This window comes from Ignavibacteria bacterium, from assembly GCA_017302895.1.
GTDB lineage: Bacteria > Bacteroidota > Ignavibacteria > Ignavibacteriales > Ignavibacteriaceae > UTCHB3.
Genome location: JAFLBV010000001.1, coordinates 519,045 through 576,715, shown reverse-complemented (window position 1 = coordinate 576,715; position 57,671 = coordinate 519,045). Strand labels below are relative to the sequence as shown.

47 protein-coding genes (2 of these 47 cut by a window edge) are annotated in these 57,671 nt (G+C 42.8%); 26 read left to right on the top strand and 21 right to left on the bottom strand.

The features are described from left to right. Positions 1 to 270, top strand: the 3' end of a protein-coding gene (locus J0L60_02315; GenBank protein ID MBN8544942.1) for a hypothetical protein. Its footprint begins 378 nt before the window's first position; 270 of the gene's 648 nt are visible here — the last part of the coding sequence; its start codon lies beyond the left edge, outside the window; the stop codon is at positions 268 to 270. Between the two features lie 11 nt (positions 271 to 281). Here the strand turns inward: J0L60_02315 and J0L60_02310 are convergent, their stop codons facing one another. From J0L60_02310 to J0L60_02295, 4 genes are all read right to left on the bottom strand, one after another. After that, a complete protein-coding gene (locus J0L60_02310; protein MBN8544941.1) occupies positions 282 to 2,180 on the bottom strand; it encodes a hypothetical protein in 1,899 nt (632 codons plus the stop codon). Then, the gene (locus J0L60_02305; protein MBN8544940.1) at positions 2,173 to 4,617 is read right to left on the bottom strand and encodes a mechanosensitive ion channel; all 2,445 of its coding nucleotides are present in this window, start codon (positions 4,615 to 4,617) and stop codon (positions 2,173 to 2,175) included. Before J0L60_02305 ends, J0L60_02310 begins: the two co-directional genes overlap by 8 nt. 97 nt (positions 4,618 to 4,714) lie before the next feature. After that, a complete protein-coding gene (locus tag J0L60_02300; protein MBN8544939.1) occupies positions 4,715 to 5,557 on the bottom strand; it encodes a DUF4249 family protein in 843 nt (280 codons plus the stop codon). Between the two features lie 17 nt (positions 5,558 to 5,574). Continuing rightward, positions 5,575 to 7,905: a TonB-dependent receptor plug domain-containing protein gene (locus J0L60_02295; GenBank protein MBN8544938.1), complete on the bottom strand. Its 2,331-nt coding sequence runs from the start codon at positions 7,903 to 7,905 to the stop codon at positions 5,575 to 5,577. 114 nt (positions 7,906 to 8,019) lie between these two features. Here J0L60_02295 and J0L60_02290 point away from each other — a divergent pair, with 114 nt between their 5' ends. The 3 genes from J0L60_02290 (at position 8,020) to J0L60_02280 (ending at position 11,236) form a co-directional block, all read left to right on the top strand. Further along, on the top strand, positions 8,020 to 8,574 hold the full coding sequence (locus J0L60_02290; protein ID MBN8544937.1) for a hypothetical protein: 555 nt from the start codon (positions 8,020 to 8,022) through the stop codon (positions 8,572 to 8,574). 12 nt (positions 8,575 to 8,586) lie between these two features. Continuing rightward, positions 8,587 to 10,680: a T9SS type A sorting domain-containing protein gene (locus J0L60_02285; GenBank protein ID MBN8544936.1), complete on the top strand. Its 2,094-nt coding sequence runs from the start codon at positions 8,587 to 8,589 to the stop codon at positions 10,678 to 10,680. 172 nt (positions 10,681 to 10,852) lie between these two features. After that, positions 10,853 to 11,236, top strand: coding sequence for a response regulator (locus tag J0L60_02280; protein ID MBN8544935.1), 384 nt, complete (start codon positions 10,853 to 10,855; stop codon positions 11,234 to 11,236). On the opposite strand, the gene J0L60_02275 is transcribed toward J0L60_02280, so the two are convergent. From J0L60_02275 to J0L60_02260, 4 genes are all read right to left on the bottom strand, one after another. Further along, positions 11,214 to 12,281, bottom strand: coding sequence for a glycosyltransferase family 9 protein (locus tag J0L60_02275; GenBank protein ID MBN8544934.1), 1,068 nt, complete (start codon positions 12,279 to 12,281; stop codon positions 11,214 to 11,216). The genes J0L60_02280 and J0L60_02275 overlap by 23 nt on opposite strands. A gap of 65 nt (positions 12,282 to 12,346) precedes the next feature. Next, the gene (locus J0L60_02270) at positions 12,347 to 15,337 is read right to left on the bottom strand and encodes a DUF2723 domain-containing protein (GenBank protein MBN8544933.1); all 2,991 of its coding nucleotides are present in this window, start codon (positions 15,335 to 15,337) and stop codon (positions 12,347 to 12,349) included. Positions 15,338 to 15,348: 11 nt separating this feature from the next. Next, positions 15,349 to 15,567, bottom strand: coding sequence for a hypothetical protein (locus tag J0L60_02265; protein ID MBN8544932.1), 219 nt, complete (start codon positions 15,565 to 15,567; stop codon positions 15,349 to 15,351). Between the two features lie 96 nt (positions 15,568 to 15,663). After that, complete coding sequence (locus J0L60_02260; protein MBN8544931.1) at positions 15,664 to 16,437, bottom strand: SDR family NAD(P)-dependent oxidoreductase; 774 nt, start codon at positions 16,435 to 16,437, stop codon at positions 15,664 to 15,666. 139 nt (positions 16,438 to 16,576) lie between these two features. Between J0L60_02260 and J0L60_02255 the strand changes: the two genes are divergently transcribed. Genes J0L60_02255 through J0L60_02245 form a run of 3 tightly spaced genes read left to right on the top strand, consistent with a single transcriptional unit; the run spans position 16,577 to position 19,189 of the window. Next, on the top strand, positions 16,577 to 17,131 hold the full coding sequence (locus tag J0L60_02255; GenBank protein ID MBN8544930.1) for a DUF3109 family protein: 555 nt from the start codon (positions 16,577 to 16,579) through the stop codon (positions 17,129 to 17,131). Position 17,132: 1 nt separating this feature from the next. Next, positions 17,133 to 18,560 (top strand): RNA polymerase factor sigma-54, encoded by a 1,428-nt coding sequence (rpoN, locus tag J0L60_02250; GenBank protein MBN8544929.1) that lies wholly within the window; start codon positions 17,133 to 17,135, stop codon positions 18,558 to 18,560. Then, the gene (locus J0L60_02245; protein MBN8544928.1) at positions 18,557 to 19,189 is read left to right on the top strand and encodes an isoprenylcysteine carboxylmethyltransferase family protein; all 633 of its coding nucleotides are present in this window, start codon (positions 18,557 to 18,559) and stop codon (positions 19,187 to 19,189) included. The genes rpoN and J0L60_02245 overlap by 4 nt, the downstream gene beginning before the upstream one ends. A 337-nt stretch (positions 19,190 to 19,526) precedes the next feature. Here the strand turns inward: J0L60_02245 and J0L60_02240 are convergent, their stop codons facing one another. The 4 genes from J0L60_02240 to J0L60_02225 form a co-directional block, all read right to left on the bottom strand. Beyond that, positions 19,527 to 20,027 carry a PIN domain-containing protein gene (locus J0L60_02240; GenBank protein ID MBN8544927.1) on the bottom strand — a complete coding sequence of 167 codons (501 nt, stop codon included), beginning with the start codon at positions 20,025 to 20,027 and terminating at the stop codon, positions 19,527 to 19,529. Beyond that, positions 20,024 to 20,293 carry a hypothetical protein gene (locus J0L60_02235; GenBank protein ID MBN8544926.1) on the bottom strand — a complete coding sequence of 90 codons (270 nt, stop codon included), beginning with the start codon at positions 20,291 to 20,293 and terminating at the stop codon, positions 20,024 to 20,026. The genes J0L60_02240 and J0L60_02235 overlap by 4 nt, the downstream gene beginning before the upstream one ends. Before the next feature lie 313 nt (positions 20,294 to 20,606). After that, positions 20,607 to 22,139 (bottom strand): serine hydrolase, encoded by a 1,533-nt coding sequence (locus J0L60_02230; protein MBN8544925.1) that lies wholly within the window; start codon positions 22,137 to 22,139, stop codon positions 20,607 to 20,609. 104 nt (positions 22,140 to 22,243) lie between these two features. Further along, positions 22,244 to 23,386: a metallophosphoesterase gene (locus tag J0L60_02225; protein MBN8544924.1), complete on the bottom strand. Its 1,143-nt coding sequence runs from the start codon at positions 23,384 to 23,386 to the stop codon at positions 22,244 to 22,246. Between the two features lie 204 nt (positions 23,387 to 23,590). Here J0L60_02225 and J0L60_02220 point away from each other — a divergent pair, with 204 nt between their 5' ends. The 6 genes from J0L60_02220 to J0L60_02195 all read left to right on the top strand — a co-directional run bounded on the left by J0L60_02220 (position 23,591) and on the right by J0L60_02195 (position 31,180). Then, the gene (locus tag J0L60_02220; protein MBN8544923.1) at positions 23,591 to 24,187 is read left to right on the top strand and encodes an SIS domain-containing protein; all 597 of its coding nucleotides are present in this window, start codon (positions 23,591 to 23,593) and stop codon (positions 24,185 to 24,187) included. Positions 24,188 to 24,191: 4 nt separating this feature from the next. Then, positions 24,192 to 25,997, top strand: coding sequence for an FAD-dependent oxidoreductase (locus J0L60_02215; GenBank protein ID MBN8544922.1), 1,806 nt, complete (start codon positions 24,192 to 24,194; stop codon positions 25,995 to 25,997). Further along, on the top strand, positions 25,997 to 27,964 hold the full coding sequence (locus tag J0L60_02210; GenBank protein ID MBN8544921.1) for a carboxypeptidase regulatory-like domain-containing protein: 1,968 nt from the start codon (positions 25,997 to 25,999) through the stop codon (positions 27,962 to 27,964). The genes J0L60_02215 and J0L60_02210 overlap by 1 nt, the downstream gene beginning before the upstream one ends. Positions 27,965 to 27,986: 22 nt before the next feature. After that, positions 27,987 to 30,089 (top strand): S46 family peptidase, encoded by a 2,103-nt coding sequence (locus tag J0L60_02205; protein ID MBN8544920.1) that lies wholly within the window; start codon positions 27,987 to 27,989, stop codon positions 30,087 to 30,089. A 51-nt stretch (positions 30,090 to 30,140) separates the two neighbouring features. Beyond that, positions 30,141 to 30,341, top strand: coding sequence for a hypothetical protein (locus tag J0L60_02200; protein MBN8544919.1), 201 nt, complete (start codon positions 30,141 to 30,143; stop codon positions 30,339 to 30,341). A 257-nt stretch (positions 30,342 to 30,598) separates the two neighbouring features. Continuing rightward, positions 30,599 to 31,180, top strand: coding sequence for a hypothetical protein (locus J0L60_02195; GenBank protein ID MBN8544918.1), 582 nt, complete (start codon positions 30,599 to 30,601; stop codon positions 31,178 to 31,180). A 264-nt stretch (positions 31,181 to 31,444) separates the two neighbouring features. Here the strand turns inward: J0L60_02195 and J0L60_02190 are convergent, their stop codons facing one another. Then, complete coding sequence (locus J0L60_02190) at positions 31,445 to 31,879, bottom strand: hypothetical protein (GenBank protein ID MBN8544917.1); 435 nt, start codon at positions 31,877 to 31,879, stop codon at positions 31,445 to 31,447. Positions 31,880 to 32,047: 168 nt separating this feature from the next. Between J0L60_02190 and dndC the strand changes: the two genes are divergently transcribed. The 9 genes from dndC to J0L60_02145 are packed head-to-tail and all read left to right on the top strand — an operon-like array spanning position 32,048 to position 42,791. Beyond that, a complete protein-coding gene (gene dndC, locus J0L60_02185; protein MBN8544916.1) occupies positions 32,048 to 33,361 on the top strand; it encodes a DNA phosphorothioation system sulfurtransferase DndC in 1,314 nt (437 codons plus the stop codon). Beyond that, positions 33,361 to 35,454, top strand: a complete 2,094-nt coding sequence (gene dndD, locus J0L60_02180; GenBank protein MBN8544915.1) for a DNA sulfur modification protein DndD — start codon at positions 33,361 to 33,363, stop codon at positions 35,452 to 35,454. The genes dndC and dndD overlap by 1 nt, the downstream gene beginning before the upstream one ends. Continuing rightward, entirely contained in the window at positions 35,435 to 35,842 is a 408-nt protein-coding gene (locus J0L60_02175) for a DndE family protein (protein MBN8544914.1), read from the top strand. Before dndD ends, J0L60_02175 begins: the two co-directional genes overlap by 20 nt. Positions 35,843 to 35,845: 3 nt before the next feature. Beyond that, a complete protein-coding gene (locus J0L60_02170; GenBank protein ID MBN8544913.1) occupies positions 35,846 to 38,050 on the top strand; it encodes a DEAD/DEAH box helicase family protein in 2,205 nt (734 codons plus the stop codon). A gap of 11 nt (positions 38,051 to 38,061) precedes the next feature. After that, positions 38,062 to 38,277 (top strand): hypothetical protein, encoded by a 216-nt coding sequence (locus tag J0L60_02165; GenBank protein ID MBN8544912.1) that lies wholly within the window; start codon positions 38,062 to 38,064, stop codon positions 38,275 to 38,277. After that, positions 38,274 to 40,352: an AAA family ATPase gene (locus J0L60_02160; GenBank protein ID MBN8544911.1), complete on the top strand. Its 2,079-nt coding sequence runs from the start codon at positions 38,274 to 38,276 to the stop codon at positions 40,350 to 40,352. The genes J0L60_02165 and J0L60_02160 overlap by 4 nt, the downstream gene beginning before the upstream one ends. Positions 40,353 to 40,359: 7 nt before the next feature. Further along, positions 40,360 to 40,788 (top strand): hypothetical protein, encoded by a 429-nt coding sequence (locus J0L60_02155; protein ID MBN8544910.1) that lies wholly within the window; start codon positions 40,360 to 40,362, stop codon positions 40,786 to 40,788. A 21-nt stretch (positions 40,789 to 40,809) separates the two neighbouring features. Beyond that, positions 40,810 to 41,412 (top strand): hypothetical protein, encoded by a 603-nt coding sequence (locus tag J0L60_02150; GenBank protein MBN8544909.1) that lies wholly within the window; start codon positions 40,810 to 40,812, stop codon positions 41,410 to 41,412. Then, positions 41,409 to 42,791: a DGQHR domain-containing protein gene (locus J0L60_02145; GenBank protein ID MBN8544908.1), complete on the top strand. Its 1,383-nt coding sequence runs from the start codon at positions 41,409 to 41,411 to the stop codon at positions 42,789 to 42,791. Before J0L60_02150 ends, J0L60_02145 begins: the two co-directional genes overlap by 4 nt. 18 nt (positions 42,792 to 42,809) lie before the next feature. Here J0L60_02145 and J0L60_02140 read toward each other — a convergent pair whose 3' ends face one another. Then, positions 42,810 to 43,976 carry a cysteine desulfurase gene (locus J0L60_02140; GenBank protein ID MBN8544907.1) on the bottom strand — a complete coding sequence of 389 codons (1,167 nt, stop codon included), beginning with the start codon at positions 43,974 to 43,976 and terminating at the stop codon, positions 42,810 to 42,812. A gap of 24 nt (positions 43,977 to 44,000) precedes the next feature. After that, entirely contained in the window at positions 44,001 to 44,435 is a 435-nt protein-coding gene (locus J0L60_02135) for a hypothetical protein (GenBank protein MBN8544906.1), read from the bottom strand. A 299-nt stretch (positions 44,436 to 44,734) separates the two neighbouring features. Here J0L60_02135 and J0L60_02130 point away from each other — a divergent pair, with 299 nt between their 5' ends. From J0L60_02130 to J0L60_02120, 3 genes are all read left to right on the top strand, one after another. Then, positions 44,735 to 45,691, top strand: coding sequence for a hypothetical protein (locus J0L60_02130; protein ID MBN8544905.1), 957 nt, complete (start codon positions 44,735 to 44,737; stop codon positions 45,689 to 45,691). A 6-nt stretch (positions 45,692 to 45,697) separates the two neighbouring features. Then, the gene (locus J0L60_02125) at positions 45,698 to 46,813 is read left to right on the top strand and encodes a carboxylate-amine ligase (GenBank protein MBN8544904.1); all 1,116 of its coding nucleotides are present in this window, start codon (positions 45,698 to 45,700) and stop codon (positions 46,811 to 46,813) included. Between the two features lie 113 nt (positions 46,814 to 46,926). Further along, positions 46,927 to 48,105 carry a hypothetical protein gene (locus tag J0L60_02120; GenBank protein MBN8544903.1) on the top strand — a complete coding sequence of 393 codons (1,179 nt, stop codon included), beginning with the start codon at positions 46,927 to 46,929 and terminating at the stop codon, positions 48,103 to 48,105. Positions 48,106 to 48,310: 205 nt separating this feature from the next. Here the strand turns inward: J0L60_02120 and rseP are convergent, their stop codons facing one another. From rseP to J0L60_02090, 6 genes are all read right to left on the bottom strand, one after another. Continuing rightward, a complete protein-coding gene (gene rseP / locus J0L60_02115) occupies positions 48,311 to 49,684 on the bottom strand; it encodes an RIP metalloprotease RseP (protein MBN8544902.1) in 1,374 nt (457 codons plus the stop codon). A gap of 16 nt (positions 49,685 to 49,700) precedes the next feature. Further along, positions 49,701 to 50,843, bottom strand: a complete 1,143-nt coding sequence (locus tag J0L60_02110; protein MBN8544901.1) for a 1-deoxy-D-xylulose-5-phosphate reductoisomerase — start codon at positions 50,841 to 50,843, stop codon at positions 49,701 to 49,703. A gap of 7 nt (positions 50,844 to 50,850) precedes the next feature. Beyond that, positions 50,851 to 51,345 (bottom strand): hypothetical protein, encoded by a 495-nt coding sequence (locus tag J0L60_02105; GenBank protein MBN8544900.1) that lies wholly within the window; start codon positions 51,343 to 51,345, stop codon positions 50,851 to 50,853. A gap of 186 nt (positions 51,346 to 51,531) precedes the next feature. Further along, on the bottom strand, positions 51,532 to 54,387 hold the full coding sequence (locus J0L60_02100) for a S8 family serine peptidase (protein MBN8544899.1): 2,856 nt from the start codon (positions 54,385 to 54,387) through the stop codon (positions 51,532 to 51,534). A gap of 99 nt (positions 54,388 to 54,486) precedes the next feature. After that, positions 54,487 to 55,686, bottom strand: a complete 1,200-nt coding sequence (locus tag J0L60_02095) for an ATP-binding protein (GenBank protein ID MBN8544898.1) — start codon at positions 55,684 to 55,686, stop codon at positions 54,487 to 54,489. Positions 55,687 to 55,857: 171 nt separating this feature from the next. Next, on the bottom strand, positions 55,858 to 56,322 hold the full coding sequence (locus J0L60_02090) for an 8-oxo-dGTP diphosphatase (GenBank protein ID MBN8544897.1): 465 nt from the start codon (positions 56,320 to 56,322) through the stop codon (positions 55,858 to 55,860). Between the two features lie 108 nt (positions 56,323 to 56,430). On the opposite strand from J0L60_02090, the gene J0L60_02085 reads away from it, so the two are divergent. Further along, positions 56,431 to 57,671, top strand: partial view of a glycosidase gene (locus tag J0L60_02085; GenBank protein ID MBN8544896.1) — the 5' portion only. 262 nt of this gene lie beyond the right edge of the window; the window shows 1,241 of its 1,503 coding nt (coding positions 1-1,241); the start codon lies at positions 56,431 to 56,433; the stop codon falls past the right edge of the window.

The window sequence follows — 57,671 nt, the reverse complement described above, 5'->3', positions numbered from 1 at the left end:
GAGACTCTGAAAGATCCTGATCTCGATTTGTACCTGTTTGCAAGATACACACCGTTGATCTCGGGAAATACAAGACTGTTTACTCAGATTGAGACAAACAGTGCATTCCCTGCCTGGGCAGGCGGCGAACCTTCACTCTTTCAGTGTCTTAGGTTGGGTTTGATGTGGAACGGATTTCAAACAGGACTCGCCCTCGACCTGACCCAGAAGGGAAAAGGGGAGATAAAGACCACCGAAAATTCCGGGATTTTTGTCAGATACGAGTTCTAACGGGCGATTATCTAAAAGTAGTATCTCCAGTCGAATGCCAGTCTGAACCCGAGATACCAGATATTTTCGAGTTCGGGTTGAATGATATCTGCCTTTTCGACCAGTTCAAGATCGTAGGGGATATCCACACCTCCGTAAAACTGGATAAAGAGCTTTGAACTTTGATCTGCAGCAAATGATCTGAATGGCCTGTACTCGAGTATGGGGAGTTCTATCCTCGTTGATTTGTACGAAAAGAGAGCGAAACCACTCTCGTTGGAGGTGGTAGTGACCCGTTGATAGAAGACATCCCGGTCATTAAGTCCAAAAAGCTGAACGCTGATTTCCCTCCCGAGGATAAATTGAAATCTCCCCACCGAAGTTGAAATTCCGGCTTGCCATGGTATCCATCCTCCATTTGCGGCAAAAGCTGCCATCTTTTCAAGTGTCTGCGGAGCAATAAACGAAAGAATTGGCGTGGAAAGGATGAGATCACCCGGAATCAGAAAAAACGGACACCTTAGCTTGATATTGTACGAGGTTCGAGCCGGTATGGATGAGAGGAGGTTTCCGTAAGCCTTGGTTTCGGGGAGGTTAACGATCCCCGATGAAGCTCCGCTTTCCCTCTTGATCCCGATTCCGAGAAATGCAAGACCGTCACTCGATTCACTTAAGACATCATCGAGCCCCACTCCGAGCTTTATTGTGGCATCCACACCCGAAATCGCACCGGGAAAATCCTGATCCTTGCCAAAACCGCGGGAAATCGCAGTCCCTGTTAGAGAAGCTGCCAGCCCTGCAAAAAATCCGAGTTCTGCCCTGAACCGTGGCAGTTCACCCAGACCCCGGCTAAGAGCAGGAACGGTAGTACTTGAGAGAAGAGGCAGCAAGATTGCGGTTACATTGGGATCCACACGAAATTCGGGCATGAAATCGACCTTTGAAATGTCGAAATTACCCGGTGAGAAAATGTCCATATCTTTTACGGGAGCCGAACTGAATTTGAGCCCGCCCGAAAAAGAGTTAAGCATCTGCTCGAGACTCAATTTTACGAGCGCTGCGGTTCTCGCAACATCTTCATCCCTCATCCAGGCATCACCAACCACAATAATCGGTTCACCTGCCCATGTGGTTGTCTGTATACCGTGCTCGTTGTAGTAGTCATGCGATCCTTTTTTCTGGGAAGGGGCGCCCCATACTCCGGCAGCGTGTCCGGCAGCGGTAAAATCTTCAAGGAAATGGAGTGCGAATGCCTCATCTGCCAGTACGGAAATGACGAGTCTTGTTCTTTCATCAGGACCAAGGTCAGCGGAAGAGAAAAAGGAAGCCTTGTAAAGAGCAAGATTATGGTAGTATATATAGACACCAAGTGCATTGAGTTCGGCACCCGGTTTTATGCAGAAAGCCATATACTCACTTAAAGACTGCGTCATGCTTTGCAGAGAACGAAGAAAATGAACATCATTGTGCCCTGCCCTCGAAGCATACTCGGGATCGGCTCTCTGAAGCATAAGGTCTGAATTCCGCAGAGCATTCAGGAGGTCTTCCCTTGTCCGGGCTTGAGCGATCTCTGATTTCAGTTCATTGGCAATCTCTATGACGCTCTTTATCCAGGTGGAGTGCAAAACAATTTTAAGCATGTCCCTCCCTGAAACAGAATGATCGCCACTTATGGCGGGAAATGCAGCAAAATCGACCAGAGTGCCTGATGCCAGACCATCATCAAAAATCAGGAAAGGAGAGAGCCTGCCTTCTGACCCCGTTCTTGCAATTTTCCACAGGTCTTCAAACAGTTTTCTCTGCTCTGCAGAGAGGTTCTCAATCCCGGCTCGTGTAATATCGCGGTGTTCGGGAAATATCCAGCCGTATGTTACATTTTTGTCTGATGAAATCAGGAGTATAAGAAGGAAAAAGAGAGTGTATCTATTCATTTTTTGTCTTTTTTGCGGGTTTAGCAGGTGGCAGACTCTCCGAAGGATTTTTAATGTGGACATCCCTCTGTGGAAAGGGTATCTCGATGCCATTTTCATTCATAACTCTGTCTATAGCGACTCGTAAGTCACTGGAAGTCTGAACCCAGGCACCAAAATCCGCAGTCCAGCACCGCATTTCAAAAAGAAGTGCGCTGTCTGCAAAATCTTTAAGGAAGACAACCGGGGGCGGAGTCTGCAAAATCTTTTCATGTGAAGTGGCACATCCTCTCAGCAGTTCGATTACTTTTTCCACATTCGAACCGTATGCTACGCCAATTTTCAGGTCGATTCTCCTTTGATTGTCGGAGAGTGTCCAGTTGATTACCTTGTTCGAGATCAGGTTTCCGTTTGGCACGATCACTTCAGCTCCTTCCCAGGTTTTTATCACACTGGAACGAATGCCTATCTTTCTGATCGTTCCGGAAAGGTCCTCCACCTCAACTGCATCACCAATCTGAACAGGCCGTTCAAAAATAAGGATTATTCCCGATATGAAATTCCTTACGATATCCTGCAAGCCAAAACCGATACCAACGCCGAGAGCTCCTGCGAGAAGGGAAAAGCGGTTCAGATCCAATCCGGAACTTATGATTGCAAAAACAATTCCCATTCCGACGATCAAATATGAAATAACCGCAGAGATGGTGGTCGGGACACCCCGGGCAAGTTTTATCCTTACCAGCAATTCCTTTTCAAGTAAAAATTTGACTGTTTTTGCCAGCCAGACAGCAAACCAGACAGAGAAGAAGAAATAAACCAAAGTTTCGAGAGTAAGGGAAAAGTCGCCCACCGAAACGGTTGTTTTCAAAATGGAACCAAGGAAATCGATGGTTACAACCGACATCCCAAAGCTCCTTAAAATCACTGCGACAGCAGTTATTTTAATCAGAAATCTTATAAATTTTGAAATTTTCTCTGTGGCAATGGTTTCATATTCTCTCATTATCAGTGATATCTTCGCAGTTTTTGTCATTATCAGCATGTAAACCAGTCCCTGAAGAATGTGGCTCACAATCAGGAGAACGGAGAGTCCATAGACAGCATTCAACACACCATTAACAATGGTGAGGCTGATAGCAAGGAAGCCGAAGAGATTCGCGATAAATGCTGTTGCAAAGAGCACCAGGATTCCCACAAAGATGTTTTTCACATATGGCGGCAGCACTTCCATTCTTTCTGAAGAACCTTTGCCATAAAGATGAAGAACGAGATAGATGACTGTAAAAAACAGGATAAAAGTTAAAATTAACCGCTCTGTTTCCGAGCCGCTTCCCGATACCATTTTTACCTGTTGAAACGCCAGCAGTAACCCCGTCACCAAAATTATCCGGTGGCTGGTCTTTCCGTAGATGAAAAGAAATATTCTTACCAAAGGAATAACCGAAACAAGCCTCAGACTGTTTAAAACCAGTTCGGGAAGATCGCCCACGAGTAAGTTGAACGAGATAAGGAAAATAAACAGAATCGTGGAGAAGGGAGTCTGCAGTAACAGTTGAAAATTCCCTGCTGCCGAGTTTCCCACGGGCAGTTTTTTGCTAAACCTCGAAAGAAAAAGGATAAATGCCGCCACAAACAACAGGTACAGGCCGGTTTTGAGGGCAAATCCTTTGAGTTCCTGTAAAATTGTATCGGAAACTCCGATATAAACACCGATGGTATTCGAAAATGAGTTGGAGATCAGGTCACCCGGTTCGAGCTCTGCGAAATAGTCCCAAAGCGTGGAGGAGTTTTGGTAGAAAAGATCCTGTTTGTTTAGTAAAAAGTACTTTCTGATGGTTGTAACCATCATCTCTGCGGTTACATCGGGCTCCACTATCTGATGCTGAAGGGCTAGCAGCCTGTTTAGTCCGACAGTAAGTGTGTCATAGCTGATTTTAAGCTCTTTTTCAATATCAATGATTTTTTGAAGAATCTCAGGAGGAACCGAGTCGGCGAGTGCAACTGCGTAAGTACGGTTCCAGACAGCCATGGTATTTCTTACTATCGATTTTTGTTCTGAGATTCCTGCAGTGGTTTCTGAAACTTCGTCATTCCAGCCGTCGATTCTTCTCTTTTGTTTGTTCCAAAGCCGCAAATATTCAGAGAGCACTTCGGTATACTCAGCAGTAAAGTCTGATTTCCCGGTTACCAGGGTAAGGCTTTTTTGTTTCTCAAGAATATCGGTGAGCCGGGCTTTCAATTCCTCATACATTTTGTAGGGAAGAACCGTGAGGTTAGCCTGTTTCAGTTTTATTTTATCAGAAATGAAGGCGTTGGGTATTTCGTGCACTCTGTAGTAGAGGGGTGCATCGGGGGTGGGTTTTTTTTCAGTCGAATCCTTCTGAGCCATCAGCGACACTGTAAAAAGTGACACCAGAACCGGCAAAAAGATTAATCGCAGCAATTTGAGTTTCATATGTTTGCAGTACAGCAGCCGTACTGATCGGACGGTAAAATTAATAAAATTCCTTGAAGTTATCTTCAGGAACAATCCAAAATCCTCTTTTACAAATCTACTGCAAAGAACTGATTTGTCTAGTGGTTTTCGATCTGCCCACAAACATCCCTATGCCGTCACCCAGGATATTCCATCTTACTGAAGTGGACGGCTGCCCAAAAACAGCATCCGAAAGTTTGCTCGAACCTTTGGTTTTATAATAGTCGTAAAAGGAGCCGTCATAAACATAAATACCGACACCAAGATCCTGTGGACGGGCGAGGTATGAAGGTGTTATTTCCGCCGACTGTGCCTGAATTGTTGTTGTATTTACATTGGGAAGCCTCTTTACAACCACATTGTATTTGTTGTCCTCGGTGTAAATCTGCCCTGTTTGAGTAAAAGCCAGCCAGGTGACTGCGTAGGCTTCGTCACCCCTTGGGGTAATATCGGCACTCATCACTTTTATTGATTTACCCGTGTCATTCACGGAATTGAGGAGGAAAACGCCACCAATGGTTCCCGCCTCAGGTATTTTAGTAACTGCACCTGCTGAAAGGCTTTCCCAGGAAACCAGCAATTCGTAGGTTTTTCCCGCTCTTGCTTTCACACCATTGGGTGCCGAGTACAAACCGTCACGGGTATGCTTCAGGATGTAGCGAAGTGTATCGACCTTAATGGAGACGACGGCATTTGTCAGGTTTGCAAAATCACCTCTGAACGGTACCGCCACGGGGAGCGTTCTGCCAATGTAAATATCTTTAATATCCTGTCCGTCTTCGAGCAATCCTCTTATCACAAGCTTCATTTCATATGGAAACTCTTCTTCTCCCACCACCTGCTCACAACCGGAAAGGAACACACCCGCAAAAATGAGCACAAACAACCAAACCCGGGAACTGAAAAATTCATAATTCATAATTCATAACTCATAATTTAAAAGTGTATTTTTATCCCAATTGACGGTAAAAACGGATAGAGGGTAAACTGCTTCAGCACAGGGGTTTTTATTCCGGTTGCTTCATCTGTTTTATAACCGACATATTTGGAGAACGCATTGAATCTGTTGTAAACATTGTAGATATTCAGAGACAGTTCGATTTTTGTGTTATTCCACATAAGGATCCAGTTTGCGCTGAGGTCGAGTTTGTGGAAAGCAGGGAGTCTGAAAGCGTCGCGGGCTGAGTACTCATAAAAAATTTCCTGCAGATTATCTTTTGGATTGCTCATATTCAGGAAGGAATATTGCATAATAGGGAGGGGGAAAGCCTTCCCGGTTGAGTAGTTCCAGGTGGCAGCAAAATTAAGTACCTCCGATGGTTGCCAGCTCAGTACAATCGAAATATCGTGTCGTCTGTCAAACTGAGGGTAGAACGGTTCGCTTCGGTTGAGTTCGTCGAAATATCTCTTTGTCCATGAGAGGGTATATCCAAACCACCCTGTGATGGTGCCGATTCTCTTGTTGAAGAACATTTCCAGACCCCATGCTTCACCTCTTCCGACGGTGAGCTGTTTTTCATAGTTGGAAGTGTAGGCAAAGTTGGCGTCATCTTTATATTCGTAGAGATTCGCGAGATCTTTATAATATGCTTCAAGAGTGAAAAGGAAGGTTTTATCGGCACTCGTGGCTTCGAAACCGACTGCTCCCTGCATCGACTTGGCTGGTTTTACCACGGGTGTCGAGGGGAACCATACATCAGTCGGCAAATACACATCGTTCCTTGCGAGGAGGTGAATCGGCTGGTTTGCCATCGAGAAGGCACCGCGAAGAATCAGCCTGTCATACAAATACCAGGTAAGGGAAAGCCGGGGCTCCCATCCGTAAAGCTTTCCTTCGTTAAAATAGTAGAAACGCATCCCGACATTAGCCTTGAGCTCGTCAAATATTGTGATTTCATCCTGTGCAAAAAGAGCAACTTCGAGGGCTTTGTAGCTTCTTCCAAGATTCACGGCATACTTCAGTTCGTTAGTATAGAAGTCACTTGTCAGTACTTCAAAATTGTGGTATGTAACCTCGGCACCCATCTGAAGTATATTGTTCTGGTTAAGGAAAACCTGAATGTCCGTTTTTAACTGAAAATCGTTCACAAAAGAGGAGGTAAAAAAGTCGAGAGCGTCCTTTTTTGTCGGGTTTTTATCCTTCATCGCGGTTTTGAAATCGTAGTAGGTGTAAACCATCGAAGTGCTGGTGAAAATCTGTGAAGTATATATTTTTGTCCAGGTCAGGTTGAGGGTCGAGTTTTTCCACCCGATATCGAATCCGATATCCTTACTCGATGGTGGCTCTGTAAGGCGGTCGCTGCTGAAGAAACCGGTAATGAATAGTTTATCGGTTTCTGAAAGCTTGTAATGAATTTTTCCGTTTGCGTCATAAAAACCGTATCTCGGAAACTTGTCAGCCTGCGGAACAAGCGAAAGGAGTTTATCGAGGTACATCACTCTTGCAGAAAGAATGTAGGTCGCCTTCTCGTTCAAAGGACCTTCGACGGTGAAACGGCTGCTGATATTTGAGAAATTGAATGTACCGAGAAACTTTTCGGAAGAACCCTCCCTCGTCGTTACATCGAGAACGCTTGAGAGCCTGCCTCCATACTGCGCAGGGAACGCCCCCTTTATCAGTTTAATATTTTGAATTGCATCCGAATTGAATGTGCTCGCAAAACCGCCGAGGTGAGAGGGGTTATATACCTGAACACCATCAATAAGAGTAAGGGTCTGGTCGGCGGAACTTCCTCTTACATAAATGCCTGCCGAAAGTTCATTTGAATTGGAGACACCCGGAAGAAGTTGAAGTGCCCTGAAAATGTCGGTTTCTCCTCCGAAAGAAGGGAGAGTCTGAATCAGTTCCGGATCGAGTTCAACGGTACCCGAAGTGTTTGCAAAATCCTCATATTTTTCTGCAAAAACCTTCACTTCGCTCAAAAGAATGGAGGACTTGTTGAGGTTTATATCGAGGCGGATGTTCTGGTTTGCTCCTGAAATATCAATCACTGCCTTGTGGGGTTCAAAACCGAGGGAGCCGGAAAAAATGTAATACTTCCCTTCCGGTACAGAGGGGAGAGAATAAAAGCCGAATTTGTTTGAGGCAACTGATCTAAGGGGGTTCCCGGTCTTCAGGGAATCTTTGTAAAGGGCAACATAGGCACCGATCAGTACTTCACCGCTCCCTGCCTCGGCTATAACTCCGGAAAGGGTATAACTCCTCCCTTGTGGAAGAACTGCGGTTGCCATAAGAAGTACAGCAAAAAGCGTGAAAATTATTCGCATTTAGTGGAGATTATCTTAAATTTGATACAGTATTTAAATTTTCTTTGCTTTTGTGGCAACGGACTCTCAAATAATAATAAATATACTCAGTAAAAATAAACAGTTTTGAAAAATTTGAACAAAGTATTCTTCTTTCTTTTCATTTATTTCTCGATAAATTGCATGGCACAACCCGGAATCAGACTTCAGGGCTCCGCTGCAATTCCCTCCGGGCAACTTGAAAACCATGTTGATGCCGGATTTGGCGGGAACATAAGCTTCAATCTCCCTGCTTTTCTCCCCGGTTTCGAGTTTACTCTCACTACAGGATACTACTACTGTGGATTGAAAGAAGACCTTCCCGGCTACAGTTTCAACTTCAAGTCGGTTCCTCTCACTGCAGGTGTCCGTTACCTTTTTGGTGAGGGAAATGAAATTACACCCTACATTGGAGTGGAAGGCGGTGCCTATTTTACCGAGTATTTTCTTGAGGTTGACTACGGCCTCCTCGGAAAACCCGTGGAAATCACCCGCGAAATTACACCCGGAATTGCACCCGAAGCAGGATTCCGAATCTACATCGCCCCGGGCCTCGATCTCGATGTAAATGCCCGCTACAACAGAATCAGAACAAAGTATGTCTCCCGTGCATACATCGCTCTGCAATCCGGTTTCAGAATAAAGTTTTAAGTGGAGAAACTGATGAACAGACTTCTTTTATTTTGCTTCTTATCAGCTCCATTTCTCTTTGGTCAGACAAACTGGATATGGCAGAACCCCCTCCCCGTCGGGAAAAACCTCAATGCCGGTCAGGCTTTCGATGCACAAAACTGCATCGCAGCGGGAAACACAGGTGCATTTCTTACCACAACGGATGGCGGAGCATCATGGAAACTGATCAACACAGGAACCGACAACGATATCCTCTCCCTCTCCTTTAAAGACAGATTGAATGGAATACTCGGCTGCGGACAGGGTTTGATATTAAAGACCACCGATGGCGGAAACAGCTTCACAAAGATTACCGTTGATTCCGTCCGAGATGTCAAAGCGGTGCAGTTCCTCCCCTCGGGGAAAGTATGGGCAGCCGGCAACAAAGGATTGCTCTTCTTCTCTCAGGATAACGGTTCAACATGGACAAAAAAATCATTTGATACGGTATCCGCTGCGGGAATTTTCTTTTTCGAAAACGGAAAGGGATTCATTGCCGGCGAGTCGGGCACAATTTTCCGGACCCTCGATGGTGGCAACAACTGGACCAAAACAAGAGAAAACACCAGTCAGACTATCTCAAGCATTTCGTTTTCATCCGACTTGAACGGGCTCGCACTTGGCAGAAGCGGCTTGACTCTTAAAACAACAGACGGCGGAGTTACTTGGCAGGAATCAAATTCCGGTCTCTTCGGTTGGGTGAAGTCATTCTCCTTCCTTCCTCAAAACAGGCTGATTGCCGCAAGTTCGCCGGGATTGATCTTCCAGAGTACAGACAACGGCACTACCTGGAGAAAAACAAGCGACAGTTCAAAATTCAGTTTCAATTTTTCTGCTTTTGCAGGAAATGCAGGCTGGATATTCGGGAACAATGGATTGATAATGCACACAACCGATGCGGGTACAAACTGGGAATTTCAGTCGGAAGGCTCCGAAAACACAATAAATTCAATTGAATTTCTCGATCCTATGATCGGTACAGCAGTAGGCGACAGCGGACTGATTCTAAGAACCGAGGACGGCGGAGACACATGGGTAAGGCAGTTTACGCAGTATAAAACGAATCTGAACGACCTCTTTTTCCTCGATACAATCCGTGGCTGGATCGTCGGTGACGATGGTACCATCCTCCAAACCCTTGATGCGGGTCAGTCGTGGCAAAAACACGACCTCGCTCACATCACCTCCGATGACATTTACGCCATCGAAGGCACCAAACTTTCCAACAAGGCTGCGGGACAAAATGGAGCCTATCTCGTTTCCCAAAACGCCCCCACTGGAGCTGTCTGGGGAAGAGGCGGCGCACCACTCAAAACTTACAGAGGTATTATAACCCTCTCTGCGCGATCTGCATCTCTTGTAGGTGATCAGGGAGCGATTATCAGACTCACTTCCGCTCCCGGCGGGGGTGGTGTAATTGATCAGTCAATCGACTCACGATTCGATCTCCGTGACATCTATTTTCCACCCGGTGGGAAAGGCTGGATCGTCGGGAAATATGGGATTGTCCTCAGATCATCCAATTCGGGGACTTCCTGGAGTATTATCGACACTCTCCCGGTGACATGGCTGAATTCAGTATATTTTTACGATACCCTGAATGGTTATACGGTTGGTTCCTACGGCAGTCTGTTTAAAACAGGCGATGGCGGCTACAACTGGACAAAAGTCCACACCGGTGTAACCAACACATTTAAAAAATCATTCTTTTTCGACAAGGACAACGGCTGGCTCGTTGGCACTTACGGACTTCTAATGAAAACCGTAAATGGCGGAGGAACAGGAACCCCGACAACTATTAAAGAAGAGGAGATGGTCCCAAAAAATCCCGTTCTCCATCAGAATTACCCGAATCCGTTTAATCCTTCCACGGCAATCACTTTTGATGTGCCCGTTGCGGGACAATACAGACTTGCAATCTACGATCTTCTCGGGAAAGAAATAGAAGTGCCTCTGGAGGGGATGCTTCAGCCGGGGAGTCATTTTGTCTTCTTCGATGGAGCAAATTATGCCTCGGGCGTCTATTTCTACCGCCTCTCCGGAAACGGCCTCAATATCAGCCGGAAGATGATACTTTTGAAATAGAACTTCAGAGTTTCAGAACCTCGGAACCGCAGAGATTCTGTACCTCGGAGGTTCCGAAGTTCCGGGGTTCCGAATCTCTCCTCCAAACATTCTTTTCTTTAATACGATTTTTTTTATTAATTTATGTCTGACTAAATCATTTTTTATTTGATTCATTTTCAAGTTTTGCGGTATGCCAAATATTCTATTAGTTGAAGACAACAAGGAAAACAGAGATGTGATGGCACATTTCCTGAAAAAGATTGGTACCGTTACCACAGCAGCAGACGGACCGACCTCTGTTGAATTGTGCAGGAATGATAAATTCAACCTTATTCTGATGGATATTAATCTTGGATTGGGGATGAATGGAATAGAGGCTACGAAACGGATCAGACAGATTGACGGTTATTCAGATACACCGATAATAGCAGTTACAGCTTATGCCATGGCAGGGGACAGGGAAACCTTCATGAAAATAGGATGTACTCACTACATCTCAAAACCTTTCACAAAAAAAGAGTTTATTTCCCTCGTTGAAGAGGTTTTGGGTACTACACAGCCGGGAAACGGATAAATTCCATCGCTTCCCTGTAGACCATATCCACACTCAATTCCCTGATACACTTGAATTTTATGTCTTCTCTTTTACATTCCAAAGACTTCGGCGAATAGAAAAAACATGGTGCGCACTCAAGATTGAGACTCACGATTTTGTGCTCGGTCTTCCAGGGATGAATGTAATTTACATTTGTGGGACCGATGAGAGCCATAACCTTAACCCCCATTGCAGATGAAACATGCATCAGACTTGAGTCGTTGGTGATAAAGAGATCACATTTTTTGATGAGTGCTGCCGACTGACTCAGGTTTTTGGACTGCGGCTCGTGAAAAACACCCTCGCCCGCAAGTTTTTTAATATTCTCCCTCAATTCCTTCTCCTCGGGTCCACCAAAAAGGATAAGTTCAAAACCGTTTTTCTCTTTTAACATTTTACCGAGAGCCGCAAATTTTTCGGGCTCCCATCTTCTGTTGATGTGGTTTTTAAGTGTGGCACATCCCGGATGAAAACCGATCTTTGTTACTCCCTGCTTAAGGGAAGTGTTGCAAAATCCGTCGGCAAATGCTTTATCTTCATCGTTTAATGAAAAAACGAGGGGATACAAGGGTGCTTCGGAGAGTGAAAACATCTCTTTTACAAGCCTTACATTCTCCTCCACATTGTGGAGGGAGTCATCCTCTTTTATGCGGACATTATTAAGCCACCCGAGGTTTGAAGTGTCTGCCCGCAAGTACTCCACCTGCCCCCTCTTTTTTGCTCCGAAAAGCCACTGGATGCCGTTGTATTCTTTTCTGTTTGAAGGATAAACGCTAATCGAGTGGGTGTATTTCCCCCTTTTACCGAGAACAAACTTAAGGGATTTTAAAGCTCCCTCTGCCATAAATTCGAAGTGTATCACTTCGTCAAATAGTCCTGTTCTGTCGTAGATGTTCTTAACACCGGTGAACATTACAAGAGCGTCAATTTTTGCGTTGGGGAATTTTTCGCGAAGCAGTTTCGCAGCAGGGGTAAACATGAGAGCGTCTCCGATGCCGGAGAGAGCGAGAATTAATATTTGCATGGGGTGTTGTTTAATCCGGGGGAAGAATGAAAGGAGTGAAACCTTCCATTCTTCCCTCAGGAAACTTATTTTTTAACTGTGGAGTCTTTTTTTACAGTGTCCTGCGCAGGAGCTTTTCCTGTGAGGATGGCGTTAAATTTGTCTCTCTGTGCTTTTACATCAGGATTATTAGGATAATACCTGTCGAGCAGATCAACGAGTTTCAGGGCTTTATCTGCCTGTTTGGTTGTCTCATAGTAGTCCAAAAGAATTGTAACTGTGGAAACATCCATCGTAAGAATCTGGGGATTGCTGTTTAGCACAGCGAGTGCTTCGGGTTCAAGAGCCTCCATCATTTTTGTGTAGGTGGTCATGTCGCCGAGCCTTCTGTAAAGATTGGCAAGATCAGCACGGTAACGGTAGTCGAGACCGGTTCTTGAAAGGGGCATCTTTGCTTCCATCATGTTCAGCACTTTAAGAGCAGTCGCATTATCCTTCTTTTCAATCATATAGTAATTGGAAAGGCGGAGGAAAGCATTTCTGTAGTTCAGGGTCATTCTCTTGTGGTTTTCATCGAGGAAAACTGAAGAGTCGGCAATGCCTCTGAACTTGAAGCCTGGTCTGTAGTTCGGACTGTAGTCTTTTGGCTCTTCCATTATCTGTTTCCAGAGGACTTTTTCGTTCACGCCGTCTTTTCCTCTCGGGATTTCGAAAGGCATAAGTCTGAAAGCCATTCCTTCAAGATAGAGGAATTTCTGGAGTCCGATTTTGGTATCGTCGCTGCAGGTTGTCGAGTAGTAAACGGGTCTGTCCCAGTTGTTGTTTTGGATAATCTGCATTACGACAAAATCCTGAACACGGGCATAAGTCTGTGTCTGCTGTCCTTCACCGGTTTTGGGGAGGTCGGGATTCCAGACAAGTTTTGGCTGATATGAAGTGGAGTCAACCAGTCCGGTACTCAATTTGGCAAACACATCCTTTGGAACCTCGAGTGTATACTGCGGAGCCTCATAGAGCGTTGGTCTCAGTCTTTCAACCTCTTCATCAGAGAATTTCATGGCAACTTTCGGGGTGCCGTAAGGTTCCTGATTCTTTAGTTGCTTGATGTACCATTCAGTATTGGCGAGAGAGAGGTTCACAATTCTTATATCGCGTCTAACTCCCTCCACATCCTGCAGATACCAAAGAGGGAATGTGTCGTTGTCACCATTTGTAAAGAGTATCGAGTTTGGTGCACAACTTTGAAGGAGATTATAGGCATAATCCCATGGAATCCAGTTGTTCGATCTGTCGTGGGTGTAAAGATTTGCCGAATACATTCTCACGGGAACAAAGAAAATTCCAAGCACAAGAACGGTGTAACCCAGAACCATGCCAAGACTGTTCTCTTTTAATTTGTTGTAAACCAGTGTTGCAAGCTCCTTCACCCCGATTCCGATCCAGAGCGAAAAGACGAGGAAGGCACCCACATAGAAGTAGTCTCTTTCCCTTGGTTGAGGTTGCTGCTGATTCTGGTAATAGGCTGTGAGATAGCCCATGAAAATAAACAGAACCAGATAGACCATCGCCATTTTCTTGTCACGCCGGAAGTGGAGGAAAACCCCGACAAGTCCGAGAATAAATGGAATGCCGAAGAGCGAGTCTTTTATATCGCCCTTAAATTCCACACTGAAGGGCTTACCGATTATTTCACCCACCCCGTTAAACGGAGCGATATTGCTTCCTGCATCCTGATCCCATGATTCTCTTCCTGCATAGTTCCAGAGGAGGTAGCGGGTCATCATGTGATTCATCTGATAGGAGTAGAGGAAGTGAAGATCGGATGAATAGTTTGTAAAAACGCCCGTCTGATGCGGTTCGTTCGAAAATCTTCTCTTGAATGTCGGGAAATCACCGTATTGTTCACGGTTAAGATACTTCACCAGTTCAGGGAAGGTATCAGGCTCATTCTCGTTCATCGGGGGTGCTGCGTTCGACCTGATGATTACCTGTGTGTAGGTGGTAAACCCGAGGAACACAAAGATGGCTGCAAGTCCTACAAGGTGAAGTGTTGCCTTGTTGTTCTTGTGCGCATAATAAACGATGCCTCCAAAAATTCCGAGGAAAGCCGCTACAAAAAGGAGTTCACCGGCGAGAGACTGTCCGCCTATCGACGACATGATCGAAGGAAGTATCTTTACCACACCGGGATAAGTCAGGCCAAGTGCAATACCACCGACGATGAATGAAAAGTATATCGAGTTTCTATTCAGCAGTTTCTTGTAGAAGCCCGCCATTATACCGACTGAAATGAGGAAAACCAAAATCTTGAATGTGCCGTCGAATGATTTATACTGTTCGGGAGTCGGAGGAGTGGTAGAGGTTTGATTCAACCATAATCCGGCTGCAACAACGAGTATCACGGCAGCATGAATAAGGAAATATTTTACCGAGATGTTATATTCCTCTTCATCCTTCATGTATTTCTTGAAGAGTACAATCATTACGACAGGTATCATCGCCAGCACGCTCATGAGGTGAATACCGGTGGAAAGACCGATTATATAACAGATAAGAAGGAGATATTTCTCGTTCCCCGGCTCTTCCGATCTTTCATTCCACAGCATGATGAGATACATGATTGCTGCGTAGGTAACTGTACTTGCGGCGTAAACTTCTGCTTCAACCCCGTTGAACCAGAAAGTATCGCTGAACGAGAAAGAAAGTGCACCAATGGCAGCAGCTATTACCGTTGAAAGTGTTTCAAAAAGGTTTTTTGCAATTTTTGCTCTGTAATTTTCAACCACTTTTACAATTATAAGGTAGAGAAAAAGAATTGAAAGCGCACTCGAGAGTACGGAAACCATGTTTACCCTGAACCCGACATTCTCGGCAAAAGGGATCATGGAGAAAACTCTTCCTATCAGAAGGAATAAGGGGGCTCCCGGCGGGTGGGGCACCTGCAGAGAATAAGAAGCCGCTATGAACTCACCGCAGTCCCAAAAGGATACTGAAGGTTGTACCGTTGAAAGCAGCACTAAAAACGAAATTAAAAAAACTATCGCCGCCGTTATGCGGTTAATTAACTTAAAATCCATTCATTCCTCTATTAATCGTTCACTTCTTTGTTGTCTTCCTGTCGTGGTTTGAACAGGTTGTTAAACGCACTTCTGTCCCTTTTGACTTCATATTTCGAAACAAGTTCCCTGAGCCGTTTCATCGAGAGGGTATCGAACTCCTCTTCGTCTTTGTGTCTCTTCTCGAACATTTTTAATTCCTCAAGTTCTTTGGGCAACAGTTTTGCCTTCAGCTTGCGGATTTGTTCCATCAGGTTCTTTTGTTCACGAAATAGTGACATGTGCCTTTAAAAATTTGTTTAAGCTTTAAATATAACTATTTTCAAAATGTTAACGATGCTCAAAATTTATTCCCGTTCCTTCATTCTGACCGCTTTTGCGAATATTTTATAGGGCGCAATGTTGGAAAGGGAGGTCAGAAATGCGGTTGCCCGGGGGAATTTTATCATTCTTTTACCTTTGGCTACCCCCTTTAGAATTATCAGGGCAGCTTCTTCCGCAGATATCATAAACGGCATGGGAAATCTGTTCTTGTCGGTCATCGGTGTTTTTACAAATCCCGGTTTCACAGTAATCACCTTCAACCCGAGAGGTTCGGTTTTTATGGCAAGGCTCTCGGCAAAAATTGTAGCCGCAGCTTTTGAAGCGGAGTATGCCGCACTTTGTGGGTATCCTCTTCCGTCGGCAAGGGAGGAGACTATCACGAACGAACCGTTTCCCCTCTCCAGAAATGGTGCGAGGAGGGGATGAACAAAATTGACTACACCGAAAAAATTGATCTCCACTGTTGCCCGGGTGGCTTCCTCATTCAGAATCGTATATTTCTCCCCGAGACTTACTCCGGCATTGAGCAAGACAATGTCGGGCAGACCAAACCTTGCCTCCACTTCCTTCAACAGAGTATTAACCTGCTCCTTGTCTGATACATCGCAGGAGGAAATGATCAGACTCTCCCTGCCCAAAAATCCTGCTGTGTATTCCTCAACGAGCTCTTTCCTTCTCGCAACAAGCACAAGGCGGCAGTCGATCCCGAGCAGTTTTGTCGCAATTTCCTTCCCTATCCCTGTGGATGCTCCGGTAAGTATTATCGTTTTGTTTTTGTAAAAATTTTCAAAATTCATCGGTATTTTCAAAAAAATTAATAATCGAAGGGTAAATTACTCGAAAGAGAAAGATTCTTTTCCACCGAAATTAATAAACTTTTTTGTTTGGTACGAAATTTGTTATATTTTTGGTAAAATTTTCAGAAAGTTTTATTGAATGTTTTATCAGATCGACAATGTTTTAATAAATACAGAGATTGCCACGGCACATTTTGCGTGTGACCTCGCCAAGTGCAAGGGCGGTTGCTGCACATTTGAAGGAGACTATGGGGCACCACTTCTTCATTCTGAACTCGAACTGTTAAGACAGAATCTCCCCCTCATTATCGATATCATCCCCGAGGAACACAGAAAGGTGATTGAAGCCGACGGCTTCTTCGACGACATCGACGATGAGTATTACACAAAAAGCTACAACCGAAAAGCGTGTGTTTTTGTTTATTACGATGGCGACATCGCAAAGTGCTCCCTTGAAAAAGTGTTTTATGAAGGAAAAACGGAATTCAAAAAACCAATCTCCTGCCACCTCTTTCCGATCAGAATATCATCTTTTGGTGGCGATATCCTTCGATATGAAAGGTTTGGAGACTGTCAACCCGCTGTCGAAAAAGGGAACAATGAAAAAGTCCGGATGGTATCGTTTCTTGAAGAACCGCTCACCAGAAAATATGGACAGAAGTGGTATAATGCATTAGAAAGACTTAAAGACTAATATGTTATCGATTCAACAAAAACTGACTCAAACCCAAAGGCTCACTCCGCAGCAAATTCAGTATCAGAAACTGCTGCAATTGAACAACCTTGCCCTCGAACAAAGAATAAAGGAAGAGCTCGAACTTAACCCCCTGCTCGAAGAGGAACTCGACCTTAAACAAGTCGAAAATGACGATGACAACTTCGAAGAGGATGAGAGTTTCGAGGAAGATAACGAGTTTACTGTTGAAGATTACATGAACGACGAGGATTATTTCGATGATCCTTCATATCAGGATAACAGGGAAGAAACATTCCGTCCCGTGGCTAAAGCGAGAGAATCGTTCTCGGAACATATTCTTCAGCAGCTCTACATGCTCGACATTTCCGAAGATCTCACCATTCTTGGAGAGGAAATTATCGGTAACCTCGACAACGACGGCTATCTCGGCAGAGCGCTCGACGAAATACTGAACGATCTGGAGACATTTCAGCATGTAAAAGTCTCCCCCGAAGATGCTGAATCACTCCTGAAAACAATTCAGTCTTTTGACCCCGCAGGAATCGCTTCGAGAGACCTCCGCGAATGTCTTCTTGCACAACTTCATACTCTTTCTTACGATCCCTATTACTCGTATCTCGCTGAAATACTCCTCAAGGAGCACTACGACTGGTTTCTGAAAAAGCATTACAACAAGATCCGCGATGCAATGAAGCTGAGCGAGGATACATTTAATTCCGTAATTCAGCTCATCACAAGACTGAACCCCAAACCGGGTTTCGGTAAGATCGAAAATTATGAGCTGAATCAGATAACGCCCGATTTCATCCTCGAGGAAGTGGATGGAGGATTCAGAATTACTCTGAACGACAAGTCGCTTCCCACCATCACTCTGAGCAAAACCTACCTCGAAATGTTTTCAGAGAACAAGGCGAAACGGAACACCAACGAGCGGGAAAAACAGACTTACAAATTCCTGAAGGAAAAGTTTGAGTCGGCACGCTGGTTTCTCGCCTGCATAGAACAAAGAAGAGACACCATGCTCAAAGTGATGCAGTCAATTGCAGAACGCCAGCAGGATTTTTTCAGAAGAGCCGCAATGAAGCCACTCCGTTACAAGGATGTGGCGGCAGATATTAATATGGACATCTCAACCATCAGCCGCGTTGTCAATGGAAAATTTGTCCAAAGCAGACAGGGGATTCACGAACTGAAATTCTTCTTCTCCGAAGGAATAATGAACGACGAAGGAGAGGAAATTTCCAACAAAGAGATCAGGGAAAGAATACGACACTTCGTTGAAGCTGAAGACAAAACCGCACCACTTAGTGATGACCGGCTCGCCGACCTCCTGAAACAGGACGGACTGCAGGTAGCCAGGAGAACGGTAACCAAGTACCGCGAATCACTAAAAATTCCGGTTGCCCGCTTCAGAAAAAAACTATGACACTTCTCGTCGATACGGCGGTTACAGTCTTGTGGTTTTTATTGTTTGCTTCGATACATTCGATAACTGCATCAAGATCGGTGAAATCGGCAATTGCAATTTCATTTCCGGGCTTCATGCCGTGGTACCGGCTTTCATATAATGTTCTCTCTCTCGTAACACTTTACTTCTTCTATTCATTTTCACCAAAAAATGGATATACACTCTACGATCTTCCAACTCCTCTCGATCTGATTTTTGCATTCATTCAGTTTGGAAGTGTAATCGGACTAGCCTGGACATTCAAATCAATCTCAGGGAGTGAGTTCATGGGCTTTTCACAAATCATCCGCAGCAGAAGAAACGAATATCAGCCCCTCGAAGACCTCGACGAAAAATATACCCTGCGGATAGAGGGTCCCTATAAATTCAGCAGACACCCCATCTACCTCTTCTCGATAATATTTCTCCTTTTCCGTCCCCAAATACACCTCGACTATCTCATAATGACAATCCTTTTCATCGCGTATTTCTACATCGGCTCAATCTTCGAAGAGAAAAAACTCGTCACACAATTCGGAGAAGAATACACCCGCTACCAAAAAACCACCGACAGAATTTTCCCGAGGGTTTTTAAAGGGACGCGATAAAAGGATAGGACACAGATTTTCACCGAGGAGAATTTTAACCCCTCCGGGCGACATATGGGTAGAAACATTAAAAAAACGGAAAAGGAGCGACAATCGTCTCGATTGTCCTACTACCAAACATTCATTTCACCAAAAAAAATAATACCAAAAACGCGTCTGGGCGTGTGGCATGTTCGTAGAAGCAACCAACCCAAAAAAACGGAAAAGGAGCGACAATCGTCTCGATTGTCCTACCGACAAACGCCGGAATTCACAATAAAAAATGATAACTAATAACTTATACTTCATAACTAAATTACTCTCGGAGCAGGGTTAGATGTTCGTAGCAACTTCAAAATCACTGAATATCGTCAGGAGCGAAAAGAGTCAGGTTCCTGACTTTACTGAATACTTTGTCAGCAGAGGCAAGCGAGGTAATTCCCAGTCGTTTCGCAACGGCTACAATGAGGGAGTCATTCGTTAACAGCCCGTATCTCCTCTGAATAACAAGGGCTTCCATCAGATCTGTTTTCCCGACTGTTTCGATGTTGATTCCCAGGTTTATGATGTCATCAAAAACATTTTCATAAATATAGAGTGAGCGAATAATTTCCGGCCTCTTACTAAGTTTCCGGGCGGGATTTCCACCTGTAATCGCTCCGTTGCTTCGTGCCTCCTCAATCATCAAAACATGCATAACTTCCGCTAATATATGTGATGTCACAAAGCAGTTAATTTCCCCGCCGGCAATTCGGTCAATCAGGTCCACACATTGAGCCGATTTTCTTTGAATCGCGTAAAGAAAGATATTTGCATCCAGCATCAAGGGCTTTGAAGGGTCAATATTCATTAAATTCATTGGTCGTAGTAGTCCTCTTCAAGATCGGATTTGAGCTGATCAGTTGAAACATTAAACGGACTTGAGCAGAGTCTCTTTGCAGCCTCTTTCCGCTGTTCAGTTTTGGTTGTTTCTACACGATTGTAACTGATTACAGCCTCCTGAACCACATCGCTGATCGTTTTTCCTTCGCGCAAAGCCGTTTCCTTGAGTTGCAGCACTACATCGGCATCGAGGATTGTACCGATTTTTATCCGCTTTGTTTGGTTTTTGTTTGTTCGTTCCATTTGCGATCTCGAATCATTGAAAATACATACGCAATATAAATAAGATGGAGATAATTGTCAAGAAGGTTTCTTGAAATCTTGATAGTTCGAGAAAAAGATTTGTTGTCTACCCGCTTGTCTACGAACATGTAACCTCGCTTCGGAAGTAATTTAGTTATGAAGTATAAGTTATTAGTTATTATTTTTTGTGGATATCCCGGAAATTTGCGGTGGGACAATCGAGACGATTGTCGCTCCTTTTCCAAAATTCAGGTCAGCTCAAAGTTAATAGCTCAAAGTTAATAGCTCATAGATCATAGCTCACAGTTCATAGCTATTTCAAATAAACCATCTTCCTTTGGTATGCAAACATCCTTCCGGCATTGATAAGGATCGAAAGTTTATATGTATAAATTCCGGATGGCAGATTTTCAGGTTTGAACCTTGCGTTGAATGAGCCCGCAGGGTGGTCACCTGAAACGAGTACCGCCACTTCCTCACCCATCATGTTGAAAACGGAAAGTTTTACAAATGCTGATTCAGCGAGGGTGTAGACAATGGTTGTTGCCGGATTAAATGGATTGGGATAATTCTGCAAAAGGGTAAAGGTGTTTGGTTGTGGTTCCTCATCCGTTACTCCCGTGAGGTTGTTCATCTCCGAGAGGCATGCCTGAAAGACATCTTCCTCAACATCATACCAACCGCTGTAAACACCGTACCCCCATTGACCGCCGTTGGTGATAAAAACAATTCCGAACCGTTTGTCGGTTGAGTAGTAGGCATCACTAATAAGTCCGTATGCTTCGCCGGGGTGACCATAGAGGACTTCCGTGGGCAGAAGTTCCGTGGTCCTGTGCTGTCCGTAGCTGTAGGAATTGAAGATACCGTAGTAGTTGTTGCCGTTGGTGTTGTCGTAGATCCAGTTCATCATTCTCAATCGTGCACAGGTTGTGTCATTTAAGATACGGGTATTGCCGTACAAACCGTTATTCAGGAGTGCAGTCAAAATTTTAGAGAGGTCGCGGGCAGAGGTTCGGAGTCCCCCTTGTGGTCCGAAGATAAGTCCGTTGTTCCCAATAACATATTGGGAAAAGTCGCGTGGCGGGGGTTTAATGCCGTTGAAGTTGTCGGCTTGTGCCACCCATTGTCCGCCGCTTTTTCTGTAGAGTACCGCAATATCGTTGAATGATGAAATGTCTTGAATGTTATATCCTGCATCCATCCCGAGAGGAATAAAAATATTTTCTCTGCAATAAATATCGAATCTCTTTCCTGAGACCTTTTCAACAACCGTTCCGATAACCCCAAAATCGACATTGGAGTATTGAAAATAGTTCGAATTTGGTGATTTGGTGTTGCTGTACATGTCGGAGGTGTAATATGATCCGCCTGAAGTCAGGAGAGCCTGAATATTTGGCGGTGGATTCTGGTTATAGGTAGCCGAAAGGAAACCATCGTAGCCCGAACCGTCCCTCAGGCTTGCGGTATGGGAAATCACTTTTCTAACGGTAATTATGTCATTGGGATATGCGGGGTTGCGGAGATTAAACCCGAGATAGTTGCTGATGTCAGCATCGAGATTCACAAGTCGTTTTTCATACAGTTGCATCAGAGCGATGGCGGCCACCATTTTTGAAATGGAGGCGATACGATAAATTGATGAATCGTTAACGGGAAGATTGCGCCCCACATCCCTTAGTCCAAATCCTTTTGAATAAGAGACTCCCTTATCCTTCACTACCGTTACTGACATCCCGAGGACGCCCCTGTTGTTTTTTATTGCTTCAAGTTTTGTGGTTAGCTGTTGACTCTGTGAATGAATGCCCGTCGTAAGTAAGAGGAGGGCAAACAACAATGTCTTTCTCATAAGATTCCCGTGTGAAAAAAGTAAAAGTTACACGGGTAAATTAGTCATAATTTTTTGTGTGACTGCAAAAGGGGCGTTACTTATTGAATAACACCTCTTTTTTACTATTCAAACTTGATCTTCAGAAGTATAGCTTCGGAATCACTTCCGAGTCTCACGGGCGGACCCCACACACCCGCTCCCGATGAGATGTAATATTGTGTATTACCCCTCTTATGGTATCCCCATGCTTTTTCATAGATTTTCTGAACGATGAGATTGGCAGGGAACAACTGTCCGTTATGGGTATGTCCCGAAAGTTGCAGATCCACACCGTTTTGTTCGGCCTGCTCAAGATTGTAGGGCTGGTGATCGAGCAGAATAACCGGGAGATTCATCTCTTTTACCGATGCCATCAATTCTGAGAGTTCTTTCCTCTTTTTATTCGCAAAGCGGTTGATGGAAAGGTCTTCCCTTCCGACAATGACAATCGAACTGTCGATCACAATGCTCGAATCAGCGAGGAGTGAAATACCCGATTTTTTGATAAATTCCACACTCTCCCTGTATCCGTTGATAAATTCATGGTTACCATTGATGGTGTAAACCCCGAGTGGTGCTTTTATTTTGCGAAGTTCCTTATCAATTTCATGCCTCTCAAGGTGGTGTGCCTTGTCATCAATAATATCTCCACCCATCAGAATGAGATCGGGATCGAGTCCTTTTAAAATATCGTGAATTTCAACCGCCTTTTTGTAACCTGTGATCGGCGAAAAATGGGAATCGGAAAGGAACGCTATCTTCATTTCGGATGCTTTACTCCCTTTTTTCGGAAGTGTAATCTCGAGGGTTTTTACCTTGATGTTTCCTGCATTGTACATTCCGTAACCGACAACCCCTATTAGATAAACCATCACAACCCCAAAAACGGCAAGCTTGAAGTACTGCGGATTTGAGAAGATGTTGTATGGAACAAACGGGAAAAACCGGTCGATCAGTCTGACTATATCGAGAAGAAAAACCGCCATAAATGCGTAAAGAAGTATCGCAAACCAGAGTGCCCCCCAATAATGCACTATGTCGTAGAGGATTCCGTCCCAGTCAAATACCCTGACGAGAATATACCCGAGCGCTCCAAGCAGAAAGATGGAGGAGTAAATAATTTTAAGATAAAGTGGAGCAACATCGATTGCCTGAAGACCTCTCAGGTAAACATAAAGGTTCGCGGATCCGTAAACAAGGAAGAAAATTGTGAAAAATATTGCCATGTTGTTTGTTTTAAAGTATTAAATGTCGAAATTCATTGGTCGCAATTTTTATCCCGTAGATAACGGCAGTTTCAGAGAGTATCTGGGGATACAAGTTATAACACCGATAAATCGGATTTTGTTCAATTGGCGGTTTTTATTCCTCTTCTATCAAAACTAAAAGAGTTAAGTTTGTAGACTATTAATAATAAAATTACGGAAAAAATGCTTAAAAAAGATTTCCTTGTAGCGTCTCTAAACGAAAGTGCACAGACAAAACTTGACATGATAGAAGCCTGCGGAGATGATATCCTTGCAGCGATAACCCTGTTTGTTGAATCGTTCAAAAACGGCAAAAAGCTCCTCCTCTGTGGAAACGGCGGAAGTGCTGCCGACTGTCAGCATCTCGCAACCGAGTTTATGATCAGACTCAACCACGAAATTAACAGACCTGCAATTCCCGCAATTGCCCTTACAACCGACACTTCAAACCTCACCGCAGGCGGAAACGACATCGGTTTCGAGAATGTTTTCGCAAGAAATGTTGAAGGACTCGGAAACACGGGTGATCTTCTCATGGCTGTCTCCACTTCGGGAAACTCCGGAAATGTGGTTAAAGCTGTCGAAAAAGCAAAGGAAAAAGGGATGAAAGTGGTCGGTTTCCTCGGTGGCACGGGCGGAAAACTGAAATCGATGGTCGATGTGGCTATTGTAATCCCCTCGAACAATGTCCAGAGAATTCAGGAAGGACACATCACTGCGGGACACATTATTTTTGAACTTACCGAACTTGAACTTTATTCCGGTAAAATAAAAGGATAGCGATTTGAAAACGGAATTGTTGATTATTGGCGGCGGTGCATCAGGCATCTGCGCCGGAATTCAGGCTGCCCGCATGGGTATTAAAACCCTGATTGTTGAAGAATCCTCCATGGTGGGCGGAATGTTCCTCGCTGCAGGTGTAACTGCTTTCGACGGCAACAAACATGCCGTCGGTGGTGGAATATTTGGCGAATTCAGAAAGAAAATTGAAGACCACTACGGGGGTCCCGACAACACCTTCACAGGCTGGATCAGTCTTACCTGCTTCGAACCCCGAGTGGGACAAAAAGCCCTCGACGAACTCATCGCCTCCGCAGGTGATAACCTCACTATCTGGTACAACACAAAACTCGTCTCAATAATTAAGGAAGCGAATAATGTTAAAGGGGCGGTGGTAGAGCGACAGAACCTCGGAACCTCGGAACCTCGGAACCTCGGAGACACTGAATCGAAGAACCTCGGAACCTCAGAACTCCAGAACCCCGGAGACACTGAATCGCAGAACCTCAGAACTTCAGAACCTCAGAGCCTCGGAGACACTGAAGCACTGAAGTTCGGAAGTACTGAAGTTCCGATTCACGCAGAGATTACCGTCGAAGCCACGGAGTACGGGGATGTTCTCTATCTGGCGGGACTGCCTTTCCGGTTTGGGAGGGAATCAACCTTTGAGTCAGGTGAGCCTTCAGCTCCGCATGATCCCGATGAAATAATTCAGGACCTTACATTTTGTGCGATTCTTAAAAAAGACCCCAACAACATCAAAATTGTACCTCCCTCGGAGAATTACGATCCCGAAAGATTTGTGAATTCAACGGCGGAACATTCCAATTCAACCGATGAAGCTTATCTGAATCACAAACTTCACAACTGGGAGAGTTTCATCTCATATGCCGCACTTCCCAACGATAAATATCTCCTCAACTGGCCATTTAGATCGAACGATTATCCGACCACAAGGGAGATTTACGATGATTTCGAAAAAAGGGGATGGCACCTCGAGAAGGCAAAGGAACTGACTCGCGATTACATTCACTATATGCAGACAAAGCTCGGTCATCCCGAGTGGGGCATCGATGAAACAGCTTACGACACCCCCGACCACTTCCCGCCGATTCCCTATGTGCGTGAAAGCAGAAGAGGCATCGGAAACTATTACATGAGAGAGTGGGATGTGGTGCCCGATGAATATACCCTGAGACCTCCCCTCATCAGCGATTCAATTGCTGTGGGTGACTATTTCCTCGACCACCATCACAGTCACATGTTTAAGGAACCCGAGGAGAGACTGATCGAAGAACTCCCTGCAAATGCACCGTTTCAGATTCCGATGGACTGCCTAATTCCTGCCGGGGTGAATGGACTCCTTCTCGCAGAAAAATCGATTTCCGTATCGCATATTGTGAACGGATGCACCCGGCTTCAACCGTGTGTGATGCTTATCGGTCAGGCAGTTGGTGCCCTTGCAGCACTCTCCATTAAAAAAGAGAGAAGACCCGCAGATGTTTCAGTGATGGATGTCCAGGATGTCCTCCTCGAAGCGGGTTGCCAGCTCTTCCCCTACAAAGACCTCTGGAATACAAATCCACGGTTTACCAAAATTCAGGAACTCGCCATTGCGGGGTTCTTCGTGGTGAAAGAGGATTTTTCATTCAGTGGTGAGGAACCCGTAACTGCTCAGGAAATCGAGGCTTATCTCGAAGCTTTCGAAATGGACAGTGACGAGGCAAACGAAATTGTGTTCGAACACGAGGGAAAACCCCGTTACGAACTTTTTGACACACTATACAATCTACTTAAAGCCGGATACTAATGTTTAAGCAATTATTTGCTCTGTTTATTCTATCCGTCTCGCTGTTCGCTCAGAGTGTTGACGACCAATACTTCGAAAAGAACGGCGAAGTCTATTTCCGCTTCCCCGTCTTCGACAAAAGGGAGCTTCTCGAAATAACAAAGATCATATCGATCGATAAATTTGACGGTAAATTCGTTACCGCCTACGCAAATAAAGAACAGTTCAGAAACTTCGAAAAGAACGGCTACAAGGTTGAAGTGTTGCCCCATCCGGGTGATGTTCCTGTCGCTATGGGAAATCCAAAAGCCCTCGGTCTTTGGGATACCTACCCGACATACGAGACCTATGTGCAGATGTTGAACGACCTCGCACTCGATTATCCCAATCTCTGCAGAATTGTGGATGCAGGCACCACCACACAGGGGAGGAAAATCCTCTTCGCTGTCATCTCCGACAATGTAAACACCACCGAAGCGGAACCCCGATTCATGCATTCATCCTCGATGCACGGCGATGAAACAGCTGCCTATGTCAACATGATTAGACTTGCCGATCACCTCCTCTCAAATTACGGTGTCGATCCCCTTGTAACCAGTCTTGTGAACAATCTCGAGATATGGATTAATCCCCTCGCAAATCCTGACGGCACATACCGCTCGGGTAACTCAACCGTTACAGGTGCAAGAAGAGGAAATGCGAACAACATCGACATCAACAGAAACTTCCCCGATCCTGTTCAGGGTCCGCATCCCGACGGAAACTCATGGCAGCCTGAAACCCAGATAATGATGAATCTCGCCACCTCCAGAAATTTCAACCTCTCTGCCAACTATCACGGCGGTGCCGAGGTTGTGAACTACCCGTGGGATTCAAGAGTTGCCCGCCACCCCGATGATAACTGGTGGCAAGTGATTTCGAGAAGGTATGCCGATACAGTCCACTTCTACTGTAACAACAACGGTTATCTCTCCGAGTTCAACAACGGTATCACAAACGGTTGGGACTGGTACTCGGTATATGGCGGAAGACAGGACTTTTTCACATATTTCCGCTACGGAAGAGAATTGACAATAGAACTCTCTAGTACAAAACTTATCCCCGGTTCGTACATTCCAACCATCTGGGCATACAACAAAAATGCATGGCTGAACCTGATGAAAGAACTTCTCTCAGGAATCGGCGGAGCTGTCAGAAATCCCGATGGTGACCCCGTAAGAGCAAAAATCTTCATAAACGGTCACGATAACACAAATTCAGAAGTTTTTTCCGATACCCTTTCGGGTGCCTATGCCCGCATGATCTATCCCGGATCTTATAATCTCACCGTTTCAGCACCGGGGTTTCAGACACTCACGATCGATAATGTGGTTGTTGCTGCAGGGCTGAAAACTCCCCTTGATATCACACTTTACCCTGTCGGCTGGACACCCGTTGAATTGACATCTTTCACATCCGAAACGGTAACGGGCGGAGTAAAACTTCTCTGGACAACGGCAACCGAGACCAACAACTCCCGTTTTGATATAGAAATGTCGAAAGACGGTTCCAACTTTGAGGTGGTGTCATCATTAAGAGGTGCCGGCACTTCAACAACAGTCAACAATTATGAAGCAATGGTTCCTCTTTCTGAAAAAGGAACATACTACTTCCGCCTGAAGCAGGTTGACCTTGATGGCTCGTTCACGAACAGCAACACAATTCAGGCTGAATACGGTGTTATCGGCAATTTTGTACTCGACCAGAACTACCCGAACCCATTCAATTCTTCCACGGTTCTCAATTTTTCTCTCCCTGTCTCCTCACATGTCACTCTGACTGTCTGGTCAATCGAAGGACAGGAAATTGATAAAAAAGACCTCGGAACCATGGAAGCGGGCAACCACTCATTCAGATATGAGGGAACAAACCTCACCAGCGGAAACTACATTTTCAGATTGAATGCGGGGAGTTTTACCGCTTCAAGAAAATTCACATATCTAAAATAACTGGACTACGGAGCAACCCAAGATGATGTTTAAGCAGCTTTTCTTTCTCGTTTTTACCACCATTTCACTTTTCTCGCAATATGCGGGCATCAACCTCGATACCGTCAAAGCCGGAAAATGGGATATGGGAAGGATGTGGACTTTTGAAAAACCGCCTGTCGACTATTTTGACAAAACCTACAATTTCCGCCCGTCAGAGGAATGGTTGACAAAAGTAAGAAGAGCTGCACTTCGTTTCGGTGGAGGCTGCACCGCCTCCTTTATCTCCGAAGACGGTCTGATAATGACCAACCACCACTGCGCAAGAAACATCATCTACAAAGGTCAAAAAGAGGGTGAAGACTTCCTGAAAGACGGTTTTTACGCCGGGACTGACGAAAACGAGAGAAGAATCCCCGATCTTTCCATCGAACAGCTCGTTTATATCGAGGATGTAACCGACAAAATAAACGATGCCCTCGTTACCGCCAAAACGGACGAAGAGAGAATCGCCATCAAAAAAGCGAAATCGGAAGAACTTATCGACGAGGCTTCGGAAAAGAATCCCGGACTCAATTTTATGGTTGTTCCCCTCTATAATGGCGGCAGAAATTCCCTTTACGGCTACAAAAAATATGATGATGTGCGGCTCGTCTTTGCTCCTGACCTCAGAACCGCAAAACTCGGCGGCGACTACGACAATTTCACCTTCCCAAGGTACGGTCTCGATTGCATGTTCTTCCGTGCTTACGAAAACGGCAAACCAATAAAAACAGATGACTGGTTTGGATGGAGCGAAAAAGGTGCGGATGAAGGCGAGGCTGTTTTTGTGATCGGTAACCCCGGCAGCACTTCCCGCCTCAACACCATTGCGCAGATGGAGTTTGAAAGAGACTACCTCAATCTCCCCGTGGTTGAATGGCTGAGCGAACTCTACAAAATCATCGAGCAGCAGGTGCTCAACGGAAACACTGAAAACTACAAACTTATTGCCGAACTTTATTCAATCGGTAACGGTCTGAAAGTTTACGACGGCATTTATAAAGGTCTAAACGATCAGTATCTCGTGGCACGCAAAAAGGATTTTGAGAAAAATTTCAAAGCCGCTGTCATGGCAAATCCCACTCTGAAGGAAAAATACGGTCACATCTGGGACGAAGTTGCCGAAGGACGCGAACGGCTGAAACCAATCGCACGCGAACTTTTTGGATATAACTACAACCGCAGATATTCACCCGAACTTTTCCGGATAGCTTCCACTCTTGTAACGGTCGCCGAAGGGAAAAAATCGAATCCCGACAAGTTCACAGCGGAAAAACTTGATTCCATCGCAGCTACATTTTTCCCTGCCACGATGAACCTCGAAACGCAGGAACGCTACCTCCAGGTGCAGGTCAATCTCATCCTCCGCAATCTCTCAGGGAACAAGGATTTGATGGATCTCCTCTTTGCAGGCAAGACGGGAAGTGAGGCCAAGAAACACCTGCTCGCAACCACAAAACTTATGGACAAATCGTACAGGGACAAACTCCTCAAAGGTTCATCCGATGATGTTTTGAACTCAACCGACCCTGTCATTAAGTTCATCCTCACGGCAAAGAAAAAACTTACCGAATACGGTAAAATAAACAAGGAAGTGTTGTCGCGTGATCAGGTAAACAACAGCATGCTCGGTGAAGCCCTCTTCAAAGTTTACGGAGAATCGATTCCGCCCGATGCCACTTTCACACTCAGAATCAACGACGGTGTGGTAAAAGGTTACAATTACAACGGAACAGTTGCACCCGTAAAAACCACTTTTTATGGTGTTTTAGACAGATATCACTCATTCGGAAAGAAATTCCCTTTTAACCTTCCAAAAATCTGGGAGAACCTCCCAAAAGAGTTTGATCTCTCGACGCCGCTTAACTTCATCACTACAAACGACATCATCGGCGGCAATTCAGGCTCACCCATGATCAACAAAGAAGGCAAAATCGTAGGACTCGTCTTCGATGGCAATGTGGAATCACTCACCGCCGACTTCATCTACACCGACGAAGCAAACAGAGCCATCGCCGTCCACTCACAGGGAATGGTCGAAGTCATCTCAGACCTCTACGGCGCAAAAAAACTCGCCGAAGAGATTGTGAAGGGGAAGAAGTAGGGAAGTCACGGAGTAACGAAGAATCGGAGTAGCGAAGTCACGGAGTAGCGGATGATCAAAAAATTCAAAACTTTTGAAGAAGCGCAGCATGATCTCTGGTGTTTTAACCCCGACGAAGCCTATTACAAAAGAGTAAAAGAATTTTATGAACTCGCTTCTCACCTGAGGAAATTCAAGGTACACAAAGGCGTACTGAAATTCAAAACCTTCGAGGAAGCCCAGGCACACCGGGAGAGTATGACGATCAAGTAGCGGAGTGGTGGAGAATCAGAGTAGTACAGAAAATAATACCTAATACCTTAACCCTAATACCTGCAAAAAGCCCTTGTGGCGACATGTGGGTAGAAACAGGTATGAACTATGATCTATGAACTATTAGCTGTCCTGAAGGTTGAATTTCGGAAAAGGAGCGACAATCGTCCCGATTGTCCAACCGGGAAGCTTCCATTTAACCAAAAAAAATAATACCTGATACCTAAACCCTAATACCTGCAATTGGTCACAATTTTATGAAAAAAACACTCTTTCTTTTAATATTTCTCTCCGTAATTGCTTTGGCACAGGATGCCATTCCCTCACTCAAGGAATTTGAGAAAACGAAAAGCGACATAAACCGGACGGGAATGCTCGTTCTCGGTGGGTGGGCTTTGGCGAACATTGTCTCGGGTACCACACTCAATTTCACTTTGCAGGGGGAAGCCAAATACTTCAATCAGTTTAATGCCCTTTGGAACACAGTGAACCTCGGTCTCGCCATCAACGGACTTCTAAACACAGGCACAGATTCCCTCTCCCTCTACAACTCCGTAACAGGACATCAGACACTTCAAAACATATTCGTACTTAATGCCGGGCTCGACCTCGCATACATCGCCACCGGTTTCTTCCTCAAGGAGAAAGCAAAAAACTCCGAAAAGAAAGACCTCCTGACAGGATATGGCAACAGTCTGCTCGTGCAGGGTGCCTTCCTCCTCGTCTTTGATGCCGCCATGTATTTCATCCATCAGAACAATGCAAATGTCACCCTGTACCCGTTGCTTGGAACCATCACAGATCCCGGAGTAGGAATTGGGATGAGGGTCGGGTTTTGAGGGGGGGCTCACATCTGACCATGCAATACAAAAACTACACCGCCACCATATCGTTCGATGAGGAATCTAAAACATTCTCCGGAGAGGTTATTAACATAAAAGATGTGATAACTTTTCAAGCCGATTCTTGACCGAATTGGAAAAGGCATTTCAAAAATCAGTTGATGATTATCTTTAGTTTTGTGAGGGGAAAGAAGGTCGAAATGCCAATTCAAAGAACTTTATAAAAAGTGACAGTTTTTGTGTCTATTTTAGCCAGATATATTATTCTTTCGGAATTTTCTCGTAAGATTCTTGGATCAATTCCAAGAATCCCTCAAAAAATTTCAAAGGTGTATCTCTTTTGACTACCATTTTTTCATGCCTCTCAAACGATACCAATCTGTAATCAAGATCAAGCTTTTTTGCAAGAGTTATAAGCTGTTCACCAAACAATAATGAGGACCTATCTTGAGTTCCACCAGCTATATGCCAGTGATATTGTTTGATAAATTCTAATTGATAAGGTGGATGAAATTTTATATATACAAAATAGGCATCCTTGTAGTATAGATGAGCATTTTTTTTGGTGCTTAACCAAAACCCATCCATCTTATCTGCTGCAATAGCACTTAAAAAGGCAAAAGCTGATGGAAATGTTTTTTGAAAGGCATTTATCGCAACTCCTGCATCATATGTAATTTCGCTTCTGTAATACATTTGATTTGTCCTAAAAATTATAGTTTGATGTGTATGCAGATTGAAAGGTTATAAATCTCTAATTATTTGAATTTAAATATAGTGGTCAAATGATATTTATTTGAAAATTTTTTTGTAATTTCACGATGGATATTATCGTATAATTTAAAGCAATTGACTTGGAGAAAAATGAGTCTAAATATCAAAGATTTAGAAAATGAAATCCTCGACCAATATTATGAACACAACAAAAGACCTTGGATAATTGGCTTTTCCGGTGGGAAAGATTCAACCATGTTGTTACAAGTTGTTTGGAATTCTCTCCGAGGTATACCTGATACTCCAAAAGAAAGAGATATATATATTGTATGCAATAATACTCTCGTTGAAAACCCCCTTATTATAGAGTATACTGAAAAAGTCTTAAATCTCATCCAGGAAGCGGCTTCTCTCCAAAATCTACCATTTAAAGTTATTCGTACTACCCCAAAGCTTGAGGATTCTTTTTGGACCAATCTAATTGGCAAAGGATATCCCGCCCCAAACAATACTTTTCGTTGGTGTACAGAAAGACTAAAAATTAATCCTACCACCCAGTTCATCAAAGAAAAAGTAGATGAAACCGGGGAGGTAATTATTCTTCTTGGAACCCGTTCTGACGAGAGTAATACAAGAGCTAGAAGTATTCAAAAACATGAAGTGACCGGACAAAGGCTTAGAAAACATGTGCTTCCGAATGCATATGTGTATGCTCCTATTAAGGATGTTAAAACTGATGAAGTGTGGCAGTATTTAATGCAGGTGAAATCTCCATGGGGTGCAAACAACAAAGAACTTATAAGTATTTATAAAAATGCGAATAGTGGCGATTGTCCTCTGGTCATCGATACCACTACCCCGAGTTGTGGGAACAGCAGATTCGGATGCTGGATTTGTACTGTGGTGACTAAAGACCGCTCAATGGAAGCCTTGATTAATAATGGGGAAGAGTGGATGGAACCACTTATGGAACTGCGTGATTTTCTCATGGATACTCGAAATGAAAGAAAATACAGAGAAACAAAAAGACGCAACGGTCAAGAGGGTGATGATGTTTGGGGTCCTTATACAGCAGAATTCAGAGCGGAATTTTTAAAGCTTTTATTGACTGCTCAAAAAGAAATCCAAGAATCTCAACCCGAAATGATTCTGATAAATTACCAGGAATTGGTGGCAATTCAAGTACTTTGGTATCGGGATAATATTTTTAATTTCACAGTAGCAGATATATATGCATCGGTTTTCGGGCATAATCTTAGACTTTCTGAAGCAAATGAAGCGATTAGACGAGAAAAACAACTGTTAAAGAATATTTGTGCTGATGACCCGAGGGATTTTGATCTGTTAAATGATTTATTGGCAATTCAAAAGACAAAAACTATTCTGATGAATACCCGAGGTCTCCAAAATGATTTTGAAAATAAGCTCGAAATGTATTTAAATCAAACCGCCGGAAGTATGTAATGTTTATTAACGCAGTTCGACTTAAAAACTTCAGAATATATTACGGGATTAATGAGCTGACTTTTACTAAGTCAATTGATAAAAATATCTTCATAATCGCCGGGAATAATGGTTATGGAAAAACAACACTCCTAACTGCTTTGGTATGGTGTCTTTATGGCAAAGCTATGAGTGATGTTGATGATGTTTATAAAGTGCAGGTTAATGAGTCAGGTGGATACAAAAAATATGCCTCATCAAATCTCAACAAATTAGCAGCAGCTTCCAGTGAAAAGGAATACTCAGTCGAAATTGTTTTTTCAGATATTTCAATACCCACCTTCCCTTGTAATAATATCTCGATTAGACGGGTTTATAATAATGAGTCGGGTTCTGAATCGCTTCATATTTTAATTGATGGTAATCCAAATGAACTCACTAAAGAGGTTGGCCCCGAAATATTCATCAATGACTTCATTTTACCAAAAGAACTAGCCAAATTTTTCTTTTTTGATGCAGAAAAAATTGTAAATCTCGCTGAAATAAAGACCATCGATGATAAACGAAGATTAAGTAGAGCATATTCAGAAATCATAGGCATCAAAAAATATGAAGATCTAAAATCAAATTTGGAAGGATTAAGAATTCGTTTAAAACGAAATTCCGCTTCCGATTCTGAAATTGAGAAATTTAAATCTTACTCTGAACGAGCGATTAAAGTCGAAGATCATATTGATTTTATCTCCGGCAAGATACAACAACTTATAGAAGAACAACAATTAAAGAAAAATCTTTCAAATGATTATCAAGAAAGGCTTATCCGTGAAGGAAATGTTCTTAGTCAAATCGAGTACCAAGAGTTAATCCAAGAGTGTAAAGAGCTTGAATTTTCTGAGGATATTTATAAACAACAAGTAAAGGATTTACTTGAACTTGCACCTTTTGCAATTGCCTCAAATCTTCTTGAGGAAATGAAAACCCAAGCATTTAACGAAGCAAAATCAAGAGAATTAAAGAGTAATTTTGAATTAATAGATCAAAAATTAAGTGAATTCAAAACAGAATTACCTGATATTTTGAGACAAAATAACATTCCTAACGAAAATTCAGAACAAATTACAAATGTGATTTTTGACAAGCTCAAAAACAATCTCCTTTCCGAAACTTTGACTGAACAAAGTTCAATCAAAATACTTCATAATTTTACAGAATCTCAGCTACTAGAACTGAACTCGCTAAATAGTAATCTAAGAAATTCTTATTCGCAATACTTCAAACAGTTGCTTAAAGAATACAAACTTGTTAAGCAAAAACTCTTCGCACTCAAAAAGAGATTGAGTGATGCCGAATCAAAAGATAAAGATTTGCTAGTTCAAAAAATTAAGGGCGAGAAAAAGGTATTAGATGATAGAGTATTAGAATTGGAGAGGGAGATCACATCATTAAAGCTTGAAAAAGAACATTTTGAAATTGAAAAGCAGAATATTGCAAGATTAACTTCCGAACTTGCAAAAAAAATTAATGTTGGGAAACAAGATTTGGAAAAAGACCAAATTGCCTCTAGACTCATTGACACTCTGGAGAAATTTCTATTTGAGCTTAAAAAAGAGAAAAAAGATTCGTTAGAGTCAGGGATCTTGAGAGAGCTTTCAATTTTGATGCACAAGGATAAATTTGTACACAAAGTTAAAGTATTGCTCACGGATGAACTAATCGAAGTTGAACTTTATGACTTCAATAATCAAAAGATTCAATTGGAGTCATTGTCAAAAGGTGAACAGCAGTTATACGCTACAGCTTTATTGAAAGCATTAGTGGATGAGTCTAATGTAAAATTTCCTGTTTTTATTGATAGTCCATTACAAAAGTTTGATCAGTTGCATTCACGAAATATAATTTGTGAGTTTTATCCCAATATTTCAGAACAAGTGGTTATTTTTCCACTGTTAAAAAAAGAGTTGGCAGAAGAGGAGTATAAAATCTTACTTCCAAAAGTGAACAGTTGCTACTTTATTTCGAATTACGGAGAAAACAGATCCAGATTTGATACCGTTGAAAACGACAAATTGTTTGTCGAACATGAAAGGAGGAGCCATGGTATTCTCTGGAATTAGGACTTCAGCGAAGAACAAGCTTCTTGTTACAGAATTGACCCGGAAAATGGGACTCGGGACAGAAAATGTGGTAGCTAGAATTGCCTACACACTCTCACTTTCAAAAAGAAGAACTTTTTCAATCCGAGATATTAAGGATTCACGCGGTAAAGAATATTCTGCACATGTACTTTTTGGTTCTAATATTGATTTTTATATCGGTTTATTATGTCAAAACTATGGCATTTATAAGACAGACAAAGATATTCCTAAACTGATCAAGATTCATATTGATGAGGGTTTGGAAGAACTCTATGATGAATTTTGTAAACTTAAGAATATTAGCGGTTTCGATTTTACATTGGAACTCATAGAAAAGGGATTAAATAATTTTCAAACCACCAACTAAAAGATGCTCAACGAAGTTGAATTTGAAGTAGTTTATACTTCCGGTGAAAAAGAACCATCAGAGTTTTTTATAGATGCCCTAACTAACAGCAGCCGATTCGATTTCGGTCTGGGATTCTTTAATTCAAGCGGTTTCAGAGCTCTTGCAATTGGTTTCGCCTACTTCATATCATGTGGAGGTAAAATGCGAATGATAATCAATGATGAACTAACATCGCAAGATAAAGAAGCTATCCAAAAGGGAATTTATTCTTCACCAGAAGAAGTAATTGAAAAAAGACTGGTCGAAAATTTTAATGCCCTCCGGGAGTCGTTATCCAGTTATGATCAACATTTTTATAACTGTTTATCTTGGATGGTGGCATCTAAAACTTTAGAAATTATTGCCATTACTCCTAATTCCGAGAAAGGTGGGCTGGCACATCAAAAATTTGGGATATTCTATGATAGTGCAAACAACAAAATAGCTTTTAATGGATCTGCAAATTTTTCGAAAAGCGCTCTTCAACATAATCTTGAAACTTTAAGTTGTTTTACTTCTTGGAATCAAGACTCATCTGATTATAAGAGGATCGAATATTTCCGATCCTTGTTTAATGCTTATTGGGAAGGGACTTCTCCTGCGATAAGAAAAATTCCAATAGAGAGCGTAAGAGAAAAGTTAAAGGGACACAGTAATGTAAAAAATGTTGATGAATTGTTATATGCCGAAAAGAAACTGCTTGAAATTACCGCCCACAATTCTGGCTACCGTGATAAATTAGCTGGACTTACCAAAGGAGAAAGTACAGGCGAAAGTGATTTTGAATATCCGATTCAGCAACCCAAACTCCCCGCTAGCATAACAAAACTCTTTGACTATCAGATTCAGGCTTTAGAGAATTGGAAAGCATCTGGTTATCAAGGATTATTTGAGATGGCAACCGGTACTGGCAAGACAATCACGGCCTTAAACTGTGCGTTAGAAATGTACAGGGAAGAAAATAAGGTGGGTGTTATTGTACTTGTCCCAACAATTGATTTGGCCGAACAGTGGAAAGGGGAAGTTGTATCCTTCGGATTTACAAATGTAGTGCTCGCAAACAGTCAATATACTAATTGGTATTCCGAAGCTATTCAATTGCTTAACCGCTTTTATTTCGCAGGGGGTCATTTTATAATTATCAGCACCTACGACACATTCAGTCTCGACAAATTCCAGAACCTTCTTTCAAAGGTTAAGAAAGACATTTTACTAATAGCTGACGAGGTGCACAATTTTGGCACGAAGAAATTGATTGAGAACTATCCATATCATATTGAGCGCAGAATTGGACTTTCAGCTACTCCGGCGAGATACTTTGATGAGGATGGAACAATTGAAATTCAGAAATTTTTTAACGCTATCAATGGCCCAACTATTAGTCTCGATCTTAAGGAAGCAATAGATAGAAAATTCCTCACCCAATATTACTACTACCCCAGGATTGTCAAGCTTACAGAACCGGAAATGACAGATTATCGTGAGATCACAGAAAAACTGATGAAATTTTTTAATCCGGCTACCCGTTCCTTCTCTGACCATCCTGTTGTATCAATACTATTAAATAAACGCAAGGCTATTCTCCACAAGGCCGAAAACAAGACGCAATGTCTCAGAGAAATCATCAAAGAGATTGTCTCGCAAAATCCTGATCCTAAATACATTCTTGTATATGTTCCGGAAGGAAGAGAGGGTACGGTTGATGAAGAGGACAAACGCCTGATAAACACTTACTCAGAAATTATTTCTTCTGAATTCAATCTTAAACAGCATCAATTCATTGGTGAAACTAAAAACCGAAAGCAGATACTTGAAAGATTTTCTCAGGGAAGATTACAAGTATTAACGGCGATGAAGTGCCTGGATGAGGGTATCGATGTAAGACAGACAGAGACGGCGATATTTGCTTCAAGCACAGGAAATTACAGACAGTTTGTTCAACGAAGAGGTAGAATACTACGATTGTGTAAAGGAAAGAATTTTGCAACCATTTATGATATGGTTGTAATACCATCACTTTCTGGAGAAGAAAATAAAGAGGAACTTAGTCTTGGCAAAAAAATAATTGAAGGAGAGCTAAAGCGCGTGAGGGAGTTTGCTAATGGGGCAATTAATAAATATACTGCTCTTGGCAGTTTAGAAAATGTTTTAAGCAATTTTCACATCGAAATATTTGAATCACTTTAGTGAGCTGAGAAATGGATTCTAAAAACACACAAGTTTGGGAACAAATCAAAACAATTTTGGGAGATATTAAACAAAGCGATCCCGCACAGCATCAAATTATTATGGATACCCTTGATTTTATTTACAAAGAATACAATTCGGGGAAAGACTTAAAGTGTGAAAAAAAACTTTATGATGCTATAGATGCGGAAATCAAGTTTAGACTTAAACAGGGGGTGAAAAAATGATTATAAAACGACTTGAGATAGAGAATTTCCTGTCTTATTACGGCTCTAATCTTTTAGAATTCGATGAAGGTGCAACTGTCATTCTTGGTCAAAACAATACCGGCAAATCGAAGCTTTTTGATGCGTTTAATTGGGTGTTATATGATCGAGCATACAGTACTGAGAACGAAGAATGGTTCGATACAAAGACCTGGGGTGAGGCTTTAGTAAATAGACGGGCAAAATTGGAATGTAAGGCAGGGGGTTTTGTAAGCACTTCTGTTGCAATCACAATTTTGGATGACAAAGGTATAAAGTACCTCTTGGCAAGGGAGTATGAAATTAAAAGAGAGAAAACTAACTCCCTCTCTGCCCCTTTAAAATCTTCTTTGTATTTAAGTATCACTTCGTCAGATGAAAAAAACACGGAGAGTTACGATGATAGAGAAGCTTTTGAAAAAATTTGTATACTTTTCCCATTAAATTTATCTCGCTACTTCCTGTTCCAAGGTGAATCCATAAGTCAGATTATGAGTCTGGGAAAGAGATCCAGCTTTCGGAAAGCGTTGAACGATCTTTCACAAATCGAAGTTTTTGAGCGGTTGAAGAAAGTTACAGATAAAGTTTTTAAGCAAATTGTGACCGAATTTGACGCGCAAGAAGAGGAGGACAAGGTCCTTCAGGTAAAGAAAAATGATCTTGGGAATAGAATAAACAAATATAAAGCTGAGCTTGCCAATTTGGAGAAGCAAGAGCAAGATTTCGAATCAGAACTTGACAAAATAAAGAGCGTCTTGTCGAAAAAAGAAGCCCAACTAAAGGAACACGAAGAATCCGCAAAAATCCTAAATGAAATTGAAAACTTAAAAAAGTTATTAGCCACCTATAATGAAAATAGAGAGCAGTTAATTGACACACAGCGTAATTCTCTGATAGAAACATGGCAGTATCAGGGAATCAAAAATATTCTTCTGAACTTCATGAGCATCTATTCTCTCAATAAAAAGGAAAAGCGGATACCGGAGCCAATTCGCCAAGAGTTTATTAAAGAGATGCTTGCCGAATCAACTTGCAAAATTTGTGGTACTGCTGCCCCGATTGGATCAGATCAGCACGAGAGAATCAAGAGTTTTCTTAATGATAAATCTCTTGACAAAGAGATAGCAACTATCAATATCCTTTCAGGAACTGCGGACAGGTATATTAGAAAGATTAACGAAATCCCCAATGATTTGGAGACATTCTATACGCGGCTTAATCGTACAGACAATAATATTAGTAAAGTCCGACTGGAATTATCCTTGAAGGAACAGGAGCTTGCAAACCTTGTTCCGGAGGGCATTAAGAATGATGAATTACAAAAATTGAACTACGATCAAATGAGGGTTGACAGAAATAAAGCCAAGTCAGACCTCGATTCTATTAAATCCAGATTAGATAGAATAAAAGGTCAAAAAGAGAATACGGAGAAGGATTTAAATGATGCCACAATAGAATTCAATAAGATTGTAGCCCAATCCAGTAATCCTGAATTTAGTGAGAAATTACTTCTTGCTGGAAAGATAAAAGATACAGCAGAGAATTTTTATTCTCGTTTCTTTGAAAAACTTATCAAAGATATCGAAAATAAAGCAAATGAGTATTTTGGAGAGATGACCAAAGAAAATCGCGGATATTCGGGAAAAATTAAAGTAGACAGTATTGCAAATGAAGTTTATATTACCGATGATTCAGGAAATCGAGTTGAGAATATCAATCAAGCCAACAAAGTGTCCTTGCAAATTTCATTCATAGCAGCTATTCTAGATGTTTCCAACCATTTTTGGTCTCGTTACTTTCCTTTCATTGCGGATGCCCCGATTTCTGCTTTGGGAGGTGATAATAAGCCAATGGCCATTAAAACTATGATCAGAATATTCAAACAGGCAATCATTATGCTTAAAGATGATGCAATTTCGCATGATCGGGATCATGTAAAAAATGATCTTGTAAGAAAATTGATTGAGTCCGAAAATAACATTAAAAATGCATATGAATTGGTCATGGAGGGAGAAAATCTGAATGACCAAGTTACAATTATTAAGAGAATTAAGTGAGTGACAAATGATCGAGGGAACAACTTTTCTTAACATTGACGATTTCCATTACGAAAACACATACAAAAAGCTTTGTCCCTCAAAAGGAGGAAAACAGAGCAAAGATGTAGTTTTCAAGGATATGTGGGAGTTATTTGTCTGGAGCAGCGTATTGGGTTATACCCACAAGGAGAGCAAGCCGATAGAAAAAAGATATGGCTCTCCACCCTTCAGGTGGCAAGTCATAAAACAGCCGCATCAGGATTTGCTTTACATAATGGCAGTTGAATCAACCGGCAGTTTCGATATCCTCAAAGACCCGGAAGCCCTCAAGAAAAACATTGAGGAGCATTCCAACGCGGGGTTGGATATTATGTATCGCCAAATGGCTGAAGATAAATATGCTTATTCTGGAATTGAGAATATGATAGTTTTACTAAATGGTAGAATAAATTAATACAAAAATTATTACGAGATAATGATGTTATTTAAGACTATTTTATTTAAACTTCTGCCTGCTTACACTGAGCAGGAGACGAAACATCTTAAAAAGTTAAAAAAAACAAATGATTGTGATTTACAAGTGTGGTATCAGCATAATCTTATAATACCATTTATAGCTATCTTTGCAGTACTCGCTATTTCACTACCATTGAAACCTTTTGAAGAACTTGTCCGATTGCTCAGTGGTGGTGATATTACTCTATTAGCTATTATGTCCCTATTAAATGTCATGCCATCGATAGTGAATACTGTGTTGAGGAAGCGAATAAAATCTAGAGTAAGACAAGATATAGTGATGAAGAAATTTTATAGACTATCTTACTTGCTTGCGCTTAGCTTGATTGCCTTTTATTTACAGATTGTTCTCACTAAAAATGATGTGATGCTTAACTCGACAATCGCCTTTTTCTCGGTAGTATTTGCGATTTATGTTGTAATTAGTTCGTCAGAAATGCATTTGCTTAATGCTAAGACCTCATTCGAACCTAGTGGGGCAACGGAGATAAAAAAAGCAACAAATATGGGTAAAAGATTCTCGAAAATTGAAGATACGATTGATAATGAGGACACAGAATGAAATACGAAGAGTTATCATATGAGAGTAGTTCATATATTTGCCTTGAGGTTGAGGCCCTAAATCAAACTGATAAACAGTTTTTTGTCGGTAAGATTCCCGCAAAAGTTTTTACGGACTTATATACAGTTGAACCTGTCAGATATGACTTCGAAAAATATAGTTCTCTAGCTGATATCGAAGACCCTGACGACGATTATTATTTTAGGATTGCAGAGGAAAAGAAAAAACTATTTTATGAGGGCGGGGCTCAGCGTGAATTCGACGCCTCTCGAGTTTCTAAGATAGCTGAGTTTCTGAATGAGGATGAACATCCCTTTTTCCCAAATACCATAATCGCGACATGTGATTTGGTAAATAATCTTGATGAACTTTTACTGACTGAGGATTCATCTGAAGAAGACTTTTTTCGCACAAAATCACGACCCCGAAATGCTTCTTTTTTCCAAAAAACAAATGACACCTACAAACTTTTCATCCCAAAAGAGAGAAATACAATATTAGTAATTGATGGACAACATAGACTTAGGGGCATCGAAAAAGCTAATTTAGAAAACCGAGGAGGTTATGAATTACTGATAGCTTTCATTTTGGGATTTGATCGCTCTGTTATCGCAAAGCTATTCTATACGATAAACTATGAGCAAAAACCTATTAATAAATCATTATTATATCATCTTACAGGCGAATTTAGCACGGATATTACACCTATCTCATTCCTTCACTATACAGTAAAATTACTTAATGAATCGAAAAAGAGTCCCTTCTTCGCAAAGATCAAAATGCTAGGCGTGATGCCTCGGGATTTGCCGAGTGAAAGTAGAAAACAGGTATCAATTTCACAGGCCTTTTTGATAGACGAGTTAAAGAGATTAATTCTATGTAATAGATCAACTAAAACCTATATACGCCCAATTTTTAGATATTATTTCTTAAATGAGGAACTGCAAATTGAATTGATAAGATTTATTATTAAGTTCTTTACAGTTGTTATGGAACTGAAAATTTCATTATGGGATGATCCTAGTACTTCAAGCCTTTCAAAAGGAATTGGAGTTGGGGCATTACTTAAAGTCATGAATGTTGTGTTCATTGAGCTTTTTGTAAATTCTTGGGGGTGTGATCCGAAGGCAATTCGATATGTAAAAAAAGCTGAGATCGAGATTTTACTAAGTGGATTTGAGAGTTTTAACTACACCGAAGAGACTAAAGGCGTTGGCGGTATGAGTGGCATAAGTTCACTCGCAAATAAAATTATCCTAGGATTAGATCACTTCAGCATCGGCGGTAAAGCCGATTTTCAGAGTGTTTTTCAGGTGAGAACTTTACCGAAATTCGATCAATGGCTGAACGAGAATAAGTCTACTCTAGAATGTTTTTAGTATTCTATTATAGATACTTTATTGAGCTAGAATTCTTAAGTGCTGTGATTTTAAGGTTATTTGCCGCAAAGATACAGCAAGCTCATGAAACTTGATTGTTTTTGAAAGACTGATTCGAATATTGGAGAGCAATTCGCTCGATGATAAGCCGATTGCACGAAGAACATGTGATGACTCAACTGAATTAGAAGAACACGCAGAACCTGTTGAAATAATGATATTTTTGAGACCGATTATCAGAGCGTCAGCATCTATTCCCGGAATACAAATATTGGAAGTATTATAGATACGGTGTTCTGTATTCCCATTTACTTTGCAATTTAATGATTTAATCAGCTCTTGTTCCAATTCATCGCGAAGAGTTTTTATCCGGGCTGCATCGGCTTCCATCTCTGTCATGGCGATCTCACAAGCTTTCCCGAGTCCGATAATGCCAGGCACATTAAGTGTTCCGCTTCTTAAACCAGATTCATGGCCTCCGCCATGTTGAATAGTTGCTAACTTTACTTTGTTAGGCCTTCTGCCCCTAAAAAATAATCCTCCAATACCCTTTGGCCCATAAAATTTATGACCTGAGAAGGTTAACATGTCAATTCCCATTTTATTCACATCGACAGGGATTTTTCCGACTGCTTGTGTGGCATCAGTCATGAAAATAGCTGCATGCTCATGGGTTATCCTGGCAATTTCCTCAATTGGCTGGATAACGCCGGTTTCATTGTTAACATACATAACAGATACCAAAATAGTATCGGGCCGAAAAGCATTCTTTAAATCTTCAAGATTAATTAAGCCTCCACTATCCACAGGCAAATATGTAGTCTCAAAGCCTTCTGTTTCAAGAGAAGCACAAACATCCAAAACAGCTTTGTGCTCGGTTTGAACGGTTATGATATGCTTGCCTTTGTCCCTGTTCTTTCGAACAAATCCTTTGATTGCAAGATTAATGGCTTCAGTTGCTCCTGATGTAAAAACCAATTCGCCGGTGGAACAATTCAGCAATTCAGCAACTTTTTCTCTCGCCGCTCTGACAGCCTGATTGACTCTGACTCCAAATAGATGGTTGCTTGCAGGATTAGCATACTCTTCGGTAAAGAATGGCAGCATCGACTCAACAACCCTGGGATCAACCCGGGTTGTAGCATTGTTGTCTAAATATATTATTTGTTCATCAGAGGTTTGCATGAATTTCTTTGTTGCTGAGAGTAATTAAATCAATCCTTTAATCGCATCAATAAACTTATCAAAGTTTCCACGGAATTTCCCCAAAGGAATGCTTATCCTTTTATTGTAATCAATTCTGGATATTGGTGCTTTCAGGTCTGTTTCAAGGAAATTGATCCATTTATCGACTTTTTCAGGGGCAAGATGATCTAAATAACTTCTGTATTTCTCAGCAGATTGTACGATAAATTCGTCTCGTCCGTTTGTTATTGCGACGATTGATAATGACTTGTTTGTGGCTCTTGGCGTGTAAACTCTAAATGAAAAACCATCTTTACTGACAGTATCCGTATAGTACATTCCCGGGACAGGTCTGCTTGCATATTCATAAGGTTCGAACTCTTTCAATGCTTCGAGCATGTCCTTTACAAGTCCATGATTTAACATGTGGTTTGAAACGCTTGTTCTTCCGTTTCCCATATAACTCTCCTTTACACTCAATAGTGGAATTTTTACAAAGCAAAAATTAACTGAAACAACTGTCTAAAATTACGAAATAACCGCAAGTCATCAAAAAAGGGGATTTAAGAGTAAATCACTTGAGTTGGCACATCAACCCCCCCCCATCCCCCAAATAATTTTAATTTTTTCTTTTTTCGATCACCTGTTAATCTAAAATTTCGATTTTTTTTCGTAAATTGGAGATTAATCAATCCGCTTTCATCAAAACCCCAAAATTGTATTTAATAAGTGTGTAAACAATAAAATATGGAACTGCTATGAAAAAAATTGGAATTTTATTTGGTATGGAGGAAACCTTTCCACCGGCGTTTGTGGAGAGAGTAAACTCGAAGAAGGAAAAGGATATTACAGCCGAGTTTGTGCAGATTGACAAGGTTATTCAGGGACAACCGGGCGGCTACTCGGTGATTATCGACAGGATTTCACAGGATGTCCCCTTCTACCGCGCTTATTTGAAAAATGAAGCGATTACCGGAACTTCCGTTATCAATAATCCATTCTGGTGGAGTGCAGATGACAAATTTTTCAACAATGCCCTTGCACTTGCAGTCGGCGTTGCAGTTCCTAAAACGGTGATTCTCCCTTCGAATGTTCATCCGACTGACACAACAACAAAATCGTTCAGAAATCTGAAATACCCGCTCGACTGGGATGGTATCTTCAATTACATCGGATTTCCTGCGTTTTTCAAGCCTTTTGCAGGTGGCGGCTGGAAAAATGTTTACAGAATTGAAGATAAAGAGCAATTTTTCAAAGCATACAACGAGACGGGTCAATTGGTTATGATGCTTCAGGAGGAGATACAGTTCACCGATTATTTCCGTTGCTACTGCATCGACAGGAAAGATGTGCGGATTATGGCTTACGATCCGAAACAGCCGCACCACCTCCGCTATGTAAGGGAAAAACAGCATCACGGGAAAGCACTTCTTGCCAAAATCAAGGAAGGTGTGATGAAACTGAACAATGCACTCGGCTACGATTTCAATACGGTTGAATTCGCTGTTCGGGACGGCGTTCCTTATGCGATCGATTTCTGCAATCCCGCTCCCGATGCAGATGTCTATTCAGTAGGCGAAGAAAACTTTGAATGGGTGGTGGAAGCCGCCGCAAACATGGCAATAAGAAGAGCAAAAAAAGCAAAAGCAAATAAATTTAATACCGTCTGGGGCGATTTTGTAAAGAATGCTGCCCAGGGAAACATAATCGAGTGAGGCACCATGTCCAACAGTCCAACATTTACCCTTGGAGTTGAAGAGGAATTTCAAATTATTGATCCTCATTCCAGGGAATTGAAATCGCACATACAGGAGATATTTGAAGACGGCGAACTGATTCTTAAAGAGTTTCTGAAGCCGGAGATGCACCAGTCGGTTGTGGAAACAGGTACGGGTGTCTGCAAAAATGTTAAAGAGGCAAAATCGGAAGTGTTCCGCCTTCGCAGCGAACTCGCCAAGCTTGCTTTCAAAAACAATTTAAGAATTGCAGCCGCAGGAACTCATCCATTCTCCCACTGGAAGGATCAGAGAATAACCGAGCATCCCCGCTATAAACAGGTGGTGGATGACATGCAGCTTGTTGCCCGTGCAAACCTGATATTCGGGTTGCATGTACATGTCGGAGTTGAAGACCGCGAAACGGCAATTCACATCATGAATGCCGCCCGCTATTTCCTTCCGCACATCTTTGCCCTTTCCACCAATTCCCCGTTTTGGGTGGGAAGAAACACAGGCTTCAGGTCGTATCGTGTGAAGGTTTTCGACAGATTCCCGAGAACGGGCATCCCCGACTATTTTATGTCGATTGGCGAATATGACAACTATGTGAATCTTTTGGTCAAGACCAACTGTATCGATAATGCAAAAAAAATCTGGTGGGATATCAGGCTTCATCCCTTCTTCCCGACGATTGAGTTCCGCATTTGCGATATCCCGATGAGAGCTGATGAGACCATCGCACTCACTGCACTTATGCAGGCGGTAGTTGTGAAACTCTACAGACTGATCCGCCAGAATCTCGGTTTCCGCCTCTACAGAAGAGCGTTGATCGCCGAAAACAAGTTCCGTGCTTCAAGATATGGAATCACAGGCAAGCTGATCGACTTTGGTAAGAGAGAGGAAGTGCCGACCGTTGACCTTATCCACGAACTCCTCGAGTTTGTTGATGATGTTATCGACGATCTCGACAGCCGCGAAGAGATTGAGTATGTCCACCGCATCCTCGAAATGGGAACGGGTGCCGACAGACAACTCGCTGTCTGGGAACAGAGCTACGACCTTAAAAATGTAACCGACTATATAATTGACGAGACCCATAAGGGGTTGAATCTGAGCTGATAAGAACCTCAGAACCCCGGAACTTCAGAACCTCAGAGGACTTGTGTACGGAAGTACTGAATCTCTGAAGTTCTGAGGTTCATTCGTTCATTCCACCAACAACTATTGAGACCATGGTAAAAGATATAAGATCCCTGTATAATTCAGGATTTACTGAAGAGAGATATAATTCGTTTATTGGAGATTTGAACACTGCTGCCGGGGTGAAACTCGATTTCAGAGTGTGTGAAACTCCTCTGTTCCTCTCGGGTGAACTGACAAAGACTTTGGAGAAGGCGTGTACCGAACTTATCGGACAACTTGATACTGATAAGTACAGAAAATATGCCGAATCTTCAATGCCGGAGGGGCTTGCGGTTCCGAACCGTGCTGATCATCCTGTCTTTTTGCAGATAGATTTTGCGATTTGCGATGACGGCAAAGGGGGATTTATTCCCAAGCTGATTGAACTTCAGGGCTTCCCGTCGCTTTACGGATTTCAGGTCTATTATGATGATGTTTTTCGGCGGCACTTCGAGGTCCCCGAAAATTATACTGCCTTCTACAGCGGTCTCAGTCGCGATTCCTATGTGGACCTGTTGCGAAAAACCATTCTCGGCGATTCAAATCCTGAAAATGTGATTCTTCTTGAAATTGAACCCGACAAACAGAAAACCCTGATCGATTTTGTTGTTACCGAACAATTAACAGGCGTAAAACCTGTGTGCATTACCGATGTCATCAAAAGGGGGCGACAGCTCTTCTACAAAGTTGGTGACAGGGAAGTGCTGATCGAACGGATATATAACAGGGTGATTTATGACGAGCTTTTCAGGAAGGATGTGAAGGCGGCGTTTTCGTTTCAGGATGATCTGGATGTACACTGGGTTGGCCATCCCGACTGGTTTTTCCTCATCAGCAAATATTCTCTTCCATATCTCAAAGGGGAATATGTACCCGAGTGCCACTTCCTTTCCGATTTGAAGGAATATCCTGCCGATCTCGAGAATTTTGTGCTTAAACCGCTATTCTCATTTGCCGGGTTGGGTGTTGAAGTGGAAGTTACAAAAGAGCTTCTTGATTCGAAAACGGAGCGGGAAAACTACATCCTGCAGAGAAAAATAGAGTATGCCCCGCTGGTTCTCACCCCCGAAGGCTACTCAAAATGCGAGATAAGAATGATGTTTCTGTGGAATGAAAAACCTGTCCTCGTGAACAATCTCACCCGCTTCTCAAAAGGGAAAATGATGGGTGTCGATTTCAACAAAAACAAAACATGGGTAGGGTCGGCAACCGCGTATCACCCGAAATAAAGGCTGAACGGCGAAGGATGAAGGCTGAAAAAAATTTCTGAATAGTTACACGGATTTCACGGATTGAACACGGATTTCACGGAAGGGTTTAAAGGCAAGGGCTGAATTTCTAAAGATTGAAAACAAAAATTTCAGCCTTCTTTCATTCAGCCTTTAGCCGTCAAAGATTCAGCCTTCAGCCCTCAATTATTCAGCCTTAAAAGTCTCATTTTCCAAAAATGTCATTGTAGATAACAAACGCCATCAAGCCGATTAAGAGTGCCATACCGGTATTCATGATGCGGAGCTTGATTTTGAGGGGGATCTCTCTTTTGATTATCGATTCGATGATAATGAAAACGAGATGACCGCCGTCAAGTACGGGAATCGGGAAAAGGTTGAATATTGCAAGGCTGAGCGAAAGCATTGCGATGAAATAGAGGAATCCCGACATTCCCTTATCTGCGGAATCGGCAGCTATCTGGGCGATTTTTACAGGACCGCCGAAAGCTTTTCCGAACGCCACATCTCCTGAAATTACTTTTCCAAGCATCGAGAAAGTAAGAACGGTTACGGAACCGATCTGTTCGATGCTTTTGCCGCCTGCCTCAAAGAAACCATAGCTGTAGCTTGTGAACATAGTGGTATCGGATTTCCCGCCGAGGGCGATTCCGGCTTTCCACTGTCCTGCTTCATCCTGTTTCGGGGTTACGGCAATTGCGAGGGTGTCTTTTCCTCTAAGAACCGTGAAATCAACGGGTTTCCCTTTGGAGTGGGAGATAATGTCGATGACCTGAGTGACCGAATTTACAGGTTCGCTGTTCAGGGCGATGATTCTATCTTTTGGTTTTATGCCCGCTTTGCCAGCAGGGGTGGAGGCATCGGTGTTGTCAACGAACGGTTCGGTTTTATCGAGGATCGGGAAAAGAGGTCCTTTCGACTCATCCTTTGGCACATTCTGTTTGGGAATTGTAACTGTCTTCTTTTCGCCGTTGCGTTCAAATTCGACTGTGATATCCCTGCCTGCGTTGTGAATCAGAACCTGTTCGCTGATCTCGTGGAGATATTTAATTTTGTTGTTGTTGATGGCAGTAATCAAATCACCTTTTTGGAATCCGTGCTTTTCAGCGAGCGATTCCTTGGGGATGTAGTTGAGACCTCTTACCTCGATCAGTTGTTTCCCCATCGAGATGTTCATTCCCCAGAAGATGATCACAGCGAGGAGGATATTCATCAGAATTCCGCCGAGGATAACAAATATCTTTGCGGGAGCCGATTTCGATCTGAATTCGTACGATTTTGGTTCGGTCTGTGCATATTCGGCATCGAGACTTTCATCCACCATGCCCGAGATTTTCACATAACCACCGAGAGGCAACCAGCAGAGTCTGTAGTCGGTGTAGCCTTCGAGGTCAAGATCTTCGGGAAGTGCACCGAATGAGAGTCCGCGGTTTTTGCTCCAGCCTACAACTCTTCTTCCAAATCCTATGGCAAACGCCTCGGTTCTCATTCCTGTCATTTTGGCGGCAAGGAAATGACCGAGTTCGTGTACAAAAACAAGAACTGCTATAGTGATTATAAAATAAATTACTTCTTGCATTAAATTATTCGCTCCTTCAATGTAAACTCAGTGCGAGTTCTCTTGTTTTTTTGTCTGTTTCATAAACTGTCGGAAGGTCGGGCGATTTTTCAACCGCAATTTTGTCGAGACACTTCCTTATTAAAGCGGGAATACCGGAAAAACCAATCTCCTTGTCTAAAAACTTTTGTACTGCAATCTCGTTAGCAGCATTCACGATGCACGGGGCAGTTCCGCCTGCTTCGAGAGCATCATAGGCGATGGCGAGACAGTCGAATTTCTCTTTATCGGGTGGAAAGAAGTTCAGCGTACCGATGAGGGGGAAGTTGTTTTTCACAAATTCCGCACCAATTCTCTTTGGATAAGTCATTGCATACTGAATCGGCAGCTTCATATCGGGGACACTCAACTGTGCTTTTACCGATCCGTCAACAAACTCGATCATTGAATGGATAATCGACTGGGGATGCACCACCACATCGAGCTTGTCTGCTTTCAGATCAAACAACCAGCGGGCTTCAATCAGTTCGAGTCCCTTGTTCATAAGTGTCGCTGAATCAATCGTTATTTTTGCGCCCATTTTCCATGTCGGATGCTTCAGCGCCTGCTCGACTGTGACCTTTTCTATTTCCTCTTTTGTGAAACGGAGAAAAGGACCACCCGAGGCGGTAAGAATTATTCTGCTGATCTCGCTTACATGCTCACCTATGAGACACTGAAAGATGGCAGAATGTTCCGAATCGACGGGGATCATCTCAGAATCGTACTCACTGCAGAGTCCTTTTATATGCTCTCCGGCTACCACAAGGGTTTCCTTGTTGGCAAGGGCGATTCTCTTCCCCTTTTTTATTGCTTCAACTGTGGGTCTGAGGCCGGAAAATCCGACAACCGCACCAACAAAGACATCGTAGTCAATTTCAGTTGCAAGGTCGGAGAGACCCTCCTCGCCTGCGAAAACCTTCACTTCGGGACCGATTCGAGACCGCAAAACTGCTGCAGCGTCTTTATCCACGACACAAACTGCTTCAGGTTTGAACTCGGCGATCTGAGCCTCGAGAAGATCAATTCTGTTGTTTACACTTAAGGCTGTTACTTTAAATTGATCTTTAAGGTGGCGCACCACTTCCAGAGTGTTTACGCCGATGGACCCCGAGGAGCCCAGAATTGCAATTTTTTGCATTAAACCGTTATAAGAAATATCTTGAAAAAGCCATTAATATATTGAGGATCACCAGAGTGTTAATGCTGAGATCAACTCTTTTTAGTTTGCCCAAAAGCGTGTAGGCTTCTTCATTGAGGGGCTGGTCTGACTTTAAGCCGGGCAGAAGAAGACCTTTAATCTTCTTTGCTGAAGGAATCATCACCGCACCGATAAGAATAAGGATGATGACCATTACAAACTGTTTTGTATAGAGCCAGTGATTCGCACCGCTCGCAAACTTGAAAAACCCGTAACTCTCAATTGCAAGAGAGAGGTATAAACCGGTCAGGAGGACTCCCATTGAGCCGACAATTCCGATAAGATTCAGGGAGCTGATCCATGTCAAAATAAGCCCTTTTTCCTCGGGCATCCCCTTTGCATTATTGATTCTCGATCTAAGAATTATCCCGTAAATTAAAAGTGAAAGCCACAGACCTGCACTCACGATATGTACTATTTTTAATATTGGTATTAACGGCATCCGTTTTTCCTGTTTGTTAAGAAACTGACCTCTAAGAATAAACAACAAATATACGAAAAAGTTTCATTACAGAACTTAAGGGTATAAAAAAAGGGGGAGAATGGGTGACGGGAAAGCCCCTTAATAAAAAAGTGGCACCCAAAAAATCTGATGCCACAAATATTATTGGATTACTGCATTATTGCATTACTTCAAGAGCAGCATTTTCATTTTTTGTGAGAAGGCTCCTGCTTTCATTTCGTAGAAGTAGATTCCGGAGCTGAGTGCTTTTGCATCGAATGAAGCTTCGTACACGCCTTTGTCCATTTCGCGGTTGATGATTTCAGTTACCATGTTGCCGAGAATGTCATAGACTTTTATGCTTACCAAACCGGGAGTTGCAACCGAGAATTTGATTTTGGTCTCCGGGTTGAACGGATTTGGATAATTCTGGAAGAGTGCGAATGAAGCGGGCACCACATCCTGAACCTCTTTTACAGAGGTGATCACACCCCATTTAAGTCTTGCGTTTGCGATGGCATTGTCGAGGGTGGCATCTGAGTTACCGGCTGCGAGTGCGAATGCGAGTTCGATGCTGTCACCGGGTGCTATGTTGAAAGGTCCGCCGCCGACTACATGGGAGATGTCGCCTGGACCAATCTGGGTGGCTGTTACGCCCGTTGAGAGGGAAGTGAATTTCTCGAGATCGGTGTAGCCGTCATAAACATTTATACCTCCTACAGAACCGTCATTCATGATCGGTCTGAAGAGATAGTTGGTACCGCTGATGAAGGCGGATGCAACTTTCGTGGTGAAGGAGGCACTGTTGTTCCACACCTTACCGTAGTTTCCTGCCGCATTCCACTCTGTTCTGTCGCCCGATCCGTCGATGAGATCCCAGTCGAAATAGAGACCTGCATAAAGTCCGTTAACTGCCGATTGCGAAGTGTTTTTTACTGTGTAGCGGACGATTACGAAGTCCTCATCACTCGTTGCGGAATAGTTATAGGACCGTTGCTTTACCTGAAGTCCGAGTTTCGATCCGCCTGCAAGATTATCGTTGAAGGCACCATATCCCTCCACATCAGCTTTTACACCGGGTATTTTCAGAGAGAAGGGGATTTCCGACTGAAAATCTTTGTCCTGCACATTCTGGGTCTGTCCTCGGGCGGCATTAATTATCTGATTTGCCGCTGTTGAAAGCATGAGCGCACCTTCAAAAAGCATATTGCTCTCGCCGTCATAAACGAAACCTTTCCCTTTTGAATTGGTCGGGTAGTCGGCATATCCAAGATTTCCTGTGCTGGTGACTGTCACGGCGACTTTATTGCCAACGGTTGTTGCATAAGTGGGGTTACCGATTGTTGTAATCCACTGAAAATCTGTGTAGGGGCTGTCGTTCATATCGAGAATGAATGAAAGTTCCGAGTTTTCAGGGGCAGTGGTCGATATTGTAAACTGAAAAAGACTTCCGGTGTTATCGAAAATATCGCCTGATTGTTTTGCACCAAAAGAAACTGTCGGATTCGCAGTTACCGTGGCATTTGCTGTTTTGCTTACGAGCGTAACATTCAGGTTGCTGACCGAATTAAGGATATTTTTGAATCTCACAAACACTGTTATAGTTTCACCGCGCTGGAAGATACCGTCGTTGTTCCCTGTAACTGCATCGGAAAATACCGTCTCAATCGCTCTGACCGACTTAAAATCGTTTGACTGAAGTGAACGAAGTGCGTTAATTCTTCCTTTTCCGAGAAGAAGCGCATAAGAAGGATTCAGGTTGTCAATGTTATCAGCGGAAACTCTTACTTTTTCGGCAGCCTGAAGCGGGGTGAGACCCGGGAACTGTGCCATCGTGAGGGCTACAAGTCCTGCCGTTATTGGTGAAGCCATTGAGGTGCCGCTGAGGCTTGCGTAGGTGTTATCCTGCCAGGTGTTGTAGATGCTGCTTCCGGGGGAGGCGACATCGACATAAGTACCGTAGTTTGAGAATGACGATCTGAGATCGGAGGATGTGGTGCTTGCCACGCCCAATACATTATTGTATGCGGCGGGATAAAAAGGATCTCTGAGGGATGAGTTTCCTGCTGCCGAAATAATTACTGATCCGAGAGCCGTAACTTCATTTATAATATTCTGTCCGAGAAGTGAATAACCGCCTCCTCCCCAACTGCAATTGATTACTTTTGCACCGTTTTGGGCTGCATAGAGGAGCCCTTCATAACCATAAACGATGTAAGGGGAGCCTGAAGAGGGGTCTCTCTGGTCGTTTCTTGAAGTTTTTACTGCCATAACTTTCGAGTTGAAACCAATGCCCGAGACGCCAATTCCATTGTTGGTGGAGGCACTTGCACATCCAGCCACATGTGTACCATGGTCGGGCTGGTCCTCCATCGGGTTGTTGTCGGGCGTTCCGTTTAAGCCGCCGAAATCCCAACCGCGAAAGTCGTCGATGTATCCGTTGTTATCGTCGTCAATTCCGTTGCTTTCTATTTCACCGGGGTTTGTCCAAATGTTACCGGCGAGGTCGGGGTGGTTCCAGTCAACGCCTGTATCATCAATTCCTATAACAATGGAAGGGGAGCCCTGGTTGATGTCCCATGCTTCAGCAGCTTTGATTTTTGGGAGATACCACTGGGTGTTGTATGAAGGATCGTTCGGCACAAATCCGGTTTTATAGACGATTCTTGGCTCAATCCACTCGATTTCAGCAACTTTTGAAAGTTTTGATGCTGCAAATTCGGGATCGATATCGGCGGAGTATTTAACCGAAATTATTCTTTCGATTCCGTTGACAGAGGAAGCCATCGCTTTTGGCGGAAAGAGTGTCTTAGTCGATTTCACATTAAGGAAATCCATTTTTTCAGCAAGTGAAGTGGAAAGTGTCGCCACTCCCTGAGCATCAGTTGCCGGGGCAAAACGGAATTTGATTATCAGTTCGTTCGACAGATAATCAACACTTCCTTTCGAGATTACTCTCTGTGGAACCTGTTGTGCGGTGATCGCAAAAACGATAAAAAGGGACAAAAAGACGGCTTTTTTAACCGCGGAAAAGAAAAACATTTGTTACTCGATTATAGTTGAAGGGAAATGTAAATTTCTGCATTTATTCTGTAAAATACAAGGGGATATTTAGTTGGTAAAAATTGCCTAAATCAGGAGTTATCCCATCCACTTCCAGGCAGGCACCACATTGATGGTTTTACCTCCTGTTGCGAAGTGATCGGTTGTGTTGTGAGTGATGATTTGACCCGAATCGAGATTTAATTTCGCAAGAGCCTCGACAAGGCCATTCAATTCCCTGTCGAGATTGCTTTCATTCAGATCATAACAAACCTGGATTGCCCTGAATTCCCCGTTTTTTGACCGGGTGATAAAATCACATTCTTTGCTATCCTTGAAATAGAAAATCTCATCACCGCTTCTTTTAAGGTGAAGAAAAACTGAATTTTCGAGGATTCTGCCCCTGTCTGCCGAGAAGGAGGAGCTGTTTACTGTGAGCATCCCTGTATCGATGGAGTATATTTTTTTCGGCGATACAATTCTTTTTTTATAAGAGAAATTGAATTGTTGCAGAGTAAAAAAGAGATAACTGTCTTCGAAATGGTTTAGAATCGAGATTATCGTGTTTACCGATCCAGTTCCGAACAGATTTTTTAGTGAAGTATATGAAAACTCTTTTGCGGAATTGGTGATTAGGTAGAGTGCAAGCTCCTTTACAAATTTCTCGTCTCTTAGTCCGTTTCTTACGATTATGTCCCTCATCAGGATATCAATCAGAAGTGTCTGAAGCAGATTCGGATTGCCGATTCTTAGATATTCGGGGAACCCTCCCTTGTTAAGATATTCGGTAAAAGCCTCCGCTGACGGCTCTATGGAGTAAAAATCACAAAACTCTCTGTATGAGAACGGGAAGAGCTCGGTTGCGAGGTGTCTGCCCGTAAGCTTTGTGCCAAGCTCCTTGCTCAACATCGACGCATTTGAACCTGTGATTACCACTCTCTTTCCCTTGTCGAGAAGTGTTCTTACAAATCTTTCCCATCCTTCAATATTTTGAATCTCATCAAAAAAACAGACTCCACTGAAGTCCCCGAAAATTTCATCCAGCTTAATAAAATCACCCGGTTCAAACTGAAACAGCCTCACATCTTCAAAGTTTAGATATTTGAAGTCCGGAGTTTGCTCGATCATTTGTCTCAGCAGAGTGCTCTTACCGCACCTTCTTATTCCGGTGATGATTGATGCAACTCCCGGTTGAGGGAGCATTTGAGGGAGTTTTTCCCGGGTTATTCCGGTCGGGGTCGAGAGAAGATACTCTCTTTGCTGGAAGACAACATCGGTAAGTGTTTGAAATGTAATCATTTAACTATGCTTTTCATTACTAATGAACAAAAGTTTTCATTACTAATGAACAATATAAGCAATTAATTTGTAATTTTAAACCGTTGCAGAAAAAATGATGCATGCAGCTTTTCATCTCGCAGATAACCCCCCTAAAATATTACTGCATTATTGGATTACTGCATTACTGCATTAATAAAAGATTACATCGTGGTTGGTGAATTCCCCTTTGTCGTACTCGAATTTGGCGGAGAATACCTTTCCCGAGCCGAACCACTTCATAAAAATTGTGTCGCCTTCCCAAAGATTGAGGTTGAAGAGTTCCGAGTCGGGTATCCACTCGAGCACACCTTCGGGGGAGTCGATCAATTCACCCGAAAACTCCTCTGCGGTGAAAACAAAAACATACCAGTCATCAATGTCATCGAATGCCGGGAAAGTGATAAACCCCTCCATCTTGGGATTTTTTATCTCGAGTCCCGACTCTTCCCTTACCTCCCTGATGACACATTCCTCGGGAGTCTCTCCCGGTTCAAACTTGCCGCCGAGCCCGTTCCACTTCCCTTCATGCATGTCATTTTCCTTTTTAATTCTGTGGAGCATGAGAGTTGTGTTGTTTTTCACATCCTTGACATAACAAAGTGTGGCAAGTTTCATTTTTACTTTCCTTTCATCGAAAAGTTTTGTAGGTTTAACGGTGAGATTTAAGGGTTTATTAATTTAATTGATCGACTGCCCAAATTTAAGAAACAATGGGTACTTAACATGCTAAACAATCCAAAACTTTACGAAATAAATACCCGCGTCTGGATCAAAAAATTCGGTCCTGACGCAAAAATTAAAGATATTCCGGTCACCGCCTGGAGCGATTTGAAGGAAAAAGGGATAAACTTCATCTGGCTGCTCGGTCTGTGGAAAACCTGTCGCGACAACATCGATGAAACCTGTTTCACCCCCGAGCTCGTGAAGCAATATAATGCCGCATTGAAAGACTGGACACGGGACGATGTCATCGGGTCACCTTTCGCGATTGATGATTATGTAATCAATCCCGACCTTGGCACCGAAGCCGATGTTCTCCAACTAAAGAAGACACTTAACGACCTCGGAATGGCACTTATCCTCGATTTTGTGCCCAACCATTTTGGTTCAACAAGCAGAGTGCTTCGGGACAATCCTGAAATTTTCCTTTCAGTCGATAAAAAATCATTTGAAGAAGAGCCCCATACCTACTTCTCGTCGCCATTCCATAAAAATCAGTTTTTTGCCCATGGAAGAGATCCGTTTTTCCCTGCCTGGCGCGATACAGTGCAGTTGAATTATTTTAATCCCTTCACCCGCGATTACATGTCGGGGGTTTTGCAAAATATCAGTCAGTTGTGCGACGGAGTAAGGTGTTCGATGTCGATGCTGATACTGAATAATGTTTTTGGCAACACCTGGAGCGGAGCGGCAGATCAGCACAAATATCCCGAGACAAACGACGAGTTTTGGCAGTCTGCAATAAAGGAGATAAAATCGTTTAATCCGGGGTTCATTTTCATAGCCGAGACTTACTGGAATCTTGAAAGGTCTCTTCAGAATCTCGGGTTTGATTATACCACCGACAAGGTGCTTTACGACAAATTAAAAAACAACGGTGCAAATGAGATAAGGGGTCATCTTACCGCTGACATGAACATGCAACAAAAATCGGTTCGTTTTGTCGAAAAATATGAGGAGGAGAGGGCACTTCACGCCTTCGGTCACGATAAATCGATGGCAGCTGCGGTAATCGCAACTACAATTCCGGGCTTGACACTCTATCAGGACGGGCAGTGGGAGGGGAGGAAACAGAAACAGCCTCTTCAACTCGGAAGGGAAGCTCAGTCACAGTTTCATCCAAAAGTGGAGAAATTTTACAAAAAACTGCTGCAAATCACCAATGACAGGGCTTTTAAGGATGGGATATGGGAACTGCTCTTTTGTCACCGTGCCTGGGATGACAATGGCACCAGTTCAAACAT

Coding starts and splice junctions, on each gene's coding strand:
- J0L60_02160 (MBN8544911.1), top strand. CDS start 38,274: ATGATTATAAAACGACTTGAGATAGAGAATTTCCTGTCTTATTACGGC.
- J0L60_02210 (MBN8544921.1), top strand. CDS start 25,997: ATGTTTAAGCAATTATTTGCTCTGTTTATTCTATCCGTCTCGCTGTTC.
- rseP (MBN8544902.1), bottom strand. CDS start 49,684: ATGCAAGAAGTAATTTATTTTATAATCACTATAGCAGTTCTTGTTTTT.
- J0L60_02155 (MBN8544910.1), top strand. CDS start 40,360: ATGATCGAGGGAACAACTTTTCTTAACATTGACGATTTCCATTACGAA.
- J0L60_02205 (MBN8544920.1), top strand. CDS start 27,987: ATGATGTTTAAGCAGCTTTTCTTTCTCGTTTTTACCACCATTTCACTT.
- J0L60_02260 (MBN8544931.1), bottom strand. CDS start 16,437: ATGAATTTTGAAAATTTTTACAAAAACAAAACGATAATACTTACCGGA.
- J0L60_02310 (MBN8544941.1), bottom strand. CDS start 2,180: ATGAATAGATACACTCTCTTTTTCCTTCTTATACTCCTGATTTCATCA.
- J0L60_02280 (MBN8544935.1), top strand. CDS start 10,853: ATGCCAAATATTCTATTAGTTGAAGACAACAAGGAAAACAGAGATGTG.
- dndC (MBN8544916.1), top strand. CDS start 32,048: ATGAGTCTAAATATCAAAGATTTAGAAAATGAAATCCTCGACCAATAT.
- J0L60_02140 (MBN8544907.1), bottom strand. CDS start 43,976: ATGCAAACCTCTGATGAACAAATAATATATTTAGACAACAATGCTACA.
- J0L60_02245 (MBN8544928.1), top strand. CDS start 18,557: ATGACACTTCTCGTCGATACGGCGGTTACAGTCTTGTGGTTTTTATTG.
- rpoN (MBN8544929.1), top strand. CDS start 17,133: ATGTTATCGATTCAACAAAAACTGACTCAAACCCAAAGGCTCACTCCG.
- J0L60_02170 (MBN8544913.1), top strand. CDS start 35,846: ATGCTCAACGAAGTTGAATTTGAAGTAGTTTATACTTCCGGTGAAAAA.
- J0L60_02235 (MBN8544926.1), bottom strand. CDS start 20,293: ATGGAACGAACAAACAAAAACCAAACAAAGCGGATAAAAATCGGTACA.
- dndD (MBN8544915.1), top strand. CDS start 33,361: ATGTTTATTAACGCAGTTCGACTTAAAAACTTCAGAATATATTACGGG.
- J0L60_02270 (MBN8544933.1), bottom strand. CDS start 15,337: ATGGATTTTAAGTTAATTAACCGCATAACGGCGGCGATAGTTTTTTTA.
- J0L60_02190 (MBN8544917.1), bottom strand. CDS start 31,879: ATGTATTACAGAAGCGAAATTACATATGATGCAGGAGTTGCGATAAAT.
- J0L60_02285 (MBN8544936.1), top strand. CDS start 8,587: ATGAACAGACTTCTTTTATTTTGCTTCTTATCAGCTCCATTTCTCTTT.
- J0L60_02220 (MBN8544923.1), top strand. CDS start 23,591: ATGCTTAAAAAAGATTTCCTTGTAGCGTCTCTAAACGAAAGTGCACAG.
- J0L60_02095 (MBN8544898.1), bottom strand. CDS start 55,686: ATGATTACATTTCAAACACTTACCGATGTTGTCTTCCAGCAAAGAGAG.
- J0L60_02275 (MBN8544934.1), bottom strand. CDS start 12,281: ATGCAAATATTAATTCTCGCTCTCTCCGGCATCGGAGACGCTCTCATG.
- J0L60_02175 (MBN8544914.1), top strand. CDS start 35,435: ATGGTATTCTCTGGAATTAGGACTTCAGCGAAGAACAAGCTTCTTGTT.
- J0L60_02195 (MBN8544918.1), top strand. CDS start 30,599: ATGAAAAAAACACTCTTTCTTTTAATATTTCTCTCCGTAATTGCTTTG.
- J0L60_02150 (MBN8544909.1), top strand. CDS start 40,810: ATGATGTTATTTAAGACTATTTTATTTAAACTTCTGCCTGCTTACACT.
- J0L60_02105 (MBN8544900.1), bottom strand. CDS start 51,345: ATGCCGTTAATACCAATATTAAAAATAGTACATATCGTGAGTGCAGGT.
- J0L60_02135 (MBN8544906.1), bottom strand. CDS start 44,435: ATGGGAAACGGAAGAACAAGCGTTTCAAACCACATGTTAAATCATGGA.
- J0L60_02200 (MBN8544919.1), top strand. CDS start 30,141: ATGATCAAAAAATTCAAAACTTTTGAAGAAGCGCAGCATGATCTCTGG.
- J0L60_02145 (MBN8544908.1), top strand. CDS start 41,409: ATGAAATACGAAGAGTTATCATATGAGAGTAGTTCATATATTTGCCTT.
- J0L60_02300 (MBN8544939.1), bottom strand. CDS start 5,557: ATGAATTATGAATTTTTCAGTTCCCGGGTTTGGTTGTTTGTGCTCATT.
- J0L60_02090 (MBN8544897.1), bottom strand. CDS start 56,322: ATGAAACTTGCCACACTTTGTTATGTCAAGGATGTGAAAAACAACACA.
- J0L60_02110 (MBN8544901.1), bottom strand. CDS start 50,843: ATGCAAAAAATTGCAATTCTGGGCTCCTCGGGGTCCATCGGCGTAAAC.
- J0L60_02295 (MBN8544938.1), bottom strand. CDS start 7,905: ATGCGAATAATTTTCACGCTTTTTGCTGTACTTCTTATGGCAACCGCA.
- J0L60_02165 (MBN8544912.1), top strand. CDS start 38,062: ATGGATTCTAAAAACACACAAGTTTGGGAACAAATCAAAACAATTTTG.
- J0L60_02255 (MBN8544930.1), top strand. CDS start 16,577: ATGTTTTATCAGATCGACAATGTTTTAATAAATACAGAGATTGCCACG.
- J0L60_02305 (MBN8544940.1), bottom strand. CDS start 4,617: ATGAAACTCAAATTGCTGCGATTAATCTTTTTGCCGGTTCTGGTGTCA.
- J0L60_02120 (MBN8544903.1), top strand. CDS start 46,927: ATGGTAAAAGATATAAGATCCCTGTATAATTCAGGATTTACTGAAGAG.
- J0L60_02100 (MBN8544899.1), bottom strand. CDS start 54,387: ATGTTTTTCTTTTCCGCGGTTAAAAAAGCCGTCTTTTTGTCCCTTTTT.
- J0L60_02240 (MBN8544927.1), bottom strand. CDS start 20,027: ATGAATTTAATGAATATTGACCCTTCAAAGCCCTTGATGCTGGATGCA.
- J0L60_02230 (MBN8544925.1), bottom strand. CDS start 22,139: ATGAGAAAGACATTGTTGTTTGCCCTCCTCTTACTTACGACGGGCATT.
- J0L60_02265 (MBN8544932.1), bottom strand. CDS start 15,567: ATGGAACAAATCCGCAAGCTGAAGGCAAAACTGTTGCCCAAAGAACTT.
- J0L60_02130 (MBN8544905.1), top strand. CDS start 44,735: ATGAAAAAAATTGGAATTTTATTTGGTATGGAGGAAACCTTTCCACCG.
- J0L60_02125 (MBN8544904.1), top strand. CDS start 45,698: ATGTCCAACAGTCCAACATTTACCCTTGGAGTTGAAGAGGAATTTCAA.
- J0L60_02225 (MBN8544924.1), bottom strand. CDS start 23,386: ATGGCAATATTTTTCACAATTTTCTTCCTTGTTTACGGATCCGCGAAC.